The 57,671-nt window shown below is 58.8% G+C and carries 48 protein-coding genes, 3 tRNA genes and 1 pseudogene (1 of these 52 cut by a window edge); 24 read left to right on the top strand and 28 right to left on the bottom strand.

What is annotated here, in order from left to right:
• Together M0D69_RS01290 and M0D69_RS01295 are read left to right on the top strand one after the other, a co-directional pair.
• Positions 1 to 565, top strand: the 3' portion of a protein-coding gene (locus M0D69_RS01290) for a hypothetical protein (RefSeq protein ID WP_301780278.1). Its footprint begins 296 nt before the window's first position; only the last 565 of its 861 coding nucleotides appear in the window; its start codon lies off the left edge, out of view; its stop codon occupies positions 563 to 565.
• The gene (locus M0D69_RS01295) at positions 555 to 1,019 is read left to right on the top strand and encodes a hypothetical protein (RefSeq protein ID WP_301780279.1); all 465 of its coding nucleotides are present in this window, start codon (positions 555 to 557) and stop codon (positions 1,017 to 1,019) included. Before M0D69_RS01290 ends, M0D69_RS01295 begins: the two co-directional genes overlap by 11 nt.
• A gap of 110 nt (positions 1,020 to 1,129) precedes the next feature.
• Here the strand turns inward: M0D69_RS01295 and M0D69_RS01300 are convergent.
• From M0D69_RS01300 to M0D69_RS01315, 4 genes and pseudogenes are all read right to left on the bottom strand, one after another.
• Positions 1,130 to 2,863 (bottom strand): annotated as a pseudogene (locus M0D69_RS01300) (ShlB/FhaC/HecB family hemolysin secretion/activation protein).
• A gap of 679 nt (positions 2,864 to 3,542) precedes the next feature.
• Positions 3,543 to 4,109 carry a hypothetical protein gene (locus M0D69_RS01305; RefSeq protein ID WP_301780280.1) on the bottom strand — a complete coding sequence of 189 codons (567 nt, stop codon included), beginning with the start codon at positions 4,107 to 4,109 and terminating at the stop codon, positions 3,543 to 3,545.
• A 166-nt stretch (positions 4,110 to 4,275) separates the two neighbouring features.
• Positions 4,276 to 14,820, bottom strand: a complete 10,545-nt coding sequence (locus tag M0D69_RS01310; RefSeq protein WP_301780281.1) for a hemagglutinin repeat-containing protein — start codon at positions 14,818 to 14,820, stop codon at positions 4,276 to 4,278.
• Between the two features lie 113 nt (positions 14,821 to 14,933).
• Complete coding sequence (locus tag M0D69_RS01315; RefSeq protein WP_301780282.1) at positions 14,934 to 16,652, bottom strand: filamentous hemagglutinin N-terminal domain-containing protein; 1,719 nt, start codon at positions 16,650 to 16,652, stop codon at positions 14,934 to 14,936.
• A gap of 512 nt (positions 16,653 to 17,164) precedes the next feature.
• Between M0D69_RS01315 and M0D69_RS01320 the strand changes: the two genes are divergently transcribed.
• Positions 17,165 to 17,452, top strand: a complete 288-nt coding sequence (locus M0D69_RS01320) for a hypothetical protein (protein ID WP_301780283.1) — start codon at positions 17,165 to 17,167, stop codon at positions 17,450 to 17,452.
• Positions 17,453 to 17,495: 43 nt separating this feature from the next.
• Positions 17,496 to 17,960, top strand: coding sequence for a hypothetical protein (locus M0D69_RS01325; RefSeq protein WP_301780284.1), 465 nt, complete (start codon positions 17,496 to 17,498; stop codon positions 17,958 to 17,960).
• A 255-nt stretch (positions 17,961 to 18,215) separates the two neighbouring features.
• Here the strand turns inward: M0D69_RS01325 and M0D69_RS01330 are convergent, their stop codons facing one another.
• A complete protein-coding gene (locus M0D69_RS01330) occupies positions 18,216 to 18,512 on the bottom strand; it encodes a type II toxin-antitoxin system RelE/ParE family toxin (RefSeq protein WP_301780285.1) in 297 nt (98 codons plus the stop codon).
• Positions 18,500 to 18,784 (bottom strand): CopG family ribbon-helix-helix protein, encoded by a 285-nt coding sequence (locus M0D69_RS01335; RefSeq protein WP_301780286.1) that lies wholly within the window; start codon positions 18,782 to 18,784, stop codon positions 18,500 to 18,502. Before M0D69_RS01335 ends, M0D69_RS01330 begins: the two co-directional genes overlap by 13 nt.
• 1,073 nt (positions 18,785 to 19,857) lie before the next feature.
• Here M0D69_RS01335 and M0D69_RS01340 point away from each other — a divergent pair.
• Both M0D69_RS01340 and M0D69_RS01345 read left to right on the top strand, forming a co-directional pair.
• Positions 19,858 to 20,007 carry a hypothetical protein gene (locus M0D69_RS01340; protein WP_160312545.1) on the top strand — a complete coding sequence of 50 codons (150 nt, stop codon included), beginning with the start codon at positions 19,858 to 19,860 and terminating at the stop codon, positions 20,005 to 20,007.
• Between the two features lie 226 nt (positions 20,008 to 20,233).
• Positions 20,234 to 20,851, top strand: coding sequence for a chorismate mutase (locus M0D69_RS01345; RefSeq protein ID WP_301780287.1), 618 nt, complete (start codon positions 20,234 to 20,236; stop codon positions 20,849 to 20,851).
• Here M0D69_RS01345 and M0D69_RS01350 read toward each other — a convergent pair.
• Positions 20,848 to 21,993, bottom strand: a complete 1,146-nt coding sequence (locus M0D69_RS01350) for an exonuclease domain-containing protein (protein WP_301780288.1) — start codon at positions 21,991 to 21,993, stop codon at positions 20,848 to 20,850. The two genes, M0D69_RS01345 and M0D69_RS01350, sit on opposite strands and share 4 nt — an antisense overlap.
• Before the next feature lie 387 nt (positions 21,994 to 22,380).
• Here M0D69_RS01350 and M0D69_RS01355 point away from each other — a divergent pair, with 387 nt between their 5' ends.
• Positions 22,381 to 22,635, top strand: coding sequence for a hypothetical protein (locus M0D69_RS01355; protein WP_301780350.1), 255 nt, complete (start codon positions 22,381 to 22,383; stop codon positions 22,633 to 22,635).
• 548 nt (positions 22,636 to 23,183) lie between these two features.
• Positions 23,184 to 24,338: a porin gene (locus tag M0D69_RS01360; protein ID WP_301780289.1), complete on the top strand. Its 1,155-nt coding sequence runs from the start codon at positions 23,184 to 23,186 to the stop codon at positions 24,336 to 24,338.
• A 95-nt stretch (positions 24,339 to 24,433) separates the two neighbouring features.
• On the opposite strand, the gene greB is transcribed toward M0D69_RS01360, so the two are convergent.
• The gene (gene greB, locus M0D69_RS01365; protein WP_301780290.1) at positions 24,434 to 24,994 is read right to left on the bottom strand and encodes a transcription elongation factor GreB; all 561 of its coding nucleotides are present in this window, start codon (positions 24,992 to 24,994) and stop codon (positions 24,434 to 24,436) included.
• A 139-nt stretch (positions 24,995 to 25,133) separates the two neighbouring features.
• Here greB and M0D69_RS01370 point away from each other — a divergent pair.
• Both M0D69_RS01370 and M0D69_RS01375 read left to right on the top strand, forming a co-directional pair.
• A tRNA-Arg gene (locus M0D69_RS01370) sits at positions 25,134 to 25,210 on the top strand.
• A gap of 78 nt (positions 25,211 to 25,288) precedes the next feature.
• Positions 25,289 to 25,365, top strand: a tRNA-Arg gene (locus M0D69_RS01375).
• 95 nt (positions 25,366 to 25,460) lie between these two features.
• Here the strand turns inward: M0D69_RS01375 and M0D69_RS01380 are convergent.
• The 6 genes from M0D69_RS01380 to M0D69_RS01405 all read right to left on the bottom strand — a co-directional run bounded on the left by M0D69_RS01380 (position 25,461) and on the right by M0D69_RS01405 (position 30,764).
• The gene (locus tag M0D69_RS01380) at positions 25,461 to 25,952 is read right to left on the bottom strand and encodes a phage protein NinX family protein (RefSeq protein WP_301780291.1); all 492 of its coding nucleotides are present in this window, start codon (positions 25,950 to 25,952) and stop codon (positions 25,461 to 25,463) included.
• A gap of 121 nt (positions 25,953 to 26,073) precedes the next feature.
• On the bottom strand, positions 26,074 to 28,494 hold the full coding sequence (locus tag M0D69_RS01385) for a bifunctional (p)ppGpp synthetase/guanosine-3',5'-bis(diphosphate) 3'-pyrophosphohydrolase (protein WP_301780292.1): 2,421 nt from the start codon (positions 28,492 to 28,494) through the stop codon (positions 26,074 to 26,076).
• 86 nt (positions 28,495 to 28,580) lie between these two features.
• Positions 28,581 to 28,784: a DNA-directed RNA polymerase subunit omega gene (rpoZ, locus tag M0D69_RS01390; RefSeq protein ID WP_047896144.1), complete on the bottom strand. Its 204-nt coding sequence runs from the start codon at positions 28,782 to 28,784 to the stop codon at positions 28,581 to 28,583.
• A 57-nt stretch (positions 28,785 to 28,841) separates the two neighbouring features.
• Complete coding sequence (gene gmk / locus M0D69_RS01395) at positions 28,842 to 29,507, bottom strand: guanylate kinase (RefSeq protein ID WP_301780293.1); 666 nt, start codon at positions 29,505 to 29,507, stop codon at positions 28,842 to 28,844.
• Positions 29,508 to 29,514: 7 nt separating this feature from the next.
• The gene (locus tag M0D69_RS01400; protein ID WP_301780294.1) at positions 29,515 to 30,447 is read right to left on the bottom strand and encodes a YicC/YloC family endoribonuclease; all 933 of its coding nucleotides are present in this window, start codon (positions 30,445 to 30,447) and stop codon (positions 29,515 to 29,517) included.
• Entirely contained in the window at positions 30,444 to 30,764 is a 321-nt protein-coding gene (locus M0D69_RS01405; RefSeq protein WP_301780295.1) for a hypothetical protein, read from the bottom strand. The genes M0D69_RS01400 and M0D69_RS01405 overlap by 4 nt, the downstream gene beginning before the upstream one ends.
• A 13-nt stretch (positions 30,765 to 30,777) precedes the next feature.
• On the opposite strand from M0D69_RS01405, the gene rph reads away from it, so the two are divergent.
• The 6 genes from rph to M0D69_RS01435 all read left to right on the top strand — a co-directional run bounded on the left by rph (position 30,778) and on the right by M0D69_RS01435 (position 36,201).
• Entirely contained in the window at positions 30,778 to 31,524 is a 747-nt protein-coding gene (gene rph, locus M0D69_RS01410) for a ribonuclease PH (RefSeq protein WP_301780351.1), read from the top strand.
• Complete coding sequence (gene rdgB, locus M0D69_RS01415) at positions 31,517 to 32,131, top strand: RdgB/HAM1 family non-canonical purine NTP pyrophosphatase (protein WP_301780296.1); 615 nt, start codon at positions 31,517 to 31,519, stop codon at positions 32,129 to 32,131. Before rph ends, rdgB begins: the two co-directional genes overlap by 8 nt.
• On the top strand, positions 32,128 to 33,366 hold the full coding sequence (gene hemW / locus M0D69_RS01420; RefSeq protein ID WP_301780297.1) for a radical SAM family heme chaperone HemW: 1,239 nt from the start codon (positions 32,128 to 32,130) through the stop codon (positions 33,364 to 33,366). Before rdgB ends, hemW begins: the two co-directional genes overlap by 4 nt.
• Before the next feature lie 39 nt (positions 33,367 to 33,405).
• Positions 33,406 to 34,596 carry an MFS transporter gene (locus M0D69_RS01425; protein ID WP_301780352.1) on the top strand — a complete coding sequence of 397 codons (1,191 nt, stop codon included), beginning with the start codon at positions 33,406 to 33,408 and terminating at the stop codon, positions 34,594 to 34,596.
• A 112-nt stretch (positions 34,597 to 34,708) separates the two neighbouring features.
• A tRNA-Ser gene (locus tag M0D69_RS01430) sits at positions 34,709 to 34,798 on the top strand.
• A gap of 158 nt (positions 34,799 to 34,956) precedes the next feature.
• On the top strand, positions 34,957 to 36,201 hold the full coding sequence (locus M0D69_RS01435) for an integrase arm-type DNA-binding domain-containing protein (RefSeq protein WP_301780298.1): 1,245 nt from the start codon (positions 34,957 to 34,959) through the stop codon (positions 36,199 to 36,201).
• 789 nt (positions 36,202 to 36,990) lie between these two features.
• Here the strand turns inward: M0D69_RS01435 and M0D69_RS01440 are convergent.
• The 8 genes from M0D69_RS01440 to M0D69_RS01475 all read right to left on the bottom strand — a co-directional run bounded on the left by M0D69_RS01440 (position 36,991) and on the right by M0D69_RS01475 (position 47,060).
• Entirely contained in the window at positions 36,991 to 39,846 is a 2,856-nt protein-coding gene (locus M0D69_RS01440; RefSeq protein ID WP_301780353.1) for a DUF927 domain-containing protein, read from the bottom strand.
• 224 nt (positions 39,847 to 40,070) lie between these two features.
• Complete coding sequence (locus M0D69_RS01445; RefSeq protein WP_301780299.1) at positions 40,071 to 40,397, bottom strand: hypothetical protein; 327 nt, start codon at positions 40,395 to 40,397, stop codon at positions 40,071 to 40,073.
• Positions 40,398 to 40,409: 12 nt separating this feature from the next.
• A complete protein-coding gene (locus M0D69_RS01450; protein WP_301780300.1) occupies positions 40,410 to 40,745 on the bottom strand; it encodes a hypothetical protein in 336 nt (111 codons plus the stop codon).
• On the bottom strand, positions 40,738 to 40,917 hold the full coding sequence (locus M0D69_RS01455; RefSeq protein WP_301780354.1) for a hypothetical protein: 180 nt from the start codon (positions 40,915 to 40,917) through the stop codon (positions 40,738 to 40,740). The genes M0D69_RS01450 and M0D69_RS01455 overlap by 8 nt, the downstream gene beginning before the upstream one ends.
• 398 nt (positions 40,918 to 41,315) lie before the next feature.
• A complete protein-coding gene (locus M0D69_RS01460; protein WP_301780301.1) occupies positions 41,316 to 41,759 on the bottom strand; it encodes a hypothetical protein in 444 nt (147 codons plus the stop codon).
• The gene (locus tag M0D69_RS01465; protein ID WP_301780302.1) at positions 41,756 to 41,998 is read right to left on the bottom strand and encodes an AlpA family transcriptional regulator; all 243 of its coding nucleotides are present in this window, start codon (positions 41,996 to 41,998) and stop codon (positions 41,756 to 41,758) included. The genes M0D69_RS01460 and M0D69_RS01465 overlap by 4 nt, the downstream gene beginning before the upstream one ends.
• Positions 41,999 to 42,122: 124 nt before the next feature.
• A complete protein-coding gene (locus M0D69_RS01470; RefSeq protein ID WP_301780303.1) occupies positions 42,123 to 43,034 on the bottom strand; it encodes a hypothetical protein in 912 nt (303 codons plus the stop codon).
• Between the two features lie 330 nt (positions 43,035 to 43,364).
• Positions 43,365 to 47,060 (bottom strand): hypothetical protein, encoded by a 3,696-nt coding sequence (locus M0D69_RS01475; RefSeq protein ID WP_301780304.1) that lies wholly within the window; start codon positions 47,058 to 47,060, stop codon positions 43,365 to 43,367.
• Positions 47,061 to 47,419: 359 nt separating this feature from the next.
• Between M0D69_RS01475 and M0D69_RS01480 the strand changes: the two genes are divergently transcribed.
• The 8 genes from M0D69_RS01480 to arsN2 all read left to right on the top strand — a co-directional run bounded on the left by M0D69_RS01480 (position 47,420) and on the right by arsN2 (position 53,302).
• Positions 47,420 to 48,169: a TraB/GumN family protein gene (locus tag M0D69_RS01480; protein WP_301780305.1), complete on the top strand. Its 750-nt coding sequence runs from the start codon at positions 47,420 to 47,422 to the stop codon at positions 48,167 to 48,169.
• 273 nt (positions 48,170 to 48,442) lie between these two features.
• Positions 48,443 to 48,775 (top strand): helix-turn-helix transcriptional regulator, encoded by a 333-nt coding sequence (locus M0D69_RS01485; protein WP_301780306.1) that lies wholly within the window; start codon positions 48,443 to 48,445, stop codon positions 48,773 to 48,775.
• On the top strand, positions 48,772 to 49,230 hold the full coding sequence (locus M0D69_RS01490) for an ArsI/CadI family heavy metal resistance metalloenzyme (RefSeq protein ID WP_301780307.1): 459 nt from the start codon (positions 48,772 to 48,774) through the stop codon (positions 49,228 to 49,230). Before M0D69_RS01485 ends, M0D69_RS01490 begins: the two co-directional genes overlap by 4 nt.
• Positions 49,227 to 49,748: an arsenate reductase ArsC gene (locus tag M0D69_RS01495; RefSeq protein WP_301780308.1), complete on the top strand. Its 522-nt coding sequence runs from the start codon at positions 49,227 to 49,229 to the stop codon at positions 49,746 to 49,748. Before M0D69_RS01490 ends, M0D69_RS01495 begins: the two co-directional genes overlap by 4 nt.
• A complete protein-coding gene (gene arsB, locus M0D69_RS01500) occupies positions 49,735 to 50,802 on the top strand; it encodes an ACR3 family arsenite efflux transporter (RefSeq protein WP_301780309.1) in 1,068 nt (355 codons plus the stop codon). Before M0D69_RS01495 ends, arsB begins: the two co-directional genes overlap by 14 nt.
• A 42-nt stretch (positions 50,803 to 50,844) precedes the next feature.
• Positions 50,845 to 51,558 (top strand): hypothetical protein, encoded by a 714-nt coding sequence (locus M0D69_RS01505; protein WP_301780310.1) that lies wholly within the window; start codon positions 50,845 to 50,847, stop codon positions 51,556 to 51,558.
• 5 nt (positions 51,559 to 51,563) lie between these two features.
• Positions 51,564 to 52,838 (top strand): MFS transporter, encoded by a 1,275-nt coding sequence (locus M0D69_RS01510; protein ID WP_301780311.1) that lies wholly within the window; start codon positions 51,564 to 51,566, stop codon positions 52,836 to 52,838.
• 26 nt (positions 52,839 to 52,864) lie between these two features.
• The gene (arsN2, locus tag M0D69_RS43660) at positions 52,865 to 53,302 is read left to right on the top strand and encodes an arsenic resistance N-acetyltransferase ArsN2 (protein ID WP_367619672.1); all 438 of its coding nucleotides are present in this window, start codon (positions 52,865 to 52,867) and stop codon (positions 53,300 to 53,302) included.
• A 53-nt stretch (positions 53,303 to 53,355) separates the two neighbouring features.
• Here the strand turns inward: arsN2 and M0D69_RS01515 are convergent, their stop codons facing one another.
• The 6 genes from M0D69_RS01515 to M0D69_RS01540 form a co-directional block, all read right to left on the bottom strand.
• Entirely contained in the window at positions 53,356 to 54,549 is a 1,194-nt protein-coding gene (locus M0D69_RS01515; RefSeq protein WP_301780312.1) for a permease, read from the bottom strand.
• A 149-nt stretch (positions 54,550 to 54,698) separates the two neighbouring features.
• Positions 54,699 to 55,313 (bottom strand): class I SAM-dependent methyltransferase, encoded by a 615-nt coding sequence (locus M0D69_RS01520; RefSeq protein WP_301780313.1) that lies wholly within the window; start codon positions 55,311 to 55,313, stop codon positions 54,699 to 54,701.
• Positions 55,314 to 55,421: 108 nt separating this feature from the next.
• Positions 55,422 to 56,075: a peroxiredoxin gene (locus M0D69_RS01525; RefSeq protein WP_301780314.1), complete on the bottom strand. Its 654-nt coding sequence runs from the start codon at positions 56,073 to 56,075 to the stop codon at positions 55,422 to 55,424.
• Between the two features lie 80 nt (positions 56,076 to 56,155).
• Positions 56,156 to 56,635, bottom strand: coding sequence for a Cu(I)-responsive transcriptional regulator (cueR, locus tag M0D69_RS01530; RefSeq protein WP_301780315.1), 480 nt, complete (start codon positions 56,633 to 56,635; stop codon positions 56,156 to 56,158).
• 178 nt (positions 56,636 to 56,813) lie between these two features.
• Positions 56,814 to 57,062: a DUF2933 domain-containing protein gene (locus M0D69_RS01535; RefSeq protein WP_301780316.1), complete on the bottom strand. Its 249-nt coding sequence runs from the start codon at positions 57,060 to 57,062 to the stop codon at positions 56,814 to 56,816.
• 56 nt (positions 57,063 to 57,118) lie between these two features.
• Positions 57,119 to 57,406 carry a hypothetical protein gene (locus tag M0D69_RS01540; RefSeq protein WP_301780317.1) on the bottom strand — a complete coding sequence of 96 codons (288 nt, stop codon included), beginning with the start codon at positions 57,404 to 57,406 and terminating at the stop codon, positions 57,119 to 57,121.
• Positions 57,407 to 57,671: the final 265 nt, after the last annotated feature.

The raw sequence follows: 57,671 nt of genomic DNA on the forward strand, positions 1-57,671 counted from the left end.
AGCTCCCATAAAGCCGGTGGTTGATTCTTTGTACCAAATCTCCGATTTATGCTACACGGAAGTACGTCGCGAAGCCTTGTTGGGCGACTTTAATATCCGACGTATGACGCTAGTCGGTCAGCAGTTCGAGACCTTAGTGATTATGTGGATGGTTGTCGCCATTACATTTTCAGGAGTCATCCTTGCGGGCATTCAGCTTGTCGCTGCCTATCGCCTTGCAGCGGACGGGCACGAAAAATTCGGCGGCGACCAAAGTGATCTGAGAATAGAACAAGGACATATCTCCTTAAAATCGTCAGTTACGGGGTTGCTCATTCTTACAGTTTCATTCGCATTTTTTATAGTATTTGTGAGGTGGGTCTATATGATTCCGGATGACCCATCGTCATCCGAAGTGGCGAATGCCCAGCGAGTTTCGCAGTCCACCAGCACCTCCCCGCATGTCCTTCCCCAGGTTGGATCGTTAGGCATTCCACCTCAAGCAGTATCTGGCGCTAGTTCTCCACAGGCGGCTACCATCAAACCGAGTTCGAATACAAACTCGAAAGCGAAGCATGCACCCTAGCTTCCGAGCCTTCCTGTCAGGCGCGCTGGCCGTACAGGACGATCTGGATGCGGAACAGATAGACCGCGTGTCCCGTCATCTCGGCGGCATCGCCACGGTCTACCTGGCGCACGATGCCGTCGCACACTCGGTCGCGATGCGCATTTCGGGCATCATGTCGCCCGACGATATGCGTATCGTCGAGAAGCGCATCGAGAAATTCGCGGAGGAGTATTGCAGCGCGGGAGCCATCCTTCTGAGCGAGTGGAACGGCCTGTCCCGATGGCTCGTCGTCGGGATGAACTGGCAGGTCCAGTGCCTCCTGAAATTCGCGGCCGTCGAAGAGCAGTTTGCTCGGCTCGCGCAAAAGGACATCGACTTTCTGGTGCGGCTAGAGCCGAACGAAAGCACTCAGGGCCGGCGCGGAAATCTCGTTACATCGTTCTCGGTGACTGCCGATGAACCTTCCCGGTAATTACACCATCGCGTGACCGTCGAACGGTGATGACGACGATAACAGCCCACGAGTAGTGACCCGACGTCTCTTAATCCGTAGGTCGACATGTTGATTTTTTATCCCGAATTTTAGAACTGCGAAGTCAGTTGGAATCCCATCGTCACGCGTGCGGTCGGAAAGCTTTTCGGTTTGTAAAGGGGCGTGCCCGCGAACAGGTCATAAGCAAAAGAACCGAACTTGACCGCCGCTGAACCTCTAAAGCCAATAACCGCGCCGGCCAGTTGTGTTCCTGCCAGCACAGCAGTGTTTTGCCCATATACGTGCCCGTAGTCGATACCAGCGTAAACCGATTGCCCCGTCGATCCGATCGGTATTTGCAGTTCGTTGCGCCAGAAGAAGCCGCGCTCCGAGGCCAGCTACGTCTCGCCGTCAAATCCCCGAACTGTGTAGCGGCTGCCGATCGAAAGGTCATCGATGTAGAAAAGCTGGTCGTTGGTGAACTGCCCGTGAAAACTCGTCACGTATCGCAGCGCCTCGCTTGCGATCCGCAACGGTACAGAGAGGTTCGCGTCAAGCACAGCCATTTTGAAACGATAGCTGGGACCGCCCGTCTGCGCTGACGTGTCGGGTGTCGCTCCTAGCCAGCCGATGCCCTGCCGGTACGCGAGGCTGCCGTCGAACTGCGTCGATCCGAAGAAATGCCGGTCGGTCAGCCCGGCTTCGACAAAGGTATTGTCCCGGCGCTGCTGTGTAATCTCGGTGTCTTCGATATAGCTCGCGCCAAAGCGCTTGGTCAATCGCATCTCCATGCCGAGCACATCGGCCTGGCTACGGCTTAACACGCGCTGAAGCTTGAGATCGAGTGTTTGACTATTGCCGCTGGAGACGAATGTCTGGTTGACGCCAGCGATCTGCTGGTAATACGTGTTTGTGTTGCCCGTAAGCGTGGCAGTCCAGAATCCATAAGGAATCGAGTAGAACGCATTCCAGCCGTGCGAGCCGCGCGTCTTGTCGCCGAGCTCAAGATCCTGATTCGCGCCCACATTGAGGATATCGTTCAACCCCAATAGATTGTCGATACCGATGCTCACGTTACCCTGCAGCTTGCCTGTCGCCCGCGTGCCCGAGTTGTCGACGGATGCGATGAACGTCCAGGGTTTCTGGCGCGTCACCGAAATCACTACATCACTTTCGCCAGGCTGTTCGGTGGGAACGATTTGCATATCTACGTCTTGGCTGGACACGCGCTTCATCTGCTCTAGACCTTGCTCAAGTTCGCGTAGGTTTAGCAAGTCGCCTGAGCGCGCGGGGAAAGCAGTTTTCCACGTGCCGCGCGTCGATGGATCGGCAAAGCGCAGTGCACGGATGACGCCCGGTATCAGTGTGAGTTTCAGTTCACCACCCGACACGTCCTGCTGAGGCACGAGAACCCGCGTGGTGACATAGCCGCGGCTCAGGATGGTCTCGATCAGCGCCCCGACAATCATCTCAATGCCTCGCTTGCCAACACACTGCCCCGAGTAATGCGAGAGCCAGTCCTGCGCGAAAGCGAAGGGGTCCAGAGGCAACGCCGAGGCGCCTAGCTTGCGCGCTGAATCGGGTAGCAGCGCCGGCACATCGAGCGCGAAGCGATCGATGCGGAAGCACGGTGTTTCAGCCGGAAGGCTGGGATAGGCGTCCGCCCGCGGTGCGCTCGATTGAACGGAAGGCGCATTCACGACACGTGCGCGTTCTCGAGCTTCGCGCTGCTGGTCCAGGAGCTGATTCTGCTGAGCCGCTGCGCGTGCTGCGTTTGCAGCATCGGTCGAAGCAGGCAGGGTTTGCGCCTGAGCACCGAAATTGACGGTCAACAGACCGGCCACTAGTGCGAGGTTGATCGTCGTGGATGCGATTTTGGTTGTTTTCAAGAAGCAGCTTGCGGGAAAATCGCTAAATGCTTAGCGAATAAAGCAACGCACAGAAGTTTGTTTTAACGGCGCTGATTGGGAATTCTTTAGTGCGAAGGAGTTCTGACCGTGACTCGCGTTTACATCGTTGGATGAACTCCAGCGGTTTTCGTTGTGGCCTGACGTCCCCGGGCTACTGAGACAGAAACCGTACGTTCGCTTCCAGCGATTCGCGCGTCTCGCAACGCGTGCTTTTCCCACCCCGATAGAATTGTCGTCCGTGTTCCGACCTGGCGAAAATGGCCCCGTCGCATCAATAGTGGGCGTCGCTGTTCCCTGCAGATTCAGAGCACTCCAGCAGTACGGGGAATTCGTCCCAGCCGTGCTGAATCGGGTTCATCACAGTCGACAATGGCGTATTCAACATGGACTGATTTTTCAAAAAAGGAGTCGTTCCATGCGCCGTCATTGGTAGCTTACAAGCCAGTTGTGTTATACGCCGCGCTCGCCGGAGTCGAAGCGTTCACCGGCAATATCTTCTGCGCCTATTCGAATGCGAGGTCTGACCGGTCTTGTCCTTGTAGACCTGTGCAAAGTCCTTGGCGCTGTCGTTCGCCCAATTGCGTTCGTGGGTGCAGTTGCCGGTTATGCCGGTCTAACTACGAGCTACATAACCAAAAAATTCATCGAGCAACGCCAGATTGCGGGCAATTGCTTCTGTCGAAGCTTCTGACGTAAAGCGTTCGGAATCTTTGTATGACCAGAAATCTGCCGGCCCGAAATAGTGCGGACCGATCCCCAGAGATAGCACGCTCAGACAAATATTTCGGTCCTTGACGATTGCATACTCAACAACATGCTTTCTATCCACTAGAAATCTAACGTAGTATCTTTCACCGCTCCCCGGTGCTTGGTCTGCAAAAATAGCAACATGCCTATTTTCATGCGCTTTGTAGAACCCGTTTACACTTTCATAGAGCTGGGCGAAGCTCGTCATATCATCATTTAGTTGCACGTTAGAATCTCGATTTGTCCGGCACAATACGATTCGCATTGTCTCTTGCCACTTGCGTTTATCCGGAGGCAACTGGCGGTTATACAGATCTCTCCCGATAGCAGCATGGCAGTCAGGATCATTGTCTAACGACCAAATCTGTTCCTGTCGTATAGCCACGCCCCTAGCCCGCAGACAATAGCCGCGAATGGGACGAATTTGCACCATGCGTAGATTCTGCTCAGTGTCGGCAAGTAGTACGTCTTGTATCCGTGGAACCACACTATTAGAGGGATCACGCCGAGCTCAATCACCAGTGCTCCTATCGTGAACGTAAATAGACATATCAGAAGGTATACGAGCAGTGCTCGAATGTTGAGGGTCATTTGCAGACTCATTTCTTGACGGGCGACGGACTAAGCAATATACCCGTGATGCCGTTTGTGCTTTCTGAACCTGCCGCACCCATCGTAGTGCCCAGAAGTGACGGCAACACACTCGGCGATACAGATTTCGAGACGCCTAGGCCGAGATCGACCCACGTCGGTTGATACCAGGGGTTCAGTTTATTGTTCAACGCTCCTTCGATTTTTCCACCTACCAAGTAGCCGGTGACCGACCCGGCCGCAGCGCCTGCGATACCAGTATTTGGATTTTCGCCTTTATAGGCTGATCCAGCGAGTGAGCCGCCAGTATTGATCAACAAGCCTGGCAGTATTCCCGTACCAAACGTGAGCGCGCCAGTCAGGCCCGCCATCGTTGTGTCGATAGAGTTAATCTGACCATTGTTGAACACATACTGCGCACCCGTGTTCACTGCGGCCCCGATGCTACCGCCGGTCGCCATGCTCATGAGAGAGGGTGCCCCGCCTGCCGTTGCAATACCCAGCCCGATCATTCCAGCGCTAGCGATCATGGAACTCACCGGGTTGTTTTTGATGTTGCTCGTCACCAAGCCGTTATAGGTCTGTCCGTTGCTACCTTGGGAAGTCCCCAGCGCATATGCGACTTGGTTCTGCCCGATGTATTGTGCGTTGTAGCCGTGATTCCAGTAGTTTGAATCGGTAGATGACGCATTGCATTCCAGCATCTGGCATCCGAGGATTGATCGCACCTGATAGTCATGCACACCTCCGTCTGCCTCAGCGGTTTGCCCGTCAACGTTGCGCTGTAACTCCGCAACGATTCGACCCTCAGCGTCTTCAACTGAAATACCGAGTTGCTGCGCGACCAGCTTAGCTTCCTTCTTGGCGAGGTCATATTCGCTCTGGTGCAATTGCCGGTTGTACCGATCCGCATTCGACGCTCCCACCGCTCCCGATGATCCTCCCAGCGCCGCGCCAATCCCACCAGCCTCGACGTTGTTCACAAGGTTCGTCACCGCCGCGCTCACGTCCGGGTTCGTGATCCCGAGTTTACCGGTCAGTTGTTTCGCCAGATCGCCCGTGGCCTGAGAAGCAAGCACTGAACCGGCTGTTCCGGCAGCAACCCCCAACGCATTCCCCCCACCCAATCCCACGACCAATGCCGAACCTGCCCCATGAAGTGCCGCCCGATACGCGCCATTGTCAGCCCAACCATCCGCAGTGGTCTGTGCCGCATTGAGTGCAGCCTTGTTCGCGTCACTCGGATCTGCTTGATAAGCTTGCTGCGCAGCCGTCAATTGCTGAACGGCTGCCTTCTCTTTCGCCGTCGCAATATCTCCGACCGTTTTCGCAACCGCTTCACCTGCCGCACTGGTGGCGGCGGCCATATCGGCTTGATTCGTGAGGATGTTGTTCAGGTCCGGACTCTTGTTCAGAACCGTGTTTGTACCGGCCGTATCCCGCGACAAGCTCGCCAGATCCTGCGTTTGCTGCGTCCCGTTGGTCAACACAATACTGCCGTCGCTCACGGCGCTTCTGGTTGTGCCATCCTGACTCCCGTTTGAGTTCTGGGGCAAGGCAGGCAAGATACTGCCCGTGTTCGAGCCCGACGTGGGACCCGTCGGCTTTTCGACCGACTGACTACCGGTCGTCATGGCGCCGCTAATTCCCTTCGTCGATGCGCTGTAGTCCGCATGATTCTGAATGTCGCTAAAAGTCAGCGTCCCGGTCGTCAGGCTGTTCTGGTCCGCGCTTGCCGTGCTGGAAATAATGCCGCCCTTCAGATCGGTATTGCCCTTTACCGCGATGTTGAATCCACCATCTCCGGCCGAGATGCCGGTCTGCTCGGCAACACTCGCGTAGTTGCTTGAACCGTTCTGGTTTTGCGCACTGAAACTGCCCGAGCCACCACCATACTGGCTGTAACTGACGGAACCACCCGCGCTCTGCTGGTGCGCGCTCGATTGCGCTGTGTCCTGCAGGCTTTGGAGATTTAGATTTCCGCCGACGTTAGCGGTCACGGTATTACCCGTCACGGTCGCGCCGGTCAGGTTCGTGTCGCCTTGAGAAATGATGCTGGCGGTATCGGTAGCGGCAATGTGCGTGTTGTTCTGCGTGACGCTCGCATTGTCTGAGTTACCGCTCGCCTTCGAGGCCGAGGCAGAGCCACCCCATCCGTTCGTACCGTACGAAACGGCCAGGCTCGTGCTGCTCGACTCATTGGTACTGTGGCTATTGGCCGTATCCTGAGATGCCAGCAAGTTCACCTGATTCGCTGCTGCGAGCGCGACGTTCGTCCCTGAGACGTTGGACCCGACGATATTCAGATTTCCGTTCACCGGGTTGCCTTGCGCGTCGCGACCGGTAGCGGTGAGTGAGACGTTACCGCCGCCGCTCAGATTCGAGCCCAGATTTGTAGTGCTGTTGTCGCTTTCCGTGGACTTGCTGTGGCTGTTGCCCCAACTGAGCTGGACCGCCATGCCCTGCATCCCGTTCTGCGTGCTACCTGCAATAGCACTCCCGCTATCGTACGCATCGCGCGCAGCCGCGATTCCGTGCAATGCTGCGGCCCGTGAATCTTCGCTCTTCGACGCGGACCCGGTCTCCTGCGAAGTATTTTCCGCGAGACTGATCAAACCACCCGTTGCGCCCAGCGTAAGGCCGCTCGTTTTCGATTCCTGCGATTCGTCGTGATGCTGTGTGGTGACGGCTGAATCGATCGTGACGTTCGCTGCGGTTCCCGTAATGTTTTGCGCTGCAAGCACGTCACTGCCCGTGATATGCAAGGTGCTGCCCGCCCCGAGGGTCACACTTCCATTGGTACTGCCGACAAGGCTGCCTACCTGCGTTATCGACTGATCGTTAGTCGCCGTCTTCTGCGCATCGGTGCCGTATGACAAGCCGTCACTGGCTCCAATCCCCGTTAGGCTGGACTCGTGATAGGTGCTGCTTTGGCTTGTGTTCTGCGTGGTCCCGATGGTCAGATTCCCGCCAGCCCTCAGGCCAACATCGTTAGTCGCGGCAATGGTTGAACCCGCTACCGTCAAGTCCTTGCCCGCGATGGCGCTGACTGAATCAGCTGAAACAGTCGAGCCAATCGAATTCGTTGCTTGCGAGCTGCTCGTGTCGAGAGTCTTCTCTTCATCGAGGAAGCCAGAATGGTGCGTTTTCGCCCAGCTATCGGCATCGTGGGTTTCAGTGACGGCACCAACCGTCACATTGCCCGATGCCAGCAGATTTGCCGCCCCGGTTTGCGTGGTAACCGAGGAACCCAATATCGCCAGATCGCCCGCGGTCGCAGCAACGACTGGATTGGTGGCAGCAGTAACGTTCATTGCCTGCAGCAGAGAATTCGCGGCACTGGACTGACCCGCAGCGAGCGTTGCTGCACCCACCGTCTGAACGCTGCTGCCCTGAACCGTTTCGTCGTAGGACGATTTCGTGTATTGGCTTTGCGAACCACCGAGCGACGCTTCGCTATGCGTGTGCGTATCAACCGCCGCCGTTACCGTCAAATTACCCGCTGCGACCAGCGTCGCGCTGTTGCCCGCTTGCACGCTGGAGCCGGTAATGGTCGTGTTCCCGCCCGATATGCTCAGCAGGTTCGCACCGGCTGACAGCGTACTGCCCAGGTTCTGCGTGACGCTGTCGTGCCCGTAGTTCTTGCCATCGGCTGTCTGCACGTCTTGCGAGGTGGTAAGCGCAACCGTTTCCACGTTCAGATTGCGTCCAGCCGCTACCACCGTGTTGGTACCGGCCGATATAGTCGCCCCCACCACATTCACGTCGCGCTGCGCGGTAACCGTCGTGCTCCCTGCGGCACTGATGGCGGCGACTGCCTGCACGCCCGTGCTCAAGACACTCGAAACACCGCCGTTTTCACCACCGGTCGCCATTGTTTGCGACACGCCGATCGTTTGGGTTTCGTTCACGACATCCCGACCGGCGCTCACCACGACATCCTGCCCGCCGATACGCCCGCTCAGGTTGCGAACATCCTGCACTGCAATCACTGTTGTGGTGCCACCGCTTCCAATCACGCCTTGGTTCACGATGTTGTTGCCGAGAATCGTTGTCGCCACGTCGCTCACAATGTGGCCGCTGTTGTTGACGGTGTCCGCCGCGTTCATGTCCACCGTGTTACCCGCAACAAGCGCACCGCTGCCCGCAAGATCCACTGTATCGGCCTGCGCCAGATACAGCTTGGGTACCAGTACCGATTGATGTGTGCCGTCAGGCAGTGTCACATCCTGCGATACCAGCCACACCATGTCGGTGGTCAACTGCTGCATCTGCGCATCCGACAGGCCCACACCCGGAGTCAGATTAAAGTCCTTTGCATACGTCACGCCATTGTTCATCAGACCCTTGTATTCGTCCATGTTGTCCGAATAACCGGCGAGGAACGTGCGCCCCGTGAGAGCGGTGACCTGATTGCGTACGAGTTGCTCTTCATACGCGCCATCGCCCAAGCGTTTTTGGACCTGGGTCGGATTGAGGTTTAACGCGCCCAGCATGTAGTCGCTCGATACAAAACTCGTGTACTGCGTAAAGCGCGAATCGGTCGCGACCAGATAGGGTTGCGTCGGCGCCGTGCGAACGGTGTACAGCCCGTTGGTCGGCAACGCCAGATCAGGCAGGCCGCCGGAGGCTGTGCCCAGCGTCTGCGGATGGAGCGTCATGCCGCTTGCCCCGGATAATGTCGAAGCACCGTGAACGGCAAGCGTGGACACGCCGCTGGTGCCGGACAGACTCGCTGCGGAAACCGAGCCCGAAGCACCTGCGACTAACATGCCGCCTGCGGTCGCCGATACGCCACCCGCGCTGCCCGGAATACCGGACAGACTGTTCGCGCCGATCGAGCCCGAAGCACCTGCCACCGACGTACCGCCCGAAGTTCCAGTAGTAGATACCGTACCGGCGCTGCCCGTCACCCCACCCAACTGCGTGCCGGTGGCGTTGCCGCCCGTGACGCCATTGCCAGTTACCGTTGCCCCCAGCCGGTTCACCGCTCCGACGGTGATGTTTTGTGCATCGGTCACCAAGGCTTGATTGGCCGTTGCAATCGCCGGCAACCCACCGACCGTGGTCGCGGCCGTCACCTCCGCCGGATACAGCACCACCTGGGTGTCGCTGTTGTTCCCCGTTTTCTGGTGCCAATAGAACGTCGACGTGTCGGTCTCGCTTGTAGTCTGCTGGAGCAAGATGCCAGTGTCGTTGACACTGCCTCCTGTCGCACGCCGAATCAGGTTGCCGCCCGCCGCCATTGTCGAGGACTGGTTGTTGATCGACCCGCCGTCGCTATTGATCCGGATCGTGCCTTGCGCCTGGATCTTCGCAGCCGCCGTGGCGCTAAGCAGTTGGTCCGTTGTGGTCGTGATTGCAGCGCTACGCGAGATTTCGCTGTAGTCGTGCGAGTCGGGTCCGAGGTCATAGCGCATCCTGACCTGATCCGGCCGGATGTTTTTAGCCGGATCCCAGTCGGGCCAGAAGGTGATGGAATACGTCGAACCGTTATCCTTGATGCTCTGGTAGTACTGCGTCGGATTGGTCGTGATGGTGCGGGTGAGTTGCGGCGCGGGTGTAAATTCGTCGCTGTCCCATGTCCCGGTCGAGTCCGTGTAAGTGTCCGTTGGCGCAACCGAAATCGACAGCGTCTGCGCGCTCGCATTAAGGTTCGTGACCTGTGACTTCGGCACCGTGACCGTGATCGGATGCATCAGTGCGCCGATCGTCGCCGTGCCGATCGCGCCCCCGCCCCAGTTCCATTCAGGATAGGTCTGGCTCTGGTAGTAGCCAAGATCGTCGCCGGTAATGCCCGCCGTCCAGAGCGAGAGCGTTTGCGTACTTGTCTGCGGTGTGCCCGCTTGCGTGACAATGCTCGTGCGGTTGTTGTTCACCGTGTGCGCCGCGATGTCGATGCTGCCGTCCGCTTCTATATCAGCCGAGCGGTTCGTGAGCACATTCACCTGGTTGGCGAGCATCCCGGTCCCATCGCGACTACCATCCCGCGCGATTTGCATATCCCCCGCGCTGTAGATCAGCGCACCATCGAGATTCGACACCGAATTGCCAGCATAAATATTGACGGCCTGCGCACCGGCGATCACGGCGCGCGAACCGATGTTCTGCACATCGGTCGCATTCACCTGCACGGCGTTACCGATAATGGTTGCCGTATTGGCCAGGGTTGCGCTCGTCGTGTTCACGGCGTCGCCTTCGATGCGCCCGTCATTGGCCAACGTGCCCGCAGCGTTCACATTGGTCGTTGCTCCAACGAGGTCGCCGCTCGCGGTATTGGTCACATTGGCGCCGCTCACCGTGAGCGTGCCGCCCGCACCCAGGGTCGCGGTGTTGGTGACGTTACCGCTCGCGGCGAGCGTCAACCCGCCATCGGCATGCAGGTGATTCGCTGCGCCATTAGTGTAGTCACCCGCAAGCGTCAAACTCAGGTTGCGGCCCGCTGTCATCTCGCCGTCGCCGACAATCGCACCGCTCGCACTGATGTCGCGGTTCGAGCGGATGATGCCACCCTGGTTGTTCAAATAAGCGACATTAGCGGACACGTCCAGCCCGCCGAGCAGCGTGCCACCGTTATTGGCCATCGACACGCTGGCCTGAATCAACCGCAGGGCCGTGCCCCCGTAGAGCATGCCACTGGAATTGTTCACGCTTGCGAAGACATTCAGGTTCAACGCACCCGAGCTCACCACTTGCGCACCCGACATGTTCGACAGGCTCTGCGCATTCACGGCGACATCGCCGTTGCCACCCAGGACACCCGCCGCATTTTCGATACTTGTCGCAGAAATCGTCGTCGCGCCGTCGGCGGCATTGGTAAGGCGCCCCGCTGTATTGTTCACGCTCGCCCCCGACACGCTGAGCGCGCCATGCGCCGCGCTCGTGCCGTTCGCCGTGATGGTCCCCTGGACATTCGTCACCGCGCCGTCTGCCTGCACGGCAAGGCTTGCCCCACTCTCTGTGAATCCGGCCGTGTTGTCGAACTGGCCGTGCGTGGTCACACTCGCGCCCGTGTTGCCGTAGAGTGTGCCGCCGCTGCGGTTCGCCACGTCCGAGGACGCCACCACGTTCAAGGTCTGTTGAGCCGAAATCGTACCGCCCGTGTTGTCGAGGCTTCCGAGTTGCGCCACAAGCGCGCCATTAGTACCGATCCGCCCACCGATATTGGTATCGGCGCCGGCGGCGCTCAGGCTGAACTGGCCGGCGCCCGCATGCTGGATCACACCGTGGTCGTTGATCAGGCTTGCCGCTGTGACTCCCAGGTAGGTAGCGTTGCTCGACACCGTACCCGACGTGTTGGTGAAAGTACCGGCGACGGTGATCTGCTGGTTGGTTGTGCCGTATTGCGTGAGCGTACCGCCCGAATTGTTCAGACCACCTCGCGAGGTCACGGCGAGTTGCGTGCCTTCAAGGCGGCCGGCCGAGTTATCGATGGAAGCCGCGCCAACGGAGGCGGTACCGCCCGCACTCAAGAGCCCCGACTGATTGCTGAATGCACCGGGTATCTGAACGCCGACATTGCCGGCAGCAACCAGTGAGCCGTTCGCGTTATTCACGCTCTGTGCGGTAAGCGTCTCATTGCCGGTTGCGCTCACATCGCCCGAGTTGGTGATCTGCGCGCCCGACAGCGCCACGTCACCGTTGCCGCCAACGAAGCCACGCACCGAGCCCAGCGCTGCGTTGGTCAGTGCCTGTTGCGCGGCGACGGACGTGAGCCCACTGCCGGCATTGGCGATTCGTCCTCCCGTGTTGTCAACACCCGAACCGGACACGCTCACGGTCGATCCCGTCCCCGCTGCTTCGATCGTGCCGCTTCGGTTCGTCACCGTGCCCGTCGCTTGCACCGCTTGCGAGCCGCCCGCATGCAACATGCCGTTCGTATTGTCGAGCGCACCTTGAACAGTCAACGCCGAATTGTTCTGAGCCGAAATCGTGCCCTGCGCGTTCGCCAGATTCGCCGCATTAAAAACAACGTTGCCGTTGGTCGCGAGACTCCCGTCCACGTTGCTCACCGTGCCTTGCATGGAAACACTCAGCGTGCCGTTCCCCGAGTGGGCAATCTGACCGGTGTCATTGGTCAGGCTAGCCCCTGTCACCGTCAGGTTCGTCGCGTTCGATGCAAGTTTCCCGCCGGTATTATCGAGAGCGCCTCCGGCGGCAATCGCCGTATCGACGGTTCCAAACTGGCTGATGGTGCCCTCTCGATTGGACAGGTTACCCGTTGTCGTGATGCTAAGGTGATTGCCCTGAATCGAGCCGGATCCGTTGTCGATCGATGCCGCCGACAGATCCGCTTCGACCGCCGAGAGTGTGCCTTGGGTATTCGTGAAAGCTCCAGACACCGCGGCGGTAAGTGTGCCGCCGGCGCTGGTTGTCCCCGAGCTATTGTCAAACGACTGCGCGTGCACGGTTGCGTCACCGAGCGCGCTGATCTGGCCGTGATTCGCCAGTGCTCCGGTGGCCGTCCGAAATGAGCCATTCGTGCCGATCAGACCGCCCGTGGCCCCACCTGCCGTAGTGCCCGCCGCGTTCGTGAGCGTTCCCGTCGTCGTAATCGACAACCCGTCACCGTTGAGCGACACCAACCGGCCCGCCGTGTTGTCCAGCGAGGCCGAGGTGCTCGTCAGCGCACCGCCCGCCTGGATCTCGCCTTGCGTGTTCAGGATTGCACCCGTTGTCTGCAAGCCGATGGCGCCGCTCGCAGTGAGTGTTCCGGCACTGTTGTTGAATTGGCCCGCGACGTTCGCATCCCCGTTGGCCGAGACCAATCCAGCGTTGATGACCTGCTGACCTGATAACGTCACCCCCCCGTTGCCGCCGATGAATCCTCCGGCAGCATTGCTCAAACTCTGTCCAGCCGAAACGGTCACGATGCCATCGCCGACGTTGGCCAGGCGACCCGTTGAATTGTCCACGCTCGCACCCGCAACGCTCAAGCTCGCGTGCGTGCCTGCAGCCTCCACGGTGCCGCCCTGATTCGTGATCGCGCCATCCGCCTGAACCGTTTGGGATCCGCCCGCATGTAGCAGCCCGTTCGAATTGTCGAGTGCGCCGTGGACCGTCAGCACCGAGTCGCCCTGCGCTGAGATCGTGCCTCGCGCGTTCGCCAGACTTTCCGCGTTGAAGACCGCGTTGCCATTGGTCGCGATGCTGCCCGACACGCTGCTCGCAGCACCTTGGACTGCCACAGATAAAGTGCCCGTGCCCGCGTGGGCAATCTGACCGGCGTCGTTGGTCAGGCCCGTGGTGTTCACCGTCAGATTTGTCGCGTTTGAGGCAAGCTTCCCGCCGGTGTTGTCGAGCGAGCCGCCAGCGGTGATCGTCGTGTCGAGGGTTCCAAGCTGACTGATCGTACCTTGGCGGTTGGACAGGTCGCCCGTTGTGGCAAGGCTCAGGTGATTGCCCTGGATCGTGCCAGCGCCGTTGTCAATCGACCCAGTCGACAGGTCTGCTTCCACGCCCGAGAGCGCGCCTTGGGTGTTCGTGAGCGCTCCGGATACCGTAGCGCTCAGCGTGCCACCGGCACTGGTTGCCCCTGAACTATTGTCAAACGATTGTGCGTTGACGGTAGTGTCCGTTAGCGCACTCATTTGGCCGTGATTGGCTAGCGACCCCGCTTTCACTTGCAGCGCGCCGTTGCTGCCGATCACCCCGCCTGCTGCGCCACTGATCGTCGTACCCGTTGCGTTTGTCAGGGCTCCTGTCGTCGTGATCAGCATGCCGTCGGCGTTGAGCGACACCAGCCTTCCAGCCGTGTTATCGAGCGACGCCGAGGTGCTCGTTAGCGCACCGCCCGCCTGGATCTCGCCCTGGATATTCTGAATGGCCCCCGTAGTCTGCAAATCAAGCGCACCGCTCGCGATCAGCGTGCCCTTGCTGTTATTGAGCGCTCCGTTGATTTGCGCGCGGCCACTTGCTGACACCGATCCAGCATTGGTGATCTGCTGGCCCGACAGGGCCACATTCCCATTGCCGCCAATCAACCCTCCGGCCGCATTGCTCAAGCCTTGCTGCGCTGATACGGTCTCCGCGCCATCGCCGACATTCACTATGCGCCCAGTCGAATTGTCCACGCTCGCACCCGAAACGCTCAAGCTCGCGTGCGTGCCTGCGGCCTCCACGGTGCCGCCCTGATTCGTGATCGCGCCACCGGCTTGCAGCGCTTGAGATCCGCCCGCGTGCAGCAGTCCGTTCGCGTTATCGAGCGCGCCTCGAACCGTCAGCGCCGAGTCTCCTTGTGCTGACACCGTGCCCTGCGCATTCGAGAGACTAGCCGCATCAAGAATCATTTGGCCGTTGGTCGCGATGCTACCGCCTACGTTGCTCGTGGCGCCCTGGGCACCTACCGTCAGCGCACCAGTTCCCGCGTGCGCAATCTTGCCAGCATCGTTCGTCAGGCCGCCCGTTGCAAGTGTCAGATTGGCCGCGTTCAGCGTCAGCGTGCCCGCGGTATTGTCCAATGCACCGCCAGCGGTCAGGGTCGTATCGGCCGTACCCAACTGCGTGATCGTGCCGCTGCGATTCGAGAAATCGCCCGTTGCGGCAAGGCTCAAGTGATTGCCCTGGATCGAGCCGGAACCGTTGTCAATCGACCCAGAAGAAACGTTAGTGTTCGCACCGGAAAATGAGCCGCGAGTGTTCTTAAGCTCCCCGGTCACGGTGGCGCTCAGCGTGCCCCTGAGGTCGTCGTCCCCGACGTATTGTCGAACGCTAGTGCGTTAACCGCGACGTCTCCTAGCGCATTGATCTGCCCGTGGTTGGCGAGCGCTCCCGCGCTGAGTTGCAGCGCGCCGTTGGCGCCGATCACGCCACCCTGCGCACCACTCCCCGTAGCGCCCACCGCATTCGTCAACGCACCCGTGCTCGAAATGGACAGTCCGTCGCCATTCAACGAAACGATGCGGCCGGCCGTATTATCGATCGAGGCGCCTGAAATACGCCCAGCGCCCGCTGCCTGGATGGCCCCTTGCTGGTTGTTGATCGCGCCCGCACTTTGTACGCTGGTGGTGCTAAGTGAAACGACCTGGCCGGCCTGATTCGAGACGGCGCCCGCAGTGATGCTGATCGGCCCCTGCGCGCTCGTCGATGCTCGGTCGTTAATCAGGGTCCCCTGCGCGCTCGCATTCAACACGCCGCCCGTACGCGTAGTTGCGCCTGTCAAATCGAGGTTGCCCGCACTCGCGGCCACAGTCAGGTTGCCGTTCGTCGAAGTTTGGCTGCCGGAAAGGCTCGCGCTAGCACCTTGCACCGACGCATTGCCGCCAGCCACGTTCATGCCGTTGGCAGACACCGAGTTCACGGCGCCGAGCGTCAGGTCGCCGCTTTGCGCCATCGAACCATCGGCATTGACGCCCGCGCCCAACAGGCCGGTCGAGGCGATAGTGCTCCCGTTGACCATGGCGTTTTGCTGCGCAGCGAGACTACCGCTATTGGCAATCGTCCCACCTGAGCTCACTGTGACCGATTGCGCGGCATACGTCGTGCCGCTATTGGTGATGCCGTCGCGCGCCGAAAGCGATACATTGCCAGTGGCGCTCGTCTGGCCAGCGAGCACCAGTTGCCCCTGCGTGGTGAGGGTTAGATCGCCCGCCTGTGCCGCTTGTACCCCACGTAGCGACACCCCGACACCTTGCTCGGTACCGACCAGGACGATGCGGTTGGCATACATGCCGCCCAACTGGCTCACGTCGATGCTCACGCCGGGCGCCGCACCGGTCCCGGCGATCGGCGTAGCCACCAGCGTGTCGTAGTCAACCTGATTCGCGCCTGTAACAACGTTTAGATTGTTCGCGTAGATCGCGGCATTGGCGGTGACCGCTCGCGCGATCAGATCGATTTGGTCGACATTCGCTGCATTCAGGCCCGCGCCCTGAACCGTGATCATTCCACCCGTCACCGTAAAACCAGAGACGTTTCCACCCGCATCGAAGTTGGGCGTACCTGTCGTAAGCGTGGCTCTGGAGGTGTTGATGAAACCACCACCGTCGACCAGGATGCCATTGGCGTTGGATAGGATTACCTGAGCCTTGGGGCCTGCAACCTCCAGATAGCCATTCAAGGACGACGGTAAATTGCCCGTAACCTGATTCACGATAATTCGCGCGGACTGGCCCGGCGCGAAATTTGGATTACCGTTGATGTAGCCCGCTTGCTGGGTTTGGACAATCGTGGACGAGTTGTTGAGAATCACCCCAGCGTGGGGCACCGACAGTTGTGAATATGCGTTGGTGGAAACCCCAGCACCAGAGGGTGCGACGATGTTCACCTGCTGCAAGCCGTTCGCTGTCTGAATGACCGTCGGCCGACGTGCGCCGGCGTTTGGATCGGCTACGACCTGTGCGAAGACAACCGTGGGCAACACGCAAGCCAGCACAGCGAAAGCCACCTTTCGATCGCGTAAAATCGCGAGGCCGTGTGGTCGGTCCTGTCGGCCGTGACGCCCTGTGCGAGCACCGCGGTACCCACCCTGACTCGCTTGACGTCCAGTGCTAGCGGTTTTCTCAACGGCAACCAACATTCCCCGATGCCGATTGAAAACCGACCGATGGCTTTTCGCATTCATTGTTCGACCCGATTCTCATTAATTACATTTTTAAACAAAATGTAACATGATGTAACGGATTATTGTCTGAACAATGTGCAAAAAATGCAAACTCTAGGCCAAACCACAGCTTCGAAGGCAGCTAGACCACATAAATCGCCATCGCGTGCACGGATGCTGACGTCGGCCGGCAGATCGGGCATCTCGCACTGGATTTGCCGTTCTATGGCGCCGGTGTCGTCAATGCCCACACTGACGCCATCCCCGCTCGCGGTAGGTGTGAAGGTCACATCTCCCGAGAAAGCGTCTGCCAACTGGGAGACCCGTGTTTGCACACCTGATGCAGCCTGGGTTAAGTGCCTGAGCCCGAAACTGAACAGTCGGAGACCGAGGACACGCTCAGTCAGTTTGCACAGAAGTGGGCGCGTGCCGGTGCGGTCTTCAGCAAGAACCTGTATGGCGATCTGTCCTTCTTGCCGATCGGGCTTGAACGTCATGTCGAACTGCACCGAACTGGACGATCTGGACCAGCAGGTCCGTGCGATGCGTGCGCGACAGGCGTGGATTCTGGCGCGACTGGAAAGGCCGGCGTGATTGCATTCACCTGCGGGATCACTGGCAGCGTGCCCGGCGCCGGAGCATGATGCCGCATCGTCACCTGCGGCGCGGAGGTAGCGGAGAAATCTCATGGAGAAGGGAGACTATGTCCTGTCCGGCGCGCTGGCCGTACAGGACGATCTGGACGCGGAACAGATAGACCGCCGCGTATCCCGTCATCTTGGCGGCATCGCCACGGTCTACCTCGCGCGCGACGGCGTTGCGCACTCGGTCGCGATCCGCATTTCGGGCATCATGTCGCCCGACGACACGCGCATTGTCGAGAAGCGCATCGAGAAATTCGCGGAGGAGTATTGCAGCGCTGGAGCAATCCTTCTGAGTGAATGGAATGGCCTCTCCACATGGCTCGTCGTAGGGATGAACTGGCAGGTCCAGTGCCTGCTGAAATTCGCGGCCGTCGAAGAGCAGTTCGCCCGGCTGGCACAGAAGGACATAGATTTTCTGGTGCGGCTTGAGCCGAGCGATAGCGCTCAGGGCCGGCGCGGAAATCTCATTACATCGTTCTCGATGGCTGTCGAGGAACCATTCCGGTAACTACGCCGCGAACGCGACCGCCGGTCAGTTGTGCGCGCGCGACGCCGCAACTGCTGCCGAAGACCGTGCTGAGCCGTCTACCTGGCGTCGCAGAATCTGCCAGCTATCTTCTCGTCACCTCGCGCGAGGAAAGATGACGACGATCATCTGGGTAACATGTGCATGAAGCCCTTCTATACGAGATCAGCAAGGGTTGCAGCTCCATCAGCTACGGAGTACGAGAAGCGTCGTTGAGCGCCTCTGATTTCGCCCGTGTCAACGCTGATACCGCAGCTCCCTCTGACTTCGGACCGCGACAACAAACACGACGTCCAGTTCGGGGATAAACCGATACAGCGCAAGATAACCATTAGCACCGGTTGAGATAACCAGCTCGCGCATGCCATCGCTATCCGCGAGGCGACCGATCTGCGGGCTCGTTTGCAGAATGTCCAATGCCGCCACGATCTCATCGATCCGACTCACGGCATGATCCGGCGCGTACGTCGCAAGGAAGTCAAAAACACGATCAAAATCGTCCTGAACTTCCGGCGCGACGATCAACCGCGCCATTTTGTCGCCTTGGGTGGAAGGGGCGAGCGGCCACGTGCGCGCTCGGCCAGGTAACGGCGCATGTCAGGCCACTCGACGCCCATTCCTGTCTCCAGCAAATTCGCGAGACGGGCATTCCCCTCGGCGAGATAGCCGCGACGCAATTCTTCGTTGGCGACCTTTTCAGCAATGGCATCGAGCATGAAGCTATGTGCCGTTGTTTCCGTGTTTTCCGTCAGTTTGGCGATACGGTCGCGCAGTGCCGGCGACAGGCGTAGTGTGGTCGTTGGCATGGCAGCCTCGAAAAGTGACACATTTGTGCTACATGATACGCCCGCCCTGAATCCGCGCAAGCGCCACATCACCGCTGGGCCCGTCGCCTGCAGGCGTGTAATGTCGAGCATTGCGTGGATCGTCGATCGGTTCTCTTATTGCCCGAATGCACGCCATCTGTAGCGGCATCGATCAACCGTTCGCGCAGGTGGGCGGGCGGACTTATTAACCCCTGCCGCTTTGTGAGCGGCACTTGGCCTTCGCCGAGCGATCGCAACCGCTGCTGCCAGGCCGTTCTGCCATCCACGCACTGCCGGTATGCGGTTTCGCCAGTATGAAGTAAGCAGCGGTATATTTCTCTGGGGTACGTTTGGGGGTATACGGATTACTTGAAAAGCAAAAACCCTCACCCAAAGGCCATTGCCGTTTTTCGATTCCTCTTTCCCCCAAGCTTCATTTCAAGAAACCCGCGTCGCCTCCAGGCCTCGCGGGTTTTTTTACTTTTCAAGCCGCATCTCAAAAATTATCTTTGAGATCAATCAGTCAGTTCATTCACTTAAAGTGAAACTTTAAGTTGGCGTAATTCATAAACTCCCCGTCGTTTCCCCGATGCTTTCGCTCTGCTCAATTTGCGAACATTCATTTGTATGAATACGTGTGCTTTCAGACATTGCAAACTGTTAAATTTTTTTAAAGATAGATAAAACAGTCAACCGCAACGGAATTGTGCCGTTATCACTAATGAGGGGACTCGCTTTTAAGCGACGGCTCGCATCTATGGACACAGAATCGGCGGTGGGAGACAGCCGGACACTTTGAAGCAGTTTGCGAAATATTTGCTGCTGCGCGACAAAGCATCGGCAATAAATGGACGACGAGTTAATCAGCGGAAAAGGTCAGCAAAGTAGTCGGCAAGGCGCCGCTGAGATGCGGGGAAATATCGGTTGTTGAGCAATAAATTATCACAGCCTTAAGTCACGCTGCTGGTGTTCCGTTAAAGCAACACAGGAACGGTGAAATGTTCCAACCGCGCATTCGACGCTAGCGCGAAGCCAGAGTCGAGATTGATAATCGACCTATACAAGGAGAGAAAATGATGGACGCCAAGCCGACGAAAATCCCGACGCCCGACAAGGTCGAATGTCCGGATCAAGAACCGGTCGGGGTTGAATTCCTCGCAGAGCTGCCCGAATACGTCCGGGCATTCTTCGACGAACAGCGTAACCTGTGCGACCCGAAGTAATTGCTGAAACGCGCAGTACACCAACGGCGTTTGCAGATGTCCTGCAAGCCGCAGTTGCTGCACGCGTGAACGTTGCGGCATGTCTTTGCAGCAGCGCTGAATCAACACGCAAGTACTAATAGCACGACCGGTTCAGGTTTATAACGCCACGCGCGTCGCGCGTTTCACGATCGCCATCATTGCCATGAGTTAAGCTGCCGCTTTCTCGCTCGGGCTCCGGTTATCCATGCTTCGCCATTCCCTTCTGCACATTCAGCTCGCTCTCCGCGCCATCGCTTCGCTGGCGGCTGGTTTCATCGTCATCATGGCTTGTTCGTCGGCGGCTCTTGCTGACGGCGACGACACGCCGCTCACCAATCTCATCGCGTTGTCCTCGCAACGGCTGGCGCTCGCCGAGCCGGTCGCGCGCTGGAAGTGGGCCCACCACGAACCGATCACCGATCAACCCCGTGAAGCCGCGCTGCTGGCTGGCATCGATACCCGCGCGAAAGCCGCCGGCATCGATCCGGCGTTTGCGCAGCTTTTCTTCCGCGACCAGATCGAGGCGAGCAAGGACGTGCAGAACGCACTCTTCGATAACTGGCGCAAGTCACGCGCGCCGGAAGGGACCCCGCCGGACCTCGCCCGCGATACCCGGCCGCAACTCGATCGCCTGACGAACGCGCTGCTCGCCGCGCTGGCCGGCGTGGAACCGCTCCGTCATGCCGATGATTGTCCGCTGCGGCTGGCCGATAGCATCGCGCGCTGGAAACATCTCACCCGCTATGATTCCGCCCAGAACGCGCCGCTCTCGCGCGCGTTGTCGCATGTGTGCGCTTCAGGCGGTGTGGGCGCTGTCGGCTAGACCGGCTCGCCGGACAAGCACGCGGCTGCCGCAAGCGGTACGACCGTCAGACCCCGCGACAAGCGTTCGCTGAGAATCCGGTACGTCGACAGCTCGAAGCGCGCCGCGGGTGCTGCCGAACGCAACTGCACGGCTTCGTCGAGCGTCGCGGCCATGCCGAAATACTGCCAGGCATCGACGACATGCCAGACGCGCGTGCCAGTCGTGGCGTCCGTTTCTTCTATCGCGATGGCGCCCGGATACGCCCAAGGCGCGTGGCTCGGGTCATCGCGATGCGCTTTGAACGCCCGGTTATGCGCGGGCCGCAACCGTGCAACCGAGCGCCCTTCCGCCAGCATCGCGCCGATCTCGCCGCCGGTCGCCGTCCACTCCACGCGGCGCACGAGCTCCGCGAGCCGCAGATCCTTAGCCGAGCGTTTCACGCCCGACAGATGCGCACGCACGCGCTGGCGCAACCGCACGCTTCGCCCGACGTACAGCGGCACGTCGTCCTCGCCATAGAACACATAGATGCCGCAGCCGGCCGGAATCTGCTCGATCGTGTCTTCATCGATGTCACCCGCGAGCCGGAACCGGCGCGCCACCTGTTCTATATAGTCACGCAGGACATCGGCGGAAAACGCGCGGTGCAGATGCTGCCAGAATTGCCAGAGCAGATCGGCGTCGGCGAGTGCCCGATGGCGGGCGGCCGGCACAAGCGCGTGGCGTTCGATCAGCGCATCGAGTCCATGCCGGCGCTCCGCCGGATAGATGGCCCGCGACAGCTGCACTGTGCACAGCACATCGGGCTGGAACTTGATGCCGGCGCGCTTGAACTCGCTGCGCAGGAAGCCGTGATCGAACCGCGCGTTGTGAGCAATGAACAACCGGCCTTCAAGACGGGCCAGCAAATCAAGCGCAATGGTCTCGAACGTGGGCGCGTTGCGCACCATCGAATCGCTGATGCCGGTGAGTTGCTGGATAAAGAATGGAATCGGCTGTTGCGGATTGACGAGCGAACTCCATTGCGTCACGCCGGCCGGCCCGACCTCGACCACACCAATTTCAGTGATGCGATCTACGCCGAAGGCGCCACCCGTCGTTTCGAGATCGACGAAAACCAGCGGTTCTGAACTGACGATATTGGCAACGATTGGGAGCACAGCGCTGACCGCTAAAAGAGAAATGGGCGCGATCCGCTTTGGAGATGGCGTATCGATCGGGCATTTTAGCTCACGTCCCTTCGACCACCGGCTGTTCCATATAGACACGGCGCCCGCTGGCGACCATGTGCGCCGACCGCGCGATACGCCGGGAAGGGCAGCGCGCCTGCGCAATCGGATCAGGACTGAGAGGCACGACCCATCGCAATAGTGGTGAATCAAACCGGCGATACTCGCCAAAAGGAAATATTTACTTGGGTTGTAACCGTACTTATAGAATCGTAAGCGTTTACGAGCCTTGTTACCGAAAGGGGCTCTCGGCATCATAAAAGACGACCACACGCACTTTTAAAGGAGGTCATTGCTGTGACGACCGAACTCAAAAGCATGTTTTCGTGGATCAGGACGTTGGTCGCGCCCCGAGCATTACTCGAATCGCATTCGGCTTTGGATTTCGACCCGGCATGGCACGGCGATCACTGGCAAAACCTGCTGTCCTCACCAATGGATGCACGCCATTACGTAATGGAAGACTGGGCAATATCGAGTCCGCTGACTTTCGAGAGCGAAGCGACTGAATCGCCGGAAACCGCGAAAGAAGCCGAAGCCATTCTGGACGAAGAGATGGGAGCGGCTAACTAGATGAACAGCGTCTGAAACGGGCTCGAGTTTGCAGTCCGTCCAGGCGAAAAAAAAGCGCGACTGGGAAGTCGCGCCGACAAGGTTTGGAGATCTTTTCCGTCAACGAAAAAGTCTGCTTTGGAAAGCAGCATTTGAAGTATAACGGCCCACTATCTCGCAATCATCAACAGATCTGGCAATCATCTATTGCTGTTCTGTCAATAATCGGTTTTTAGGATTGATGACGTTGCATTTTAACGATACCGCATGTAGCAATTGCGCAACGAACCGCTGTTGACACCCCGCGCCCATCTCCGTCAATCCCCCGCAAAGCCTTACTGGTAAAGCCTTAGACGGCGTTTATTAATCATTGCCGATCGCAGAATACTTTATTGCGTAAATCGGAATGCCATCGCTGTAACACCGTCTTTACACTTCGTCTGATCCGGAAACGACTGTGTCTTCTGTTGGCACATGAAATCACCTGGCAGCGCCTCTCGCAGCGCGTCGAGTGAAGGTTTCCTTCAAGCCTGGGTTGTCAGACCCAAATTGCTCTCGGAGTTACAAAGATGAAAAAGACTCTCATGGTCGCCGCCCTGTCGGGCGTATTTGCAACCGCCGCTCACGCTCAAAGCAGCGTGACGCTGTATGGTTTGATCGACGCTGGCCTGACGTACACGAATAACCAAGGCGGCCAACATAACTTCAAGATGACGAGCGGCTCGGTGAACGGCAGCCGTTGGGGCCTGCGCGGCGCTGAAGACCTCGGCGGTGGCCTGAAGGCAATCTTCACGTTGGAAAACGGCTTCAGCATTGCTAACGGCACGCTGGGTCAAGGTGGTCGTGAGTTCGGCCGTCAGGCATTCGTTGGTCTGTCGAGCACCCAATACGGCGCTGTGACTCTCGGTCGTCAATATGACTCCGTGGTCGACTATCTCGGCCCGTTGGCTCTGACCGGCACGCAGTACGGCGGCACGCAGTTCGCACACCCGTTCGACAACGACAACCTCGACAACTCGTTCCGTATCAACAACTCGGTCAAGTACCAGAGCGCGAACTACGCTGGCTTCAAGTTCGGCGCACAGTACGGCTTCTCGAACCAGGCTGCTGGCTTCTCGAACAACCGCGCTTACAGCGTCGGCGCATCGTATAACTACGGTCCGTTGAACGTTGCTGCAGCTTACTTGCAGTTGAACAACTCGATCACGGGCGCAGGAGCCGCTGCGGCGCTTTCGAACAGTGGCGGCGCTGTCGCTGGCGACAACACGTTCGTAGCAGGCCTGCAGCGCACGTTCGGTGCTGGCTTGAACTACGCGTTCGGTCCGGCAACGGTTGGCTTCGTGTTCACGCAAACGAAGCTTGAAAACGCATCTGGTATCTCGGGCGGCGCAATCAGCGCGACCAACGGCGTTGGAATTGGTAACTACGCTCGCTTTAACAACTATGAGCTGAATGGCCGTTACGCACTGACCCCGGCCCTGAGCCTGGCTGGTGAGTTCACCTACACGGACGCTCGCCTCGATGGCGTGAAGCCTAAGTTCGAACAGGTCGGCCTGCAAACGGCGTACTCGCTGTCGAAGCGTACGGACGTGTACCTGCAAGGTGAATACGTTCACGCGTCCGACCTGGGCGGCACCGGCCTTGGCGCTCCGATCACCGGCGTTGGCATGTCGTCGACCCCGAATCAAGTCTCGGCAACGGTTGGCATTCGTCACCGCTTCTAAGTCTTGTTCGACGTTGTATCGATGTGAAAAAGGCGCCGCTTGCGGCGCCTTTTTTTCGTCTTGAGTCCCTGCGTTAGTACTTCAGGTCAAGCGCCTCAGACCTTCGGCGGATAACGTACATCGAGGATATCGATTTGCTGGACGCCTGCGGGCGTGTGCAGCGTGACGGTATCGCCGACCTTGGCTTTGAGCAATGCACGGGCGATGGGCGAGATCCAGCTCACGTGCCCGACATCCAGATTCACCTCGTCGACGCCCACGATTGTCACCGTGTGCACTTCTCCATCGTCGCCGGCGTAATCCACCGTGGCGCCGAAAAATACCTGGTCGAGATTCTCCTGCCGGCTGCTGTCCACCACTTCCGCCAGGTCGAGCCGCTTCGTCAGGAAGCGAATCCGCCGGTCGATCTCCCGCAAGCGCCGCTTGCCATAGATGTAGTCGCCGTTCTCCGACCGGTCGCCATTCGACGCCGCCCAGGAAAGCAGTTTCACGACATCCGGCCGCTCCGCGTCCAGCAAATGCAGCAGTTCGTCGCGCAGACGCTGGTGTCCTGCGGGCGTGATGTAGTTCTTGGTGCCGAGAGGTACGCCCGGCGGTTGCTCGAGATCGAGATCGTCGTCGCTCTCGTCCGATTCTTTGACAAATGCTTTGTTCATGGTGCAAACCGCTCAAAATAACGTAAAGAGGAGCGAGATAGCTCCTCTGCAAGGTAACACGAAGGAGATCGGTATTACAGAAATCGAGGCGGAACCCTTCCTTTTTTGGGAGAGCTTGGCTATACTCTTGGTCTCGCGTGCGGCTGTAGCTCAGATGGATAGAGTACTTGGCTACGAACCAAGGGGTCGTGGGTTCGAATCCTGCCAGCCGCACCACTTCTTCAAAGCGTTTCAGTTGTTTTGTTTCAAGCAAGCGTTTCCTGCATCAGCTTTTTGTATTACCCTGCTTCATGCGCGGCTGTAGCTCAGATGGATAGAGTACTTGGCTACGAACCAAGGGGTCGTGGGTTCGAATCCTGCCAGCCGCACCAGTTTTAGAAGGGCCTTCCTCGCGGAAGGCCCTTTTTGTTTGCGCACGGCGTTTGCCGGGCTTCCGAGGGCATAGGCATGCCAAGCCCAAACCCGCTCATTGCCGCGCAGTCGACCCAATATCGCCGATACGTCCGTCCGGCATCGGTGCATCTTCAACCGATGCCGCCGCGCTCTGCTCGCCCAACGGTTCTGCCCGCCCCCCAAGGAGCATTTGCGAGCGATGCGGGAATTCGTCGTCGACGGTGTCTCCGAACGCGTGCAGCAAAAACGCTCGCAGCAACGCAATACGCAGCGACGCTCCGCGCCCTTCCACTTCTGCGCCCGTCTTGCCGAACGTCGCTTTGCACACGACTTCGCCGCGCCCGTGGTCGTTCATTTCCAGCCGGCACGCGCGCTCGAGCACGGCCGACGCCGCTTCCCACGACGTCGACGGCAGGAATCGCCCGTCCCACGCCCGGCCGCGATCATTCCCGCGGATGGCGAGGGTCTGGCCGCCATCGGTGAAATGGATTTCGCGGATGAAGTCATGCAGCCCGCGCGCGACCCAGTAGTCGAGCTCGGTGCCTTCCAGTTCTGATGTTTTCATAAGTGCCCCTGTGTACGCGAAGTGGTACAGGCACGCAGGTCGCGTTCCGGTGGTGACGATCCAGATCCAGATCCCAGACTCGCCAGCCGCCACGCAAAGGTCGGACGTTAAACGTCAAACGTTAATAATCGCCGCGTTCGCGATCGATCCGCATGCCGCCTTCAGTGTTGCGATGATGCGGCTCGTCGCTCGGCCGCTCACGCGCGATGCGCATCACGTCCGGGTTCGTGCGCACGCGCCGCATCACATTCGCCAGATGCACGCGGTCGCTGACCTGGATCACGAAGCGCAACACGGTGGATTCCTGCGTCACGTCCTCGTCCATCGCGATGTGGACAATGTTGGCATCGGCGGACGTGATATCCGCCGCTACGCGGGCGAATACGCCCTTCGACGTGCTCACGAGCACCTTGATGGAGACGTCAAAGAGACGGCCCGGTTGCGGCGCCCAGGCCACGTCGATCCAGCGGCCCGGGTCGCGCTTGTGAATCCGCTGCGCGACGCGACATTCGGTGGTGTGGATCGCCATGCCCAGCCCGATGCCGATGTAACCCATGATGTCGTCGCCGGGAATCGGGCGGCAGCACGCGGACAATTGCACCGACATACCTTCAGTACCGGTGATCACGACCGGCGGGGCGGTATTCGTGCTGAAGCTCTCGCGCGGGGAATCGTCGTCGTCGCGGCCCGTCATCAGCACTTCGATACGCTTCGCCATCACGGCGGCCACGCGCCGGCCAAGGCCAATATCCGCGAAAATCTCCTGACGGCTCTTGTTGCCCGTCCATTGCGCCAGCTTTTCCCAGGCTTCCGGCGTCACTTCCGACAACGCCAGCCCATAGCCCTTAAGGCTTTGATCGACGAGCCGTTCGCCTAGCTGCACCGATTCGTTCAGCCGCATCGTCTTCAGATAGTGGCGAATGGCCGAACGCGCCTTGCCGGTGCGCACAAAGCCGAGCCACGCGGGATTCGGCTTGGAATACGGCGCGGTAATCACTTCCACGATATCGCCGCTCTTCAACTCGGTCCGCAGCGGCAACAACTCGTTATTGATCTTCACCGCGACGCATTGATTGCCGAGGTCGCTGTGAATGGAATACGCAAAATCCAACGCCGTCGCGCCGCGCGGCAGCGGCATGATTTTCGACTTCGGCGTGAAGACGTAGACCGCATCGGGGAACAGATCGATCTTGACGTGTTCGAGGAATTCGCTCGAATCCCCGGCTTCGCTTTGAATGTCGAGCAGCGACTTCAACCATTGATGCGCGCGCTTTTGCACGTCGTTCAGATCCGCGCCGCCATTCTTGTAGAGCCAATGCGCGGCCACACCCGCTTCCGCGATTTCATGCATCTTGCGCGTGCGGATCTGGAATTCGATCGGCGCGCCGAACGGACCGACCAGCGTGGTGTGCAGCGACTGATAGCCGTTCACCTTCGGAATGGCGATGTAATCCTTGAACTTGCCTGGCACCGGCTTGTAGAGCGCATGCAGCGCGCCAATGCAGGTGTAGCACTCCAGCGCGCTGTCTACCACCACGCGAAAGCCATAGACGTCGAGCACTTGCGAGAACGACAACTGCTTGTCGCGCATCTTCTTGTAGATGCTGAAGATGGTTTTCTCGCGGCCGGTGACGTCGGCCTTGATTTTCGCGTCCGCGATCGTGCGCTGAACCGCTTCCAGGATCTTGCCCACCACTTCGCGCCGATTGCCACGTGCGGCTTTCACAGCGCGCTCGAGCGTGGCGTACCTGTGCGGATTGAAGTTCGCGAAGCTCAGGTCCTGCAGCTCTCGATACGTGTTGTTCAACCCGAGCCGATGCGCGATAGGCGCATAGATGTCGATGGTTTCGCGGGCCACGCGACGCCGCTTTTCAGGTGGCACCGCGCCGAGCGTGCGCATGTTGTGCAGCCTGTCCGCCAGCTTCACGAGAATCACGCGCACGTCGCGCGCCATGGCGAGCAGCATCTTGCGGAAATTTTCCGCCTGCGCTTCCTCGCGATTGCGAAACTCCATCTTGTCCAGCTTCGACAAGCCATCGACGAGTTCTGCGACCTTCGGACCGAAACGCTCCGCGATCTCGGTCTTCGTCACGCCCTGATCTTCGATCACGTCATGCAGCAACGCCGCCATGATCGATTGATCGTCGAGTTTCCAGCTCGCGCAGATTTCCGCGACCGCCACCGGATGCGTGATGTACGGCTCACCGCTCTGACGATATTGCCCGAGATGGGCTTCATCGCTGAAATGGAAAGCCAGCTTGACCTGCTTGATTTCTTCCGGCGAAAGATACGCGGCCAGCTCAGTGGTCAGTTTCGCAATGGAAACGACGTCGTGGCGGCGCGGCTTTTCCGGCGTGGCGGTCGGCCCGAACAGATGGCGAAACGATTGTTCGAGAACCGCGTCAATGTACTTGCGCGCGGCCGATGGCGAATCGGCGTCATGAGCGTTGTCATGATCGTGCGCGTGGTTTTCGCTGTGAGGCTCAGTACCAAGGACGTCGTGATGCGGGTCCACAGAGACGGACGATGGAACAGGATTCATGGTCGCCTCCGTGGTTGGCTGACGCGGTTAGTGACAATGCGCGTAGACGTCCGGGCCGGTAACGGTGAACTGAGCGGAACCGAGACTCAGACCGGGACCTTCTTGAGCATTTCGACGCCGACATGGCCGGCTGCGATTTCACGCAGCGCAACAACAGTCGGTTTGTCGCGGCTTTCGATCTTCGGCGTATGGCCTTGAGCGAGCTGACGCGCGCGATACGTCGCTGCGAGCGCGAGCTCGAAGCGGTTGGGGATCATTTTCAGACAGTCTTCGACGGTGATGCGGGCCATGGTTGATTCCTTCTCGATATGTTCTTCATTCTACCTTATGTGACCGGAAAGCCCCGTTCACTCGGCGTGCGGCGAGTGTATGCCTAACTCGACAAACAACTGCGTATGACGGGCGTACTGCGAGCCGAAACGCAGCCGTGTGGCCGCGACGAGGCATTGCAGTTCAGCGAGCGCGCGCTCGAAGTTCTCGTTGATCAGCACGTATTCCGCTTCCGGCGCATGTGCCATCTCGCTGCCTGCAGCCAGCAAACGGCGCACGATCACGTTCGGTGCATCCTGGCCGCGCTTCTTCAAACGATCTTCCAGTGCATCCAGCGACGGCGGAAGAATGAAGATTTCCACCGCGTTGCGAAAGCGTTTCTTGACCTGTTGCGCGCCTTGCCAGTCGATTTCAAGCAGCACGTCATGGCCGCTTTTCATCTGCTCTTCAATCCATACGCGCGACGTAGCGTAGTAATTGCCGTGCACTTCCGCGCTTTCGAGGAATTCGCCTGCAGCGTGGCGCGCCATGAAGTCATCGACGGAAGCGAAATGGTATTGAACACCGTTTTGCTCGCCCGGACGCGGTTCGCGCGTCGTGTACGAGACGGACAGGCGGATCGCCGGATCTTGCGCGAGGAGCGCGTTGACGAGCGTCGACTTGCCCGCACCCGACGGCGCCACGACCATGAACAGGTTGCCCGGATAAACCCCGGCGTAGGTGTTGCGTTGAGCGTTGTTCATAGCAGCGTTACTCCAGGTTTTGCACTTGCTCGCGCATCTGTTCGATGAGCAATTTGAGCGTCATCGACGAATCAGCGAGTTCTTTCGCCGCCGCCTTCGACCCGAGCGTGTTCGCTTCGCGATTCAGCTCCTGCATCATGAAATCGAGCCGCTTGCCCACTTTTCCGCCCTTTTGCAGCACATGGCGCGTTTCCGAGAGATGCGCGGCGAGGCGTTGCAATTCTTCGGTGATGTCGATACGGATGCCGTACATGGTCACTTCCTGGCGAATCCGTTCCGCGATTTCCTCGCGCGGAATGCTGGTTTGCGTGCCTTCCGGCGATGCAATCCCCAACGCATCCTGCAAACGCTCCACGATTTTCTGCTGATGTTTCGTGATCAGTTCCGGCACGAGCGGCGTGACGCGCGCAACGATGGCTTCCATCTCCGTCACGTTCGCGATCAGCACGGCGGCGAGCGCGGCGCCTTCGCGGGCGCGGACATCGATGAGTTCGGTGATTGCCTGCTTGCCGCACGCCAGCACGGCGTCGCGCAAGGTTTCCGCCGACACCCCGCTCTCCGACAAAATGCCCGGCCAGCGCAGGATTTCACCGGTGCGCATGCGTTCGGCATCGGGGAAAATATCCAGCACCGAGCGCTCGAGCGCGGCGAGTTGCGACAGCGCATCGCGATTGAGCACGCCGGCAATGGTGGTCTGCTCCGCGCGATTCAGGTTGATGCGGATATCGACCTTGCCGCGCGAGAGCTTGTTCATCAGCATTTCACGCAATTGCGGCTCGCAGACGCGCACGTCCTCGGGCATGCGGAAATTCATGTCGAGAAAGCGCGAATTCACCGTGCGCAACTCCACCGATACCCCCACGCCCGAACCATTGGCGCCCGCGCCGTCAGACGCGACTTCGCGCGTTGCGCTGGCGTAGCCTGTCATGCTGTAGATCATTGTTGCGTCCGTAATTGAAGGCCATGGCGCTTTTTGCTGCTTGCTGCTTGCTGCTTGCGCCGCACGGCCAGTTCGCTTCGAAACGCCCGGTATGAAGCTGCACGAAATGGCAGGCAATGTTGGCCGGGCGAGGAAGCTGGCATTATCCCATTTTTGCCGATCCCGCCCGGGGAATACGTTGCCGCTGTGACGGCTACAGGAGGCTGCCCCGGACGCTCACCCCGATTGCGGATAAAATTTGTGCTTTGGCGCGGCTTTTTCGCGTTCGCGCCAGGCCTCCCTTTCATTGCATTTCCTTCACCTTGTGCGCCCTTCATGACCGACTCCACGTTGCCCCCGTCCGCCCCGTTCACCCGCCCGAGCGGCCGTCGCGCGGACCAATTGCGCGACGTGCGCATCACGCGGCATTACACGAAGCATGCGGAAGGTTCAGTTCTCGTCGAATTCGGCGACACCAAGGTGATCTGCACCGCGAGCATCTCCGAGCGCGTGCCTGAATTTTTGCGCGGACGCGACCAGGGCTGGCTCACCGCCGAATACGGCATGCTGCCGCGCGCAACCAACACCCGCAACGACCGCGAAGCCGCACGCGGCAAGCAAACCGGGCGCACGCAGGAAATCCAGCGTCTGATCGGGCGCGCGCTGCGTTCCGTGTTCGATCTCAACAAGCTGGGCCCACGCACGCTGCACATCGATTGCGACGTGATCCAGGCCGATGGCGGCACGCGCACGGCAAGCATCACGGGCGCGTTCGTCGCGGCTCACGACGCGGTCGCGAAGCTGCTTGCTGCCGGCAGACTCGCAGAATCGCCGATCAATCAATTTGTCGCGGCGATCTCGGTCGGCGTGTACAACGGCCAGCCGGTGCTCGATCTCGACTACGACGAAGACTCGCAGTGCGATACCGACATGAACGTCGTGATGACCGGCGCAGGCGGTTTCGTGGAAGTACAGGGAACGGCCGAAGGCGTGCCGTTCACGCGTGCCGAAATGAACGCGCTGATGGACCTGGCGCAAAGTGGTATCGAAACGTTGATCGCGAAGCAGAAGGTCGCGCTGGAGTTGCTCAGTGTCTGATCCCGCCTTGAAACGCGTCGTACTCGCGTCGAATAATGCCGGCAAATTGCGCGAGTTTGCAGCGCTGCTGAACACAGCCGGCATGGAATTGATCACGCAGGGCGAGCTGGGCGTGTCCGAGGCCGAGGAACCGCACGTGACGTTCGTCGAGAATGCGCTTGCAAAGGCGCGCCATGCATCGGCGGCGACGGGATTGCCGGCGCTCGCCGACGACTCGGGTCTCTGCGTGCATGCGCTGCGCGGCGCGCCGGGCGTGTATTCGGCGCGTTATGCGTCGCTCAACGGTGGCGAGAAAAGCGATGCCGCGAACAATGCGCGGCTCGTGAAGGATCTCGCTCGTGAATCAGATAGGCGCGCCTATTTCTTCTCCGTGCTCGTGCTGGTGCGTCATGCAGCGGACCCCGAACCGCTGATCGCGGAAGGCCGCTGGCACGGCGAAGTCATCGATACCCCGCGCGGTGCGAACGGCTTTGGTTATGACGCGCATTTCCTGGTGCCATCGCTTGGAAAAACTGCTGCCGAGCTCGATCCCGCGGTGAAAAATGCCAACAGCCATCGGGCGATTGCGCTTCGTCATCTGCTCGAGCGGCTCAAGGGCATATCGTGAGCACAGGCCCTCAAACCATCAACGTGGTCAAGGCGTTCACGTCGCCGGGCAGTATCCGGCTGACGTCGCTGCCACCGCTGGCGCTGTACGTGCACTTTCCGTGGTGCGTGCGCAAATGCCCGTATTGCGATTTCAATTCGCATGAATGGAAGGGTCAGACGTTCCCCGAAGACCGTTATCTCGATGCATTGCGCGCCGATCTCGAGCGCGCGCTGCCGATGGTCTGGGGTCGTCAGGTGCATACGATTTTTATCGGCGGCGGGACGCCAAGTTTGTTGTCGGCGAAAGGACTGGACCGGCTGCTTTCCGATGCGCGCGCTTTGCTGCCGCTCGACGCAGACGCTGAAATCACGCTCGAAGCCAATCCCGGTACGTTCGAAGCCGCGAAGTTTGCGCAGTTCCGGGCGAGCGGCGTGAACCGTTTATCGATAGGCATTCAAAGTTTCAACGAGCAGCATCTGAAGGCGCTCGGCCGGATTCACGATGCAACGCAAGCGCGTCAAGCCGTGGAAATAGCGGCAAAGAATTTCGATAACTTCAACCTCGACCTGATGTTCGCGCTGCCGAAGCAGACGCTGGATGAATGCCGGGCAGATATCGAAACGGCCATCAGCTTCGCGCCGCCGCATTTATCGCTGTATCACCTGACGCTCGAACCGAACACGATGTTCGCGAAGTACCCGCCGCCAGTTCCCGACGACGATGCTTCCGCCGATATGCAGGACTGGATTCATGAGCGGACGGCCAGCGCGGGTTATGAGCGCTACGAGGTGTCGGCGTATGCGAAGCCACACAACAAGAGCCGGCACAACTTGAATTACTGGCGTTTCGGCGACTATCTCGGCATTGGCGCGGGCGCGCATACCAAGCTGTCATTTCCGCAGAAAATCGTGCGCCAGGTGCGTTACAAGCATCCCGGAACCTACATGGACGAGGCGCTTGGCGGTGCGGCTGTTCAGGAAGAGCACGAGGTCGGGCCACGCGACCTGCCATTCGAATTCATGCTGAACACATTACGGCTGGTCGAAGGATTTCCGGTGCACTCGTTTAACGAACGAACCGGGCTTGCCATGTCCGCGATCGAACCAGGACTGGTTGAAGCAGAACGTCTCGGCTTGATTACGCGCGACATCGAACGCATCGCGCCAACGCAGCGCGGCCAGGATTTTCTCAACGACCTGCAGGCGCTCTTTCTCAGGGACACGCCGTCGATAACGATCAGGGAAGACCGTTAATTGAGCGCCTCCTCTCCTGCGTTACCGCCCGGTTCCGTCATGCGCCACCGGCCCTTCGCGCTGTTCTGGAGCGCGCGCGGGATGTCATCGGTTGCGTTCCAGATGATGTCGGTGGCCATCGGCTGGCAGATCTACTCGATCACGCATAGCGCATTCGCCCTCGGGCTCGTCGGCCTCTCGCAATTCCTGCCGATGTTCATGCTCACGCTGGTGGTCGGGCATGTCGCGGACCGCTACGACCGCCGCACGATCGCCTTCGTTTGCCAGGCGATTCAAGGCGTGGCGGCGTTGACGCTGTGCGTCGCGACGTGGCGCGGGATGACGGATCAGGGGCTGATTTATTTGATCGCCGCCATCGCCGGATCGGCACGCGCGTTCGAATCGCCATCGATGGCCGCGCTCCTGCCTAACTTGATTTCGCGCGCCCAGTTGCAGTACGCGACCGCGTGGTCCACGTCCGCGAACCAGACCGCGCAGATCCTCGGACCGGCCATGGGCGGTTTGCTCTACGGTCTCGGGGCGCTCGCGGTGTATGGCGCGGTATCGGTGGCGTTCATCGGGGCGGCGCTGCTGCTGGCATCGATAAAAATCGAACAAGTCGTGCGGATGCGCACGCCGCTGACGTTCGAATCGCTGTTCTCCGGCATCGCCTTTATTCGACGCAAGCCGGTGATCCTGGGGGCTTTATCGCTGGATCTGTTCGCGGTTCTGCTCGGCGGCGCGACGGCGTTGCTGCCTGTCTTTGCCCGCGACATCCTGCACGCCGGCCCGTGGGCACTCGGCGTCTTGCGCGCGGCGCCTGCGGTCGGTGCGTTGGCCGGATCCATTTATCTCGCGCATTTTCCGCTGCGCCAGCGAGCTGGAACTGCGATGTTCGGCGGCGTGATCGCGTTTGGCATTTCGACGATCGCGTTCGGGTTGTCGAGCAACCTATACGTCTCGTTGATCGCGCTGGCCGTGCTCGGCGCCTCCGACGTGATCAGCGTCGTCGTACGCATGTCGCTCGTTCAGCTTCAAACTCCAGACGACATGCGTGGACGCGTGGGCGCGATCAATTCGCTGTTTATCGGGACATCGAACCAGTTGGGCGAGTTCGAGTCGGGGATGACGGCGGGACTATTCGGCGCGGTGCCGGCGGTACTGATTGGAGGCGCGGGAACGATCGTTGTTGCGTTGTTATGGATGCGATTATTTCCGGGTTTGCGGGCAACCAGGTCGCTCGAAGGATGAGGTGATTCTCTTGGCTTAAACGCCAGGGAAAGTTGCGCTACAATACGCGCCTTGCCGGAAAGGTGTAGCGCGGTCGAGCGCACTTTTCTCGTAGTTGCTGTGTGTGAAACGTGGAAGCGTGGCCGAGCGGTTTAAGGCACTAGTCTTGAAAACTAGCGACGGGGTGACTCGTCCGTGAGTTCGAATCTCACCGCTTCCGCCAGAACAGCGTTTTATGCAATGTCATAAAATCCCGAAGATCCTTTACTCATAAGGCTTTTCGGCGAATCTAAGCTCTCTTGTAGTCTCGCAAAATCTTACGAAATCGCGCAAAATTCCGGGTACTTTTCCGGGTACTTTTTTGCGAGTTTTGACACTTCAATGGCCGAAAGTCTTCTACGCGATCTTCAATGCCGCGCAGCCAAGCCACGCGCGACGGTTTACCGTCTGCGTGACGGTGGCGGCCTGTTTCTTCAAGTGCGGCCGACCGGCCACAAGTACTGGCAATTCCGTTACACAAAGCCTGACGGCCGCGAGAGTTCGATTCAGATCGGACCTTATCCCCGCGTGACGCTTGAGCAAGCCAGGACGGCACGCAATGAGCATCAGGCCGCGGTCGCTCGCGGCGATGACCCATCGGTACTTCGCAAGCAAGACAAGGCGCGCAGCAAGATCGACGCCGCCCGCTCGATGACCTTTAAGCAGTGCGCCTCAAAATACATCGAGGCGCACGAAGGCACATGGCGCAATGTCAAGCACACACAGCAGTGGACAAACACGCTCACGACCTACGCCTATCCGGTCATCGGTGCATTACGCCCGAAAGACATCGACACGGACCTCGTGTTGCGTGTCCTCAAACCGATCTGGCTGACCAAGAACGAGACAGCGACGCGACTGCGAGGTCGAATAGAAAACATCCTTGATGCAGCGAAGGTGCAAGGTCTGCGGGACGGCGAGAATCCGGCACGCTGGACCGGCCACCTGGATCACCTGTTAGCCGCTCCGTCGAAGGTGCAAAAGCCCAAGCACCATTCGGCCTTGCCCTATCCCGAGATGGCCCCGTTCGCCAAAGTTCTGCGAGCGAGTATGGGCACAGCCGCACGTGCGTTGGAGTTCACGATCCTGACGGCCACGCGCACGAACGAGGCGCTAGGCGCGACGTGGGCCGAGCTCGACCTGACAGTACCGTTGTGGACCATTCCGGCTGAGCGGATGAAGGCCAAACGCGATCACCGCGTGCCACTATCTCAGGCAGCCGTGGATCTGTTGAATTCGCTACCAACAAAAGGCAGCGAGGGTGTGGTGTTCGAAGGCGCCAAGGAAGGCCGCCCTTTATCAAACATGGCCTTGCTGGCGGTGCTCAAGCGCATGAAGCGAAGCGACCTGACCACGCACGGCTTTCGCTCGACGTTCCGAGACTGGACCTCCGAATGCACGGCATTTCCGAGTGAGGTTGCCGAGATGGCGCTGGCACACGCAATACGCGACAAGACGGAGAGCGCGTATCGACGTGGCGATCTGTTCGACAAGCGGCGGGCGTTAATGCAGGCGTGGGCCGACTACGTCGACGGCGAGCCGCAGCAGGCAGTTGCAGCGGCCAGCGCTGAATTGGAGATGGATTGAGAGCGGCGGCGCCGAGGGAGCGACGCGGCGCCGGAGATTTCTGCGCGTCGATTTGTCATGCCGCCGTTAGAACGCATCGTTCCAGCGATGGGCGGCTTCGCCTGACCACATCGGTTTCGGTAAACGCCGCAAGCGTCACAGCGGTGAGCTCCTCGACTGTTCACTAAGCGCCCAAAGTTCACCGGGTAAACAAAAGTGTTCACTTGTTCACTAACTTTGCGACTTGTTGGCTAGCGCGATGGCGCGGGTCGGCAGCCCCGCTTGCTAAAAGGCCTATAGGGGCCCCCGGCCTTTTTCCCGCCCGAGAACCGATTTGATTCGCGAAGGTTTGTGAATTGTGCGGAAGCTATGGTGGACGACGGTCCAAACTGGACTCTGCCTCAGATTGCAACAATCGATCGGCAGCGATGGCGTCGTTTGCTGACCCTGAGCACATCGGGGAATCCGCGAACCCTAGACGGGCATTGGCAGAAAGCGCTATTGGCATTTAGTCTCTCTGTTCTCTCAACGAAATTCGCTGGAGACATGGAGACAAACCTTCGAATTCGCCTGAAAGCCTTATAGATAAAGAGTTTCAGCGTCTCCAAATTTTGTATCCACACGCCTCCAAGTCGGATGATGCTGGAGACATCACATTGTGGATTGTTGCGAATTCGAAGCTAATTGCTGACGCTGCGGGAAAGGCGAACCTACGGCTGGAACCGGATGCAAAGTGACTTTGCCCTCCACAAAGTCACTTTGCCGCGCAAAAGAATCCTTGCCATCACCGCTCTTCGCGGCCCGCGAAGCTCAGACGTCAAGACTGAAGATGGAGGGAAGAATCCGGTACACCATGAAATGCCCGTGACCCTTGATCCGCTCACGTCGATACGGGTAGCCGTCCGTGCGGGGCATCAGCACGCCGCGCTTGATGAGCGCCTTCGCAACCATCTTATGATCGAAGCCGGCACACACCTCCTTGCGAAACACTTCCTTCTCGATCAGGTATTCCAGCTCCACCGCCTCCGCATCGTCGGCGGACATTTCATTGCCAAACTCGGTGTAGTAATCCTTGTTTGTCGAGATCGCCACGTCTGCGCTACTACCTCGTTTTATCCGTTGCTTGAAGCCTGCCCGGTGAGGCACGTTCGGCCGATGGTCGTCATGCGCCCGGTCAATCAGCAAGAACCGGTTGTCGCCGTGCGCCACCAGGAAGTGAATGACCTGACGCACACCCTCCGTTTCATCGGAGCTGCCCGCACCGCCGCGCAGCTTCATCCACCCCTCGAAGCACTTCTGAGCCGCATCGATCGCATCTCCCTGCGACCAACCCGTAAACCCGTTCGCCGTCGCCAGTTCCCCGGCAGCGCCGACGAGCGCGAACCGCTTGGCTACTCGTGACACTTCTGATGCAGCACCGTCCGGAACCCATTGCGTCACCATCTCATCGATACGAAAGCGCAGGTTTTCCGCAAGATCCTTGGCATTGGATGACGCCCACTCAATGAACGCCGTTCCCGCCGTTCCGTAATTGCGGCTCGATTCCCGTTCAAGGTGCTCGATCAACGCCGCCGGCGAAGGGAATCTGTGCAGGTTTTCAACCACACCCATCTCTCCGGCCTCGGCAGGCACAGCAGACAGGCGAACCTCAATGCCGCCCTTCATCTTCTGGTTTGCCTCAGCCATCAGCGCCTCGACGCCTTTCTCTCCGTTTGACAGGACGAGTACGCGCCAGTTGAGCACGGGTTTCGCGGAGCCCGTACGGGTCGCCCTTCCCTTACCCTGTTGATTGCCGAGTGTGTAGATGACATTACTGATCTCGCGCGGCTCCGCCTGGCCGATTTCGTCCAGGATCAACAGGGCATCGCTATGCATCGCGGCAACGGCTTCCATTGCATTGCTGGTGGCTCGCCAGCTTCGCACGTATGCCTTCGGTCCGAACACGGACGCAGCAATGACGCCGCCCGTCGATTTACCCTTCGATGTGGTGCCCACCAGGTGAAACCCGCCCGACTGCATGCCTGAGTAATGCAGCAGTGGCGCGGCGAACGCCGTGCAGACGCAAAACATCAGGCGGCTGTTTCCGACGCAGTACGCTGCGACCTCCTGCCGCCAGCCGTCTAAAGTACCGTTTTCCTTAAACTGGCTTTGGATCGGTGCGTCGGCCTGATAGATCATCGGCTCGCTGCCTTCGCCAATCACCCGATCAGGCAACACAAACGCATCGTTGTGCCATCCCACGCGTGGAACGCAGCGCACGCGCAAATCTGGACGTGAGCTCTGGATGTAGTTGGCAATCTGCGTACGAGCGACTTGCGTGTAGCCTATCTCGACACCCATTTCTAGAAGCGAGCGGCGCAGCTCGGCACCGTCGCCCGCGAAGAGCGCAGCCGGCACGGACCAGCGCTTCTGCATCCCGTCCGCATCCGAGAATTCAACCAGATATCCCCAATCGCTGTTTTCTTCGTTCCGCGTGCGCGCGACGATATCAACGGGCGTGCATACCCAGTGACGAGGTAGGGGCTCTCCCTGACTGTTCAGGCCGTGATACCAGACGCCCTTGTCGTCCATCTCGAACCGCGATTTTCCATCGTGTGTGCGGGCCGTTTTAGGGCGCTTGGCAGGCTTCGGCGCGATGGGTAGCACTTTGCCCTTGCTTGCGCCCGGTGCGCCGCCTACGGCCAGCGCAGAGAACACAGTCGCTGCCACCGCTTCGATGTTCAGGTGCGCGGCCAGATCGTTGAAATCCGTAGCCGACGCGGGCCTCTTATCGCCGAAATCAGGAATGGCGACCAGTCCGCCGACCACATCGGCCGCCGCACGCGCTTTCGTGACGCCAGGATTGCCTTCGGTTTGATGATCGTCGTCGGCGCACAGGACGATGCGCGCATCAGGAAACCGGCCGCGCAGGAGCGTGGTCACCGCGAGCAGGTTTCCGGCATCGAACGCGACGGCGGACGGGAAGCCCGTGGCGGCCGTGAGCGTGGCGCACGTGGCATACCCCTCGCCTACCAGTATCGTCGTCGTGACCGGACCGCCAATCCATGCGAAGCACCCCGATTTGCGCCCATCAGGGAGAAACCGCTTCTGCCCGTCCGGGAGAATGAATTCCAGCGTCCACAGCTTGTCGGATTCGTCACGAGCTGGAACGATTAAAGCGCCATCACAAGTTACTTTGCCTATGACCAGTTCACCGCTGTAGGTGCGAAGCTCACCGGCTCCAATCCGCTTGCGCACAAGGTAGGGATGATCGAGCGGCGCCGGCGCAGCGGCTGCCCAGATTCGTTCGGCCACACCGGCGGCGGCTGCGTGACGAGCGGCATCGCCCGCTTGCTCTTCAGCCTCTCGCGCAGCGCGTTGGACGCGTCTGCGCTCTAGTTCCGTCGCATCGACCGGCTTTGCCTTATGCGCAGCCGGATTGAAGCCGTGGCGCTTGGCTTCGAAAAATAAGGTGGCGAGCTTAGTCTTGCCGAGCTTCACCGACTTCCAGACGTCGCTGGCGTCCTTGGGGTTGTATCCCTTCGCCTGACTGCCCCAATCGTGCCAGAGAGCCAGGCCGTCGTCGCCAAACTCGTTTTTAAGCGCCATCGCCATTTTGACCCAGGTATCACGGTCGTCAGGCGGGACATAGCCGAGCGCGACCCGCGCACGCTCGAATTCTGACATTGGTGTATCGCTCATAGATTCTCTGTTGGTGAGCGGACAACACTGCGCGTGCGGCCCGCTTGATGACGTGAGAGTGAGCCCATTAGTAGTACACATCGCTGGACTAACACCACACGCCATCGATCAGCGTCATGCCCGGCCGCTACAGTCGAGCGTGAGGTGACCGCATGAGTTGGTACGTTTTGCGGTACAGCGTCTCGGTATCGGCCACGCATGGTGTCAAGTCAGTGCGTGGCATGGGATACCTCAAGCACCGCACCGCCCGCGCTAACATCGTTGCTGTAGACGAATTTCCCGATGCGAACGTCGCCCAGCGCATCGTTGGCGGATTCCAGCGCTGCACCAACTGACGGCAGCGAGGCGCGCAGCAAACTGATCACGCCCTGAAACTGGCGCTCGCTCGTGGCCTGATCGGCCGCCCAAATGAGCGCATCGAGCAACTCCATTGCATCGGATATCCGAATGCCGGCTTTGGCTGCATCGATTCGGTTGACCTCGGCGGCGAAGCCTTTGGAGGTGGCCGCGACTGCTTTTTTGTTGTTTTTTGCCATGAAACGCGCCCCTTAGTGCGTGGCGCGCGAATCGCGCGTGATGCCAAGGGCGGCCAGTAAATGCTGTTGTACGCGGCCCATGAGGCCTGCCGCGAAGGCCTGTTTGCTCATGGCCAAGCGGCGTGAGTCGAACGTCTCATCGGCTTTCATGCTCGCATCCACTGCGCGGCCAAACACGTCGACCTGATGCGCGGCATAGTCGTGCAAGCGAACAGAACCGTTCAGCTCCAGCCACGCATCAGCCGAGACCCCGCCGAGTGACACGGCGAATTGCAGTTCGATCGGCGCACCCGTATCGAGCGGCGGAGCGTTGTCGAACCCTTCGAGAATTGCGGTGCGATCAGCCATTGCGCACCTCCGCACGAACGAGGGTCGCAATCGCAATCAGCGCAGCGCCAGTCGCATCGAGCGCGGATTGATATGTGTCGGCGGTGGCCGCCGCGCGCAAGGCGTCGCGCACGATAGATTGAATGAGGGGGGAGTGTTGCCCGGTATGGGCGAGACGTGGCAATGCCTGCATGGTTTTGCTCCTGTTTGAGAGACTGAACCCGTTTTTCAGACGGGCGGGCAGGAGCTGAAAACCGCAAACAGACGGCGGGCATATTCCCCTTACGGGTCTTTTATTAGCCGCACTCCCGCCCATTGGAGCAAAACCAATAGACGTAATAATAGCCACTGACTTTCGGGGTGGCTTTGCCGCTGTTTGTGGTGTTTTCAGCACCGTGATCGAAGTATAAACGATCGGTGTCGTCATGCAAACACCGCTGGCCGGCATACCACTCAGTGAAATTGCCCCACAGGGAAACGCCACGCGCGGCATCGCGGCAAGGGTTCCCCCAACGAGCAGCCCAACAACGGCACGGCGAAACGATCTCACGCGGGAAGGTGCAGCGCTCGCAAAGTGACTTTGGGCCGCCGTCATTGCAATACTCGCCCGCTTCCCAACATCTCCGCACGGATCTGCACGATCAGCGAACCATAAAATCCGGCGATCAGGTTCGCATACTGCGTGGGCTGAAGCCGCTCAGCATCGTCCCCTAGCACCTCGCAAGCGTAGTCGTATGCGTCGCTTGCGTAAGCCCATATGAACGACAGAGCACCGTCGAAGCGCGCTGTCAGGTCACGGCTTGCGTTGCCCAACGCCACGAAGGCTGGAACGATGCCCATCATCGCCCCGTAGAGACTAGCGAACGCGTTAGGATTACGCGTTGCAGCCTGGTCGTCGCTCATGAGATCGAGCGTGAGGTCGTGAACCGACTGCTGCGATACGATGATGCGAGCAATTGACGCGTCTGCAACATCCACGAGGGCTGCTAGCGGATTGGATGCCTCGATCTCGCCCGTTACGTTAATCGCCCTCATTGCGCACCTCCCGTTTGAAGGCCGTCGATGAACGCGGTGATGTCGCTTTCGCGCCAACCCACAGCGCGGCCAGTGGGACCACCCAAAGCCACCTGACGTGGGAATGAGCCCTCGGCCATACGACGATAAATGGTCGCGCGGCTGAGTCCCGTGAGGTGAGTGACTGTGGTTAAACGAAAGACGCGGTTCGGTAAAACCGGTGGATTGATGACCGCGCTAGCGGCTCGGACGGCTTGCATATTCTCTCCCGTTTGAACGCCACACCATGCGACGTTTTACGGGTTCGATTCTGATAGGCGAGTGGCAACGGTAAAGGAGGTTCTTTCGACGGTTACCCCGATTTGGTAACCGTCGATGCGACAGTTACCGCTCGAACGTCGTGGCCGTGCGTGGCGGCTCGTAGTTTCTGATGACCTTGTTCAAGTTCTTTCGGCTTGTCGTGCCTTGAGCGAGCATCCAACATCTCCATTCTTCGGTTATCCGCTTCGCTCCCGACGGCGCATACAGCTTGTCCAGCTCCAGTCGTATTCGAGCCGAATCGGATTTTTTTACGCGCGACTCGTTCGCAACCTGCATGCGGCCACGCTTCTGGTCACGATCTTCAGCCAGTGGGGATCGATCAGATAACTCCTCGGCAGCTTGACCGCTAAGAAGCAACGCCAGGAACTGGTCGAATGCCAAGAGGCGCAGCGTCGCTTCCACAGGTTCGATGCCAACCTCATGAACGAATAAGCGTACGGCATCCGATCCTTTGCCGCGTCCTATCTGAGTCATGAGCTCCACGAGATGGTGGATTCGAAGACGGCTAGGCTCGGTTGCTGCGACATCCGTCATCAACTCATTTGAGGACATACGCAACATCTCGAATCGATGCTCGGGTACCGTGCGCGCTTGCTTGCGCTCCGATACGTTCAGGGCCACTACCCCAACGGAAGGGCGTCTATTTGCTCCAAGCAATGAAGGAGCACGTCCGATCGCGGACTCTGTGTTTCGAGGAAGAATAAGCCTCGATTCGCCGCTTAACGAGATCGAAGCAAGTGGCGTAATCAGCGAACTCAAACGGCGCTCGTGGCCGGTCTGCTGGGTCGCGCCAATTAGTGGTGAGAGCATACCCACAGTACGACCAAGAACACCGATACTGGCGTTGTCGCCACTCCTAGCTACAGTCCGTCCCAAGCAATTGCTTTCGGCGAGAGCACGCCCGATTCTGAATGAGTCGTTCGCGAGCACGTTGCGCCGATTTACTCCGCCCCGCCGTTCCAAAATATCTGCCATACACAGCTTCGCCTCCTCACGTTAAATCGAGCCGTCCGGGAAGGAAATCCGGCGTTCGGTTTGGTGATCTCGACTTGGAGTGGGTATTTTCTCAGGAGATATCAGGACTGCCAAGCTCATCGTGATTCGGCGCGCCGTGAACCATCCATACAAAGTCACTTTTCTGGCTCCAGCACCCCGGATAGAAGTTGCGTGGGCAGCGACAATCATCTTGTCCGGTGCTTGCAGTTGTTGTCGTGGACGTCATATGATCGAGAGCGTTCATGCATGCCATTACGGTGGTGGATGTTCGGCAACGATCAATATGGCACGCATGCGAATCTTTGATACCTATGCCCTCAACGTGCGTCGACGCACACCAAACTCTGTGCCGGCGATGATCGCTGCGGCCAATTCCGTAGGTTCAATTTTCGCGGCCCTGAGCAACTGAAGATGCCGCCGTTCACCGATATGGAGAACAGCAGCGCAAGCCAATTGGAGAGATCTGATGTCTGTCTTTTCTCCGAGCCAACGACCTATGAGCGCCATCACGTCGTCCAACAAAGCGCCTGATTTGAGGAAATCATCAAGCCAACTATTGATGAACCACTGCTTGCGCTCCCCCGAGAATTCATCAAGCTCCTTCATGGCGCACGACGCATCAAGATATTCCCACCCGCGCATCCTTGACGGGAATCTGGCATCCAAATGTGCGCGTCTCAACGCAAACCATCCGTGCTCGTTACACGCAGACCATAAATCGTGGATTCCTAGTTCGTCGAGCAAGTCGAGATAAGGTACAACGGCCTCGATCTGTTCAGGACGAAACAGTCTCGGGCGTCCCTTCAGCTTGAGACCGAATAGCATTGAAAAGTGCTTGAGTAATTTCTTTGGATCCGGCGTGTTTTGGATGGTATCTGCAACGCGCGCCCGCAAGCTAGGAGTCGCTACGCAAAGAGCAGCAATGACATAATAGTGGGACGTGCAAAGATGATCCCAGTGCTTGTTAAGAAGCGCGTCTGCCTCACTGGTCGGTAAGGACACCACAACCTGTGAGAGTATCCAATCGGAATTCGCTTCGTTTTCGTCATCCGCGCTGGTTACAACATATGTCACCCTGCGGCGCTCAAGAGCTTCATCCAGTGCCTTGGTCAAGTCGCTTGACCAGATATAGCGGCCGAGTTGCCACCAGTACCCACGTCCGTCTGTCGATAGCTTCCGGATCAGGGCCGGTAAGGCCTCGTGATCGCCCAGCCGTAAACGCTGCCAAAGAACTTTGTCCGCAAGCACATCCTCACTCAATACGACACGAAGAACACCGAGATCACCCGCACGGTGCGTCGATGCCCATATTCTGAACGCCTGTTCACGCAGATGCTTGCCGGTGGAATGATCTCGCCAGATGTCCCTAAGCCTCTTTCGCGAGACCTCCGACATCGCGCGGCCGCTTCTTTCTTGCTCGCGCTCCCAGTCATCTTTTGCCGATAGTACGAACGGAGAAAATCTATCTGTTCCGTCCAGACTTTCGCTGATGGCGGCGAGTTCCCGAACGACGAACTCGACTGCATCTGGATGATCTAGCCCGTGCAGCATGTACGTAATGGGCCATTTAAGTTCCGGATCTGCCGCTCGTTCTATGAAATACCGCACCGCCCTGTCGGGCAACCTTTTATGGAACGCAAACCGCAAGTTATATGCGGCGAGACTATCGCGCGGCGATGACATACCTGTGCCTGTCCTTTCGCTCGGCAGCGCCGCCCATCCATCGCAGACGGGACCCAGGAGAGTTGCTGGATCGTTGTCTACGCATTGCCCGCACGCCCATAGATATTCGCTTAGATTTGCGTGCCGGCTGTCATGATTCTGCCAACAAGTGCGGATTGCCTCCGCAAGTATCGGTTCGCCAATGTGCCCCGCCAAACGCAATGCACCGATACGGATGGGGTCGTTCAGTTGCGCGTTGCTCAGAAGCGACGTAAGGGCACGAACTAGATTGGTGCCGAACCGCGTCTTCACATGGTCGAGGAAGGCGTCATGCCCAGCTACCCCTACGCCGGGCTCGGTCTGTAAGCAGAGAGCAACTCCGCCCATCAAATCCCCATTCCGGTATCGGGCCCGCAGAGCGTGCCATGAGTTGTCATCAAATCGAGCGACCAGCGGCCTTACACTCGGGTCTTCCGCCTCCGCGAGCACTCTCATAGCCTCCCAGCGAAGATGGCGATCATGGCTCGTTTCCGCAGAAGTCTTACTCAGCCAGTTTTCGAGCGCGACAACGATGGCATTTTGGCCTGATGTCGTAGGTTCGCGGAAGCGAGGTACAGCGCAAAATAAGGCTAGCGGGTTATGGGCGGCAATCATCAAGATGTCGCCGGCCAAAGCATCTTGGCGAACTAAAGTCAATCCGAAAACTTCTGCGAAGTAAGGCTCGGCTGCAATTTCTTCCGGCATAGCGTTCGCTCGCAACAAGTCGAATGCTGCCTGCGCGAGTAGCCACTCCCGGACGCGATCGTGCCTGAACGCCAGTTTCTCGTCGGTCGAAAAGCCAGCAAGACGGATAACGTCACCCTGATGAACGATGTGCCTGAGCGCCGGCGCATGACCTGCCAGCGCGGGCCATGCGAGCAGAACCAGCCAACTCGGCTCCATTTGCCGGTTCAGCAGCATCGTTTTCGCAAGGTCCGAGAGCACCTTACCGTACTCTGCTGCCGAGAACTCGCCTCTTGCCGCGGCGAGCCGCTGCAAGCTGACCTCGACAAACTGAGCAATCGTCTCCAAGGTGTCGGGAGTGTTGGTCGGATCATGAAGGGCAATTAACAGTGGATCTTGCCCGAGCGCTTCTGATATCTGGGCTGCTTCTAGCTTGGTCACCGGACGGCCGCCGAGCTCGCGGCGACGTTCGACAGCATTTGCACCTTCGTCGGCAGAAAATACGGTTCCAACGACGGCCCGGTTGTTGACCCGCCTGCGCGCTTCCTCGCCCAATGAAGACATTACCTTCGGCCAGACAGGACACAGCAATTGCCAGGAAGAAGTGCCGTCCTCTTTACTTTTGGCACTATCCCATCGCGATATCTTTTCAATGAGGGCTGCACCACGGCCCGAGCGGTTGATGTCCTCTACGGCGAGCAACAACCGTCGATTTAGATTCGACGCTCGCAGCGCGGCCCCCCCGCAGCCCACAATCAACGATGGATGAAGCTGCGTCAGAGTCTTTTCGACCGCTTGTTCAAGCGAAAGCGACGACTCGATTGCTTCATCGGTCAAGATAAAACTGAATCCGCCGGCCAAAGCGTTCGTCAGCAAACGCTTGTAACAAGCAACGCTCTTTCCCGAACCTGACTCTGCAATGACGAAGACGACCTGCTCTTCATTCGCCTCTTCGATCGCAACATCGAGAGCACGTTCGACCCAAGCCTCGGGTTCGTCGGGCGGACGACAAATCTCAAGACTCCTCTGCGAGAGTTCGCTCAGCATTTCTTCGGAAAGCTGGACCTGATCGGTTCCTAAGAACTGCCTTCGCAGCCACTGGCCTCGCGGCTCATTATCGAGAAAGTCGGCCAATCGCGAACGCGCCCATATGTCGATGGCGATTCCAGCCGCTGCGCCGGCTGCATGCACGTCCCGTACAAGGCTTTCTCCAGGTTCGTGATTGGTCGTCAGAATAAGGGTAGCCTGAAGGCTGGGTGTCCGCTTTTTCTCTTCTTTGATGATCTCGATTGTCTTGACGACATCACCCGCAGGTGCAGTCGGAGACTTGCTCCGGCCGCGCGACTTCACCTTGGCAGGATCGTGAAGCCATTTCTTCTCAAGACCTTTTGCGGCGCAGATCGTATGATGCACTGCGATCATTTGGGGAGGAACAGATCCCGGCACAAAGGCTATACCATCGACGGGAGACTTAACCGTCTTGCCATCAGCGTTCACGCCTGGATGGCTAAGGGAACCAAGCCGATCATCCGAATAGCGCAGGACGGCCGTCGCAAGCATCTCGAACGCGCCTTCATCAGTCATATCGGCGAGTTTTCGGATCGAATTTTCTTGCGCCATTCTGCTCCCCGGAAGATTTACTGGCACATCTTACAGTGCCGTCTTCGGCGGATCTCGTTGCCTCGCGCTGCGAAGGGGAGTCCGCAGTTGCACGTAGCGGGCCGTATCAGCCAGTTTCGCACCGTCGAATCGGTGAGCTGTCAGGATGCGCTCTCGGTCGACATGCACCAGTCACGAAAGACCGCGGTTCGGCCAGGAAGATCCATTCAGGGTTGGTGTTTATAGGAAACAAACGATCCTTTCCTATCTCGAACAAGAACACTGGAGGTAAATCGGGATTCTGCTCACAATATGAGCGATCGGCGTCAGTAACGCATGGAGTAATCTTAGCGATCCCCACATGCGACCAAGCTCCAACCATGTACCTTCAAATCCGCGGTACAAACGTCCGACTTCTCGGGTCGATGCATCTTTTCCCTGCCCCAGGTGCGCAAATGCCTTCGTGGGCGTTGCAAGCTTATGCGTGGTCCGAATGTCTCATTTTTGAGTCAGATCCCCCGACAATATTGCCGTTCTTAAAGTCGACAAATGGCACCGTTCTAGCAAATATGCTCCCAACGGATGTTTGGACTGAATTACAAGCAGCCTGGCCGACTAACGGGAGACTACCTCCTCTCTCCGAGATGCGCCCGTGGGCGGCACTGATGGTAGCTCCCTCTCTTTATCAGCATTTGGTCGAGGGTGTTGAGCCACAGTTTTTAAGATCAGCAAATGAGCAGTCAAAGTCCTATCGATTTCTGGAAACAGCGCAAGAGGTCGTCACAGCCTTCGAATCAGTTGCTTTGGCCGAGATTCAGACGGCTCTAAATTGCATCATGTCCGATTCCGCCGAACCTCAACGCATGCTTGTTCGAATGTACAACGCTTGGCAGCGCCGGGACATTGAAGCCCTGTACAAGGTGGCCGGCCGATCGCCCATTCTCAGTTCATCTGCAATCCGCAGCGCCGTTCTCGAATCAAGGAATCTCGCTTGGGTCCCAAGTCTTCTCGCTGCAATAGAAAGCCCGAAGCGGACACTCGTCGTCATCGGAGCGCTTCATCTTTGCGGACCAAGTAATCTCTTGGAATGCCTTGGTTTACCCCTTGACCTGGTAGCCACTCTTGACTAAGTTCGTCAACTCTGCGCGACATGTCGCGCTCAAAAACGCGTTTCCGTTTTTCGACAGTCGCCGCTCATGGAAGGCACACCGCTGCCACTTTGAGAGGTTCACATGCGCCGTGTGAACGGCCGTTGGTGGGATGCGGACATTCGAACCAGCAACACGTCGGACTGCTATGACGTCGGACTGCTATGTCCCATGTGTATAGGCAATTAGATCGCTCCCTCGGCAATCATTTCGATAATACTTGAAATATAGAATAGACGAATCTATGCTGTGTGCATGGACTCGAACCTCGTCGTACGCGCCTTGAGCGCCCTTGCACATGAATCGCGGCTCGCGATTTTCCGAACGCTCGTCGTCGCCGGACCCGATGGAATGCCGGCCGGCGAAATTGGACAACAGCTTAGTCTCGCACCATCCAGCCTGTCTTTTCACCTGAAGGATCTGTCGCACGCGGACCTCGTGAAGGCGCGGCAGGAAGGACGCTTTATCTACTATTCGGCCAATTTCGACTCTATGAATGGCCTTGTCGGTTTTCTCACCGAGAACTGCTGTGCTGGCGCGACATGCGCAGCGAGCAGCCCTCCAGCCTGCTGCGGAGATGAATCATGAAGCGAATGCACGTCCACGTATCTGTCCAAAGCCTGACCGAGAGCATCCGCTTTTATAGCGCGATGTTCGGAAACGTCGAACCGACTGTACTGAAGGACGATTACTGCAAGTGGGAGCTGAAAGATCCCGCAGTCAACTTCGCCATTTCCCAGCGTGGCGCAAAACCTGGTGTCGACCATGTCGGGATCCAAGTCGAGACCGACGACGAATTGGCAGAGATGAACGCTCGCTTTGCCGCTGCGGACCTTCCCGTGCAAGAGCAGACGGGTGCAACCTGCTGCTACGCGAAGTCCAACAAGGCTTGGACCGTCGACCCACAAGGTGTCGCGTGGGAAACCTTCAGGACGCTCGCGGCCGCGCCTACCTACGGGGAGTCAAGAAATGAACCCGATCATTCGTCAAATGCGTGCTGCACCCCGACCGTATCCACCATTGAATTCCGGAGTCACACGTGACCGACCGACCATACTCAATCCTCATCCTTTGCACGGGCAACAGCGCGCGCAGCATCATAGCCGAAGCGCTTTTCAACGTGCTAGGCAAGGGGCGCTTCCGGGCGTATAGCGCAGGAAGCCATCCCGGTGGAAAGGTCAACCCTTTCGCTGTTGAGCGCTGCGAGTCACTCGGCTACGACGTCTCACAACTACGAAGCAAGAGCTGGGACGAATTTGGGACGCCCGACGCGCCGCATATGGATTTCGTCATTACGGTCTGCGACCAGGCCGCCGGCGAAGTCTGCCCGATCTGGCCGGGCAAACCGATGACCGCGCATTGGGGTTTCGAGGACCCGGCAGCGTTCGAGGGCACGGACGAAGAAAAGCGCCAAGTGTTCAGCAAGGTCTACCGCCAGATACTCGGCCGGGTGAGTCAGTTCGTGAACTTGCCGCTGCACGTATTGGACAGCAACGCCATTCAGCGCGAGTTACGCGCTATCGGTGCACGGCCAGCCGAGGGCTCGAATGAGCAGCACTGAAAATACCAGTTTGGCATCGAGGCCGGTCATCGGATTTTTCGAGCGCTACCTGACGGTGTGGGTGGCGTTGTGCATCGTCGGCGGTATCGTGCTCGGGCAACTGTTGCCGGGCGCGTTTCAAGCCATCGGCCGCATGGAGGTTGCCCACGTCAACCTGCCCGTGGCGGTGCTGATCTGGATCATGATCATCCCCATGCTCGTGAAAATCGACTTCGCGGCCATGACTCAGGTGAAGAGCCAATGGCGCGGCATCGGGGTGACGTTATTCGTCAACTGGTTCGTCAAGCCTTTTTCGATGGCGCTCCTCGGCTGGATTTTCATCCGCCACGTGTTCGCACCGTGGCTGCCGGCGAACCAGCTCGACAGCTACATCGCCGGCCTGATCCTGCTGGCAGCCGCGCCTTGTACCGCGATGGTGTTTGTCTGGTCGCAACTGTGCAAGGGCGATCCGTATTTCACGCTATCGCAGGTGGCGTTAAACGACTCCATCATGATCGTGGCCTTTGCGCCGCTCGTGGCGCTCCTGCTGGGGCTATCGGCCATTACGGTGCCGTGGGATACGCTCATTGCCTCAGTCGGCCTTTACATCATCGTGCCGGTCATTCTCGCGCAGATGATCCGGCGCTCGCTGCTCGCGAAGGGCAACGCGCATTTTCAGCGTCTCGTCGCAAAGCTCGGCCCGTATTCAATTTCCGCGTTGCTAGCCACGCTCGTGCTCTTGTTCGCCTTTCAGGGAGAGGCCATCGTTCACGAGCCACTGGTCATCGCCATGCTCGCGGTACCTATCCTGATTCAAGTCTTCTTTAACTCGGGCCTGGCGTACCTGCTCAATCGCAGGCTGGGTGTCGCCCACTGCGTAGCCGGCCCGTCGAGTCTGATTGGCGCGAGCAATTTCTTCGAATTGGCCGTGGCCACCGCGATCAGCCTCTTTGGATTCCACTCGGGCGCGGCGCTGGCGACCGTGGTCGGGGTGCTCATCGAAGTGCCGGTCATGTTGCTGGTGGTCGGTGTCGTCAATCGCTCGCAACGCTGGTATGAAGCCAGGTCCGTCTGATCCAAGGGCTCGCGAACAAGAGGCATAACCGGGAGGCACGTCATGACAAATGCTGACAGCAATACCTGTTCGCTGTTGTCTGGTTCGGGCGGTTTGCACTGCAACTCGATGCAAGCCTTCATTGCGCTGCGGTTGAGGGCGGCTCGCGTTTCCGATGACATGAAAAATCTGAACGTCGGTGGATCGACTGCACCGAGTCGACTGCCTTCGTCCAGCGCATCCGCCTCGACGTTGGCCGATGCTTTGTCTCGCGCGCTTAGCCGGGAATCTGGGCGGCTAGCGGAATCAATGGTTTTGACTGCTACTCCAAGTGAACATGAGAGCGTGATGCGCTTCGTCCTCGGCGGCACAACGGCGGCCGCAGTACTGCTGCTGGACGTGCCAGTGCTATTTCGGATTCCGCGTTGCGACTGGGAAACCCCGCTCCTGCGAACACGCAATCGCTTCTCTGACGACGGCATCAAGCTCTATGCGGTTTTGATGAACGACAGCAGTGAACGCAGTCTTTCAGGTGCATTGCGTCGTGTGCGTCATCTCTACCAGGCTAAACAGTTCGCCCGTTTTTGTGGCACGAACGGCATCGGGCTTCTAACCAACGACGAGACGCCGACCGCTCGAACGGTCGGTGAGACACAAGACGGCTTGGCCTCGGCGATAGCGTCGGCGTTAATGTCTGCACGTTACTTCTGCTGCGGAGCGTTCCGCATCGGCAAAGCAGACTCCGCGATGGGTATCCATCGCGCTCTACCCCATTGAGCCGCGTGTCGAGTCCACACGCTGACCTTCGAAGCGGGAATGCCGAGCATGTCGGTCACCGCGCGACATGGGCGCTTGCCATCGCGCAGCTTGTATCGTGGGGATCGGTTTACTACGGGTTTTCGCTCTTCGTGGTTCCCATGGAGCGGGCGATGGGCTGGAGCCGCACGGAAACGAATGCGGCGCTGTCGCTCGGGCTCCTTGTCTCGGGTTTCGCGGCGTATCCGATAGGCATCTGGATCGACCACGGCCACGGCAGGAAAATCATGATGGCGGGTTCCATCCTGTCGACAGCAATGCTGCTGTTGTGGTCACAAGCTCACGCACTGGCTACGCTGTTTGTCGTTTGGATCGGCTTGGGTGTATCGATGGCGGCCACGCTGTACGACCCCGTATTCGCTGTAGTGACGCGCGACTACCCCGGCAGTTTCCGCACAAAAATAACGCTCATCACGCTGGTCGCCGGGTTCGCCAGCACGGTCTTTATCCCGCTGACGCAAGGCTTCGTAGACTGGTTCGGATGGCGAGGCGCACTAATCGCGCTCGCTGCGACGAATATCGCGATCAGTCTGCCCATTCACGCGAGCGCGATCAAACGAAATGGCGTGACCGGTGCAACAGCCGGCGACAAGGCGCGGTTGAAGGCTGTGAATATGGCTTCGACGCAACGCGCGCTACGCACGCCGACGTTTTGGGCGCTGGCCGTGTGCTTCACGGCGTATTACGCAACCTTCGCTGCGCTGACGTTCCACCTGGTTCCGCTCATGGTGGCGCGCAAGGTCCCGGCTGGTTGGTTGCTGGCCACGATGGCAATCATCGGTCCGGCGCAGGTGGCCGCGCGTGCGCTCTGGTTCGCCGTTGGACGCAATGTGCGGCCTGCGTTGGTCGGGTTGACCGTAACAGCGGCATTTCCGGTTTCGGTTCTCGTGCTGCTGTACGCGGGAACCTCACCGTACTTATTGATGCTGTTCGGTCTCGTGTACGGAGGGGCGAACGGAATGATGACGATCCTTCGCGGAACGATTGTGCAAGATGTGATGTGGACCGAGGGTTATGGGGCCATCAGCGGTTTGCTCTCGGCTCCGTCGAACATCGCGAAAGGTATCGCACCCATTTCCGCCGCTGCCCTTTGGACAATCCAGCGAAACTACGCGTTGGTCGAGTGGGTGATTCTCGGGGTCTCTCTCGTGTCGACTGCCGCTTTTCTAGTCGCGATGCGATTCGCCCCTGGTCAACAGTCCGCTGTCGAGCGAGCCGCAACCGGCGGGATGCGGAAGTGAAAGTCTGGGAACCATCAGGAGCAGCGATGAAGATACATCCAGCACGCGCAGAAGACTATGACCTCATTCGGGCCTTGTTGGTCGCGAGCGAGCTTCCAGTTGAAGACGTAACGGAGAATTCCTCAATCCGGTTTTTCATTGCCGAGTCCGCCGAAGCTAAGCTCGGTGGCTGCATCGGATTGGAAGCGCATGGTCGCGACGGCCTCTTGCGTTCCCTAGCGGTGCAGCAGAGTTTGCGCGCACAAGGCGTAGGAAGGGCGCTGGTCGACGCTGTACAGGGAGCGGCCGCCACTGCCGGAATTAAGCGATTGTGGCTCCTTACCACGACTGCGAACACCTTCTTCCTGCGATCCGGCTACGAAGTCGCCGATCGGGCTGCTGCACCCGGACTAATCAGGCGCAGCCCTCAATTTGCAAGCATCTGCCCGGCAAACGCCATGTGCATGACCCGAGCACTGCAATAGCTAATTGACTAGGGATTCTCCGAAACTATCTCGTTGCGCCTCATCGCAGAAACCTAACGTCGGTGTTGCTCTGTCTCCGCCGAACCTTGATGGCCGTGCGCTCCATGGTCGTGCTCGTCGCTTTCCATCATTCGCATCATCTCCGGGCCGCCTGTTCTGTAAAAGACGACCGTCAAGACGACGAACACTGCTCCGAAGATGAGGTTTAGTACGGTGGTGTAGTTGAAGGTGATCGCCGCATCAACGATAGCGGTGTGGCGTTCATGTGGTACCCATCCGAGCACCTGAAACAGTATCTCGACAACCAGAGCGGCGGCGGCCATCGCAACGTAAAAGGTAACCGCTATGAACGCCGTCATCTTGCCACCGTAGTACTTGCGGTAGATGTTCAAAATGGGAAGGATGATGAGATCTCCAAAGATGAACGACGCGACACCGCCGAAGCTGATACCACCGTTCCACAGGACCGCAGCAAGCGGCACGTTACCCACCGAACAGGTAAACGAGGCAACGGCAAGAAGCGGACCGACGAACGCACCCCAGATCATTGCGGCCATCGGATGGCCGACGAGAAAAAATTTTTGCCAAAAGCTGTCTGGTACCCAGGCACCAAGCGCGCCAGCGACAAGCAGGCCCACGCCAATGTCTCGCCATAGCATCGTCCAGTTCATCACGTAACTGTGGCTGATTGCTATCCAACCCTCTTTAGAAGAAAGGCGTTGTTTCCAGGTTCCGTGTTGTTCGCCCATCGACATGGCCGCATGACCCTCCATGCTGCCAGCGATACCCTTCTCGGCTTGCTCGATAGCGTCCTTCTTCAACGGGTCCTGGAGAAAGAACCGAAAGAGCAGGACCAGAACGATAATCATGATCGGGCCGCCGATGAACTCAGCCGCGGCAAACTGCCAGGAAATCAGCACCCACATCAGTACGCCAAGTTCGAGCACGAGATTCGTTGCGGCGAACTGGAACGCCATCGCGGCAGTGAAGTCTCCGCCCTTACGAACAATCGACCGTGCCATGGCGACCGCCGCATAAGAGCAGGAGGATGACGCTGCACCAAGCAAGCTTGCGAACGTGAGCGACCGGGGCGATGCGTCAGGCAGGAGCTTCGACATCTCGGACTTCGAGACAGCGACTTCAATCACGGCAGAAAACAGGAAACCTAGACTCAGTCCCCAGAAGATCTGCCACAACATCGTGAAGGACATCCAGAGCGCATGACCGAGGGCAGTGACAATCTGCATCGCAATCTCCTTCTAAGGGCTTCAGTACCATCGCCACGCAGTCGTGAAAGATATGCCGCACGGGATTTCTCGCTCTCGATAGTGCTACCCGGTTTCAGCGCTTTCCTGCTGTGCCCCCTTTGCGCCGCAGGCTCGCGTGCGCAGCGCCATTAGTTCGTCCTGGCACTGCCTTCGAACAGATACGTCAGGAACTTAGGTCCCGGAGCGTAGCCAGTGCCGATCTCATCAATCTTGAAGCCAGCATTTTCAATCAGTGACAAAATGGGCCGATTCAGATGACAGCCGCCGCTGATGCACCTCCACGCCGGCGTCAAACGGTTCTGCCATTTAACTATGCCCTCTTCCGACGCGAGGCCGTGCTCAACGAATAGAAGCCGTCCAGATGGTTTCAGCACGCGACGCATTTCTTGAAGTGCGCGATCGGCGTCTGGGATTGTGCATAGGGTCCAGGTGGTGACTACTGTGTCGACACTCCCGCTTTCCAGAGGTATGGACTCTGCTGAAGCCATCATGAAAGTCACCGGCCGCGGTGCCTGCTTCGCGTTGCGTTTCGCCATCGTCAGCAATTGTGGATCGGGCTCGAGAGCAAGGATTTCTCTCACTCCGGCTTTGTATAGCGGCAAGTTCAGACCGGAACCCGCGCCAATCTCGAGCACCGTGCCTTCCGCCCTGCCAATGACTCGCTCCCGGTACGGTCGAAGCATCGCATTGCGCATTGACATGTCGCAAAGCCGCGGCAGGACAACATTGCGGTAGAAGCCCATTTTTTGATCTCCCTATCCGATGCAGCGTCCATGTCGGCGAGCGGACCGCCTCGCCGACATGTTTCGCCGCAGGCCGACCCGCGTTCAGTTGTGCGTGGTGGCCCTTAATTATGTTGGCTGCGTCACCGTCCGCAGATATGGCTTGAGCGTCTTGAAGCCCTGCGGATATTTCTTCTTGGCATCTTCATCGGACACTGACGTCGGAATAATCACGTCCTCGCCCGGCTTCCAGTTAACCGGCGTGGCAACCGCATGCTTGGCGTTCAACTGAAGCGCATCGAGCAAACGCAGCACCTCGTCGAAATTGCGACCCGCGCTCATCGGATAGACGAGCATTGCCTTGACCTTCTTGTCGGGGCCGATGATAAACACCGAGCGTACTGTGGCATTGTCCGCCGCGCTTCGCTGCCCGCCACTCGCATTCGGGTGAATCATGTCGTAGAGCTTCGCGACGTTCAGGTCTGCATCGCCGATCAACGGATAATTCACTGCGTGCCCCTGCGTCTCTTCGATATCACCAACCCATCTTTGATGGTCACTGACGGGATCAACGCTCAGTCCAATTATTTGGGTACTACGTTTGTCAAACTCTGGTTTCAGGCCGGCCAGGTAGCCAAGCTCGGTCGTGCAGACGGGCGTGAAATCTTTCGGGTGCGAGAACAGGATGGCCCATTTGTCTCCGATCCATTCGTGAAATCGGATCGTCCCTTCAGTGCTTTCGGCCGTGAAATCGGGTGCTTCCTCGCCTATGCGGATAGACATGTCAAACCTCCACTACTTGCGTGAGTCGGAGTATCCCAGCCGCACCACGGCGGGCACTCCGGGTTGAAAGTCACGAACAATTATTGTGCGCTTTTTTCGGGCGGGGCCGTTGCGCTTTGGCCGCACGCGGAAGTTTCTGCTTTTGCTTCAACGCCGCGGACGTCGTCCACGTCGAGACGTTGTATGCCTTGCAATATTGTGCAACTCGACCGACCATCGCCCGCGCACTGTTGCACGAGTTGATCAAGCGAATCGCGCATGGACGTCAATTCGGCTATCTGAGCGTTCAGTTCCGCTACGTGTTTCAAGGCAACCGCTTTGACGTCAGAACTGGCTCGGTCCTCATCTCGCCATAAGGCAAGCAAATGCCTGACACGTTCAATGGAAAAACCGAGCGCGCGCGTCTGTCGAATGAAGCGCATGACGTGAACGTCGCTTTCCTTATAGATCCGATAGCCGCTCTCGGCGCGTCCATGTGGTTGTATCAAATCGATACTTTCGTAGTACCGAATCATCTTGACCGACATACCGGTAGCCTTGGCGGCTTCTCCGATGTTCATACGATCTCTCCTTTACTACTGCGAGCAGATTAACCCGCGTGGTTGTTTTCGACGGCGGCCGGCGCTTGAGCAAGAGCGTGCCTCCAAAGCGGCCTTGGCAATATCTCGCGTAGGGCTTCATGCTGGGCGAGCGCACACGATGACGCGCTCGCCCAAGATGAAACTCCGCTGCGAATCGCTACTTCGCGATACGCGATTGCGGCTGCTGGTCCTGAGCCGTCTCGCTTGGGCGCGAGCCTTGATCGTCCTTGCTATGGCTCATGCTTTTCATCATGAAGAACATGGACAACGGGCACAGCAGGAACAACAGGAATGGTCCACCGCTCAATACGAGTGTTCGGAACTGAGGGAACGCCGCGTAAGCCGCGGCTAGTACAACGAACAGGACGGCTCCTGAGGCGATCATCGTTTTCATATTGCATTTCATGGTGTTGCTCCTATTTCAAATTCGGGAGAATGCTCGCGCGTACGAGCACTGCCGTGTTATTTCGCGGGCGGTGTCTGGATCTTGTCGGCGTACTTGAGCATGATGTCGCCCATCGCCTTCATCATTTCACCGTGCATTTGCATCGCGAATTTTTCGTTGCCTGGAGGGAGTTGCCCCATCATCGGGCAGTTGCTCATCATCCCTTTGCCCATCATTCCATCGCCCATCATGGCGCTGCCGTGGTCGTGCATGGCTGGTTGCGACGCACTGGCCGCGGCGCTCAATCCACTCGCGCCCAAAAGCGCAAAGGCCAGTGACATCGTGGCTAAACGTTTGGTGTTCATATCGATTTCCTTGGCCTCTCCCTAAGTCGGGAGTAGGGCCGTCTGTTTATGTTCCCGTGGCGTCGCGCTAAAAACGCTTGACGCGATCCGGCGAGCCGAATCATCGACGTGCTGGCACGCAACCGTGCGGCGAGCTGACGCTGCGCGTACGATCTAATGCCTAATCGCTGGAGGGGTGTTACAGAACTTGCGGCGGACGCTGCGGAAGATCAGGAATGAACTGCGCAAACGCAGTGGCGTCGAATGACGCGTAGACCGATGTAGA

Origin of the sequence: Caballeronia sp. SEWSISQ10-4 2 (genome assembly GCF_030464885.1) — a bacterium.
Taxonomy (GTDB): Bacteria; Pseudomonadota; Gammaproteobacteria; order Burkholderiales; family Burkholderiaceae; genus Caballeronia.

Coding starts and splice junctions, on each gene's coding strand:
- M0D69_RS01480 (WP_301780305.1), top strand. CDS start 47,420: ATGTACCTTCAAATCCGCGGTACAAACGTCCGACTTCTCGGGTCGATG.
- M0D69_RS01445 (WP_301780299.1), bottom strand. CDS start 40,397: ATGGCAAAAAACAACAAAAAAGCAGTCGCGGCCACCTCCAAAGGCTTC.
- M0D69_RS01345 (WP_301780287.1), top strand. CDS start 20,234: ATGCTTCGCCATTCCCTTCTGCACATTCAGCTCGCTCTCCGCGCCATC.
- M0D69_RS01435 (WP_301780298.1), top strand. CDS start 34,957: ATGGCCGAAAGTCTTCTACGCGATCTTCAATGCCGCGCAGCCAAGCCA.
- greB (WP_301780290.1), bottom strand. CDS start 24,994: ATGAACAAAGCATTTGTCAAAGAATCGGACGAGAGCGACGACGATCTC.
- M0D69_RS01485 (WP_301780306.1), top strand. CDS start 48,443: ATGGACTCGAACCTCGTCGTACGCGCCTTGAGCGCCCTTGCACATGAA.
- M0D69_RS01440 (WP_301780353.1), bottom strand. CDS start 39,846: ATGTCAGAATTCGAGCGTGCGCGGGTCGCGCTCGGCTATGTCCCGCCT.
- gmk (WP_301780293.1), bottom strand. CDS start 29,507: ATGAACAACGCTCAACGCAACACCTACGCCGGGGTTTATCCGGGCAAC.
- M0D69_RS01400 (WP_301780294.1), bottom strand. CDS start 30,447: ATGATCTACAGCATGACAGGCTACGCCAGCGCAACGCGCGAAGTCGCG.
- M0D69_RS01535 (WP_301780316.1), bottom strand. CDS start 57,062: ATGAAATGCAATATGAAAACGATGATCGCCTCAGGAGCCGTCCTGTTC.
- M0D69_RS01475 (WP_301780304.1), bottom strand. CDS start 47,060: ATGGCGCAAGAAAATTCGATCCGAAAACTCGCCGATATGACTGATGAA.
- M0D69_RS01465 (WP_301780302.1), bottom strand. CDS start 41,998: ATGCAAGCCGTCCGAGCCGCTAGCGCGGTCATCAATCCACCGGTTTTA.
- M0D69_RS01515 (WP_301780312.1), bottom strand. CDS start 54,549: ATGCAGATTGTCACTGCCCTCGGTCATGCGCTCTGGATGTCCTTCACG.
- M0D69_RS01355 (WP_301780350.1), top strand. CDS start 22,381: ATGTTTTCGTGGATCAGGACGTTGGTCGCGCCCCGAGCATTACTCGAA.
- M0D69_RS01385 (WP_301780292.1), bottom strand. CDS start 28,494: ATGAATCCTGTTCCATCGTCCGTCTCTGTGGACCCGCATCACGACGTC.
- M0D69_RS01340 (WP_160312545.1), top strand. CDS start 19,858: ATGATGGACGCCAAGCCGACGAAAATCCCGACGCCCGACAAGGTCGAA.
- M0D69_RS01520 (WP_301780313.1), bottom strand. CDS start 55,313: ATGGGCTTCTACCGCAATGTTGTCCTGCCGCGGCTTTGCGACATGTCA.
- M0D69_RS01325 (WP_301780284.1), top strand. CDS start 17,496: ATGGAGAAGGGAGACTATGTCCTGTCCGGCGCGCTGGCCGTACAGGAC.
- M0D69_RS01470 (WP_301780303.1), bottom strand. CDS start 43,034: ATGGCAGATATTTTGGAACGGCGGGGCGGAGTAAATCGGCGCAACGTG.
- M0D69_RS01335 (WP_301780286.1), bottom strand. CDS start 18,784: ATGCCAACGACCACACTACGCCTGTCGCCGGCACTGCGCGACCGTATC.
- M0D69_RS01405 (WP_301780295.1), bottom strand. CDS start 30,764: ATGAAGGGCGCACAAGGTGAAGGAAATGCAATGAAAGGGAGGCCTGGC.
- M0D69_RS01380 (WP_301780291.1), bottom strand. CDS start 25,952: ATGAAAACATCAGAACTGGAAGGCACCGAGCTCGACTACTGGGTCGCG.
- M0D69_RS01305 (WP_301780280.1), bottom strand. CDS start 4,109: ATGGTGCAAATTCGTCCCATTCGCGGCTATTGTCTGCGGGCTAGGGGC.
- M0D69_RS01330 (WP_301780285.1), bottom strand. CDS start 18,512: ATGGCGCGGTTGATCGTCGCGCCGGAAGTTCAGGACGATTTTGATCGT.
- M0D69_RS01360 (WP_301780289.1), top strand. CDS start 23,184: ATGAAAAAGACTCTCATGGTCGCCGCCCTGTCGGGCGTATTTGCAACC.
- M0D69_RS01425 (WP_301780352.1), top strand. CDS start 33,406: ATGCGCCACCGGCCCTTCGCGCTGTTCTGGAGCGCGCGCGGGATGTCA.
- cueR (WP_301780315.1), bottom strand. CDS start 56,635: ATGAACATCGGAGAAGCCGCCAAGGCTACCGGTATGTCGGTCAAGATG.
- M0D69_RS01450 (WP_301780300.1), bottom strand. CDS start 40,745: ATGGCTGATCGCACCGCAATTCTCGAAGGGTTCGACAACGCTCCGCCG.
- M0D69_RS01525 (WP_301780314.1), bottom strand. CDS start 56,075: ATGTCTATCCGCATAGGCGAGGAAGCACCCGATTTCACGGCCGAAAGC.
- M0D69_RS01505 (WP_301780310.1), top strand. CDS start 50,845: ATGACAAATGCTGACAGCAATACCTGTTCGCTGTTGTCTGGTTCGGGC.
- arsB (WP_301780309.1), top strand. CDS start 49,735: ATGAGCAGCACTGAAAATACCAGTTTGGCATCGAGGCCGGTCATCGGA.
- rpoZ (WP_047896144.1), bottom strand. CDS start 28,784: ATGGCCCGCATCACCGTCGAAGACTGTCTGAAAATGATCCCCAACCGC.
- M0D69_RS01490 (WP_301780307.1), top strand. CDS start 48,772: ATGAAGCGAATGCACGTCCACGTATCTGTCCAAAGCCTGACCGAGAGC.
- M0D69_RS01455 (WP_301780354.1), bottom strand. CDS start 40,917: ATGCAGGCATTGCCACGTCTCGCCCATACCGGGCAACACTCCCCCCTC.
- M0D69_RS01295 (WP_301780279.1), top strand. CDS start 555: ATGCACCCTAGCTTCCGAGCCTTCCTGTCAGGCGCGCTGGCCGTACAG.
- M0D69_RS01460 (WP_301780301.1), bottom strand. CDS start 41,759: ATGAGGGCGATTAACGTAACGGGCGAGATCGAGGCATCCAATCCGCTA.
- M0D69_RS01540 (WP_301780317.1), bottom strand. CDS start 57,406: ATGAACACCAAACGTTTAGCCACGATGTCACTGGCCTTTGCGCTTTTG.
- arsN2 (WP_367619672.1), top strand. CDS start 52,865: ATGAAGATACATCCAGCACGCGCAGAAGACTATGACCTCATTCGGGCC.